Annotated in this window: 44 protein-coding genes and 1 riboswitch (1 of these 45 running past the window's edge); of the genes, 11 read left to right on the forward strand and 33 right to left on the reverse strand. The window is 61.4% G+C overall.

Annotated elements, in window-relative coordinates; translation table 11 throughout:
• Positions 1 to 690: 690 nt before the first annotated feature.
• The 14 genes from RT460_RS08755 to RT460_RS08820 form a co-directional block, all read right to left on the reverse strand.
• A complete protein-coding gene (locus RT460_RS08755; RefSeq protein WP_313318454.1) occupies positions 691 to 1,692 on the reverse strand; it encodes a glycosyltransferase family 2 protein in 1,002 nt (333 codons plus the stop codon).
• Positions 1,689 to 3,368 (reverse strand): hypothetical protein, encoded by a 1,680-nt coding sequence (locus RT460_RS08760; RefSeq protein WP_313318455.1) that lies wholly within the window; start codon positions 3,366 to 3,368, stop codon positions 1,689 to 1,691. The genes RT460_RS08755 and RT460_RS08760 overlap by 4 nt, the downstream gene beginning before the upstream one ends.
• Before the next feature lie 26 nt (positions 3,369 to 3,394).
• The gene (locus RT460_RS08765) at positions 3,395 to 3,865 is read right to left on the reverse strand and encodes a hypothetical protein (RefSeq protein ID WP_313318457.1); all 471 of its coding nucleotides are present in this window, start codon (positions 3,863 to 3,865) and stop codon (positions 3,395 to 3,397) included.
• A 181-nt stretch (positions 3,866 to 4,046) separates the two neighbouring features.
• Complete coding sequence (locus RT460_RS08770) at positions 4,047 to 6,236, reverse strand: glycosyltransferase (RefSeq protein ID WP_313318459.1); 2,190 nt, start codon at positions 6,234 to 6,236, stop codon at positions 4,047 to 4,049.
• A 12-nt stretch (positions 6,237 to 6,248) separates the two neighbouring features.
• Positions 6,249 to 9,563, reverse strand: coding sequence for a glycosyltransferase (locus RT460_RS08775; RefSeq protein ID WP_313318460.1), 3,315 nt, complete (start codon positions 9,561 to 9,563; stop codon positions 6,249 to 6,251).
• A gap of 9 nt (positions 9,564 to 9,572) precedes the next feature.
• Positions 9,573 to 10,862: a UDP-N-acetyl-D-mannosamine dehydrogenase gene (wecC, locus tag RT460_RS08780; protein WP_313318461.1), complete on the reverse strand. Its 1,290-nt coding sequence runs from the start codon at positions 10,860 to 10,862 to the stop codon at positions 9,573 to 9,575.
• A 55-nt stretch (positions 10,863 to 10,917) separates the two neighbouring features.
• On the reverse strand, positions 10,918 to 12,291 hold the full coding sequence (locus tag RT460_RS08785; protein WP_313318462.1) for a glycosyltransferase: 1,374 nt from the start codon (positions 12,289 to 12,291) through the stop codon (positions 10,918 to 10,920).
• Between the two features lie 5 nt (positions 12,292 to 12,296).
• Positions 12,297 to 13,073, reverse strand: coding sequence for an ATP-binding cassette domain-containing protein (locus tag RT460_RS08790; RefSeq protein WP_313318463.1), 777 nt, complete (start codon positions 13,071 to 13,073; stop codon positions 12,297 to 12,299).
• Positions 13,070 to 13,861 carry an ABC transporter permease gene (locus RT460_RS08795; protein WP_313318465.1) on the reverse strand — a complete coding sequence of 264 codons (792 nt, stop codon included), beginning with the start codon at positions 13,859 to 13,861 and terminating at the stop codon, positions 13,070 to 13,072. The genes RT460_RS08790 and RT460_RS08795 overlap by 4 nt, the downstream gene beginning before the upstream one ends.
• Positions 13,858 to 15,045, reverse strand: coding sequence for a cystathionine gamma-synthase (locus RT460_RS08800; protein WP_313318466.1), 1,188 nt, complete (start codon positions 15,043 to 15,045; stop codon positions 13,858 to 13,860). The genes RT460_RS08795 and RT460_RS08800 overlap by 4 nt, the downstream gene beginning before the upstream one ends.
• 83 nt (positions 15,046 to 15,128) lie before the next feature.
• Positions 15,129 to 16,505 carry a pyridoxal-phosphate dependent enzyme gene (locus RT460_RS08805; protein WP_313318467.1) on the reverse strand — a complete coding sequence of 459 codons (1,377 nt, stop codon included), beginning with the start codon at positions 16,503 to 16,505 and terminating at the stop codon, positions 15,129 to 15,131.
• Between the two features lie 174 nt (positions 16,506 to 16,679).
• A complete protein-coding gene (locus tag RT460_RS08810) occupies positions 16,680 to 16,898 on the reverse strand; it encodes a YdcH family protein (protein ID WP_313318468.1) in 219 nt (72 codons plus the stop codon).
• A gap of 335 nt (positions 16,899 to 17,233) precedes the next feature.
• On the reverse strand, positions 17,234 to 18,115 hold the full coding sequence (locus RT460_RS08815) for a hypothetical protein (RefSeq protein WP_313318469.1): 882 nt from the start codon (positions 18,113 to 18,115) through the stop codon (positions 17,234 to 17,236).
• The gene (locus RT460_RS08820; protein ID WP_313318470.1) at positions 18,115 to 18,501 is read right to left on the reverse strand and encodes a DUF4398 domain-containing protein; all 387 of its coding nucleotides are present in this window, start codon (positions 18,499 to 18,501) and stop codon (positions 18,115 to 18,117) included. The genes RT460_RS08815 and RT460_RS08820 overlap by 1 nt, the downstream gene beginning before the upstream one ends.
• 97 nt (positions 18,502 to 18,598) lie before the next feature.
• On the opposite strand from RT460_RS08820, the gene RT460_RS08825 reads away from it, so the two are divergent.
• Positions 18,599 to 19,729: a PilT/PilU family type 4a pilus ATPase gene (locus RT460_RS08825; RefSeq protein ID WP_057627284.1), complete on the forward strand. Its 1,131-nt coding sequence runs from the start codon at positions 18,599 to 18,601 to the stop codon at positions 19,727 to 19,729.
• Between the two features lie 130 nt (positions 19,730 to 19,859).
• Here RT460_RS08825 and maiA read toward each other — a convergent pair whose 3' ends face one another.
• Positions 19,860 to 20,516: a maleylacetoacetate isomerase gene (gene maiA / locus RT460_RS08830; protein WP_313318471.1), complete on the reverse strand. Its 657-nt coding sequence runs from the start codon at positions 20,514 to 20,516 to the stop codon at positions 19,860 to 19,862.
• Between the two features lie 92 nt (positions 20,517 to 20,608).
• Positions 20,609 to 21,598, reverse strand: coding sequence for a fumarylacetoacetate hydrolase family protein (locus RT460_RS08835; RefSeq protein ID WP_313318472.1), 990 nt, complete (start codon positions 21,596 to 21,598; stop codon positions 20,609 to 20,611).
• Positions 21,599 to 21,971: 373 nt separating this feature from the next.
• On the opposite strand from RT460_RS08835, the gene RT460_RS08840 reads away from it, so the two are divergent.
• Positions 21,972 to 23,375: a DEAD/DEAH box helicase gene (locus RT460_RS08840; protein ID WP_313318473.1), complete on the forward strand. Its 1,404-nt coding sequence runs from the start codon at positions 21,972 to 21,974 to the stop codon at positions 23,373 to 23,375.
• 369 nt (positions 23,376 to 23,744) lie between these two features.
• Here the strand turns inward: RT460_RS08840 and RT460_RS08845 are convergent, their stop codons facing one another.
• Complete coding sequence (locus RT460_RS08845; RefSeq protein WP_313318474.1) at positions 23,745 to 26,321, reverse strand: M14 family zinc carboxypeptidase; 2,577 nt, start codon at positions 26,319 to 26,321, stop codon at positions 23,745 to 23,747.
• Positions 26,322 to 26,487: 166 nt separating this feature from the next.
• On the reverse strand, positions 26,488 to 29,118 hold the full coding sequence (locus RT460_RS08850) for a TonB-dependent receptor (protein WP_313318475.1): 2,631 nt from the start codon (positions 29,116 to 29,118) through the stop codon (positions 26,488 to 26,490).
• A gap of 182 nt (positions 29,119 to 29,300) precedes the next feature.
• Here RT460_RS08850 and queD point away from each other — a divergent pair, with 182 nt between their 5' ends.
• From queD to RT460_RS08870, 4 genes are all read left to right on the forward strand, one after another.
• Positions 29,301 to 29,666 carry a 6-carboxytetrahydropterin synthase QueD gene (gene queD, locus RT460_RS08855; protein WP_313318477.1) on the forward strand — a complete coding sequence of 122 codons (366 nt, stop codon included), beginning with the start codon at positions 29,301 to 29,303 and terminating at the stop codon, positions 29,664 to 29,666.
• A gap of 597 nt (positions 29,667 to 30,263) precedes the next feature.
• Positions 30,264 to 30,626: a phasin family protein gene (locus RT460_RS08860; RefSeq protein ID WP_313318478.1), complete on the forward strand. Its 363-nt coding sequence runs from the start codon at positions 30,264 to 30,266 to the stop codon at positions 30,624 to 30,626.
• Between the two features lie 170 nt (positions 30,627 to 30,796).
• Positions 30,797 to 31,279 carry a GAF domain-containing protein gene (locus RT460_RS08865; RefSeq protein ID WP_313318479.1) on the forward strand — a complete coding sequence of 161 codons (483 nt, stop codon included), beginning with the start codon at positions 30,797 to 30,799 and terminating at the stop codon, positions 31,277 to 31,279.
• Entirely contained in the window at positions 31,276 to 31,635 is a 360-nt protein-coding gene (locus tag RT460_RS08870; protein ID WP_313318481.1) for a TfoX/Sxy family protein, read from the forward strand. Before RT460_RS08865 ends, RT460_RS08870 begins: the two co-directional genes overlap by 4 nt.
• A 117-nt stretch (positions 31,636 to 31,752) precedes the next feature.
• Here the strand turns inward: RT460_RS08870 and cobS are convergent, their stop codons facing one another.
• From cobS to cobT, 3 genes are read right to left on the reverse strand one after another with little or no spacing between them, the layout of a single operon-like run.
• Positions 31,753 to 32,496 carry an adenosylcobinamide-GDP ribazoletransferase gene (gene cobS / locus RT460_RS08875; RefSeq protein ID WP_313318482.1) on the reverse strand — a complete coding sequence of 248 codons (744 nt, stop codon included), beginning with the start codon at positions 32,494 to 32,496 and terminating at the stop codon, positions 31,753 to 31,755.
• Positions 32,493 to 33,080, reverse strand: coding sequence for a histidine phosphatase family protein (locus RT460_RS08880; protein ID WP_313318483.1), 588 nt, complete (start codon positions 33,078 to 33,080; stop codon positions 32,493 to 32,495). Before RT460_RS08880 ends, cobS begins: the two co-directional genes overlap by 4 nt.
• On the reverse strand, positions 33,077 to 34,147 hold the full coding sequence (gene cobT / locus RT460_RS08885; RefSeq protein ID WP_313318485.1) for a nicotinate-nucleotide--dimethylbenzimidazole phosphoribosyltransferase: 1,071 nt from the start codon (positions 34,145 to 34,147) through the stop codon (positions 33,077 to 33,079). The genes RT460_RS08880 and cobT overlap by 4 nt, the downstream gene beginning before the upstream one ends.
• A 476-nt stretch (positions 34,148 to 34,623) precedes the next feature.
• A riboswitch (cobalamin riboswitch) is annotated at positions 34,624 to 34,860 on the forward strand.
• Positions 34,861 to 34,973: 113 nt separating this feature from the next.
• On the opposite strand from cobT, the gene btuB reads away from it, so the two are divergent.
• The gene (gene btuB / locus RT460_RS08890) at positions 34,974 to 36,848 is read left to right on the forward strand and encodes a TonB-dependent vitamin B12 receptor (protein ID WP_313318486.1); all 1,875 of its coding nucleotides are present in this window, start codon (positions 34,974 to 34,976) and stop codon (positions 36,846 to 36,848) included.
• A gap of 102 nt (positions 36,849 to 36,950) precedes the next feature.
• On the opposite strand, the gene RT460_RS08895 is transcribed toward btuB, so the two are convergent.
• Positions 36,951 to 39,935, reverse strand: coding sequence for a TonB-dependent receptor (locus tag RT460_RS08895; protein ID WP_313318487.1), 2,985 nt, complete (start codon positions 39,933 to 39,935; stop codon positions 36,951 to 36,953).
• Between the two features lie 672 nt (positions 39,936 to 40,607).
• Here RT460_RS08895 and RT460_RS08900 point away from each other — a divergent pair.
• The gene (locus tag RT460_RS08900) at positions 40,608 to 41,318 is read left to right on the forward strand and encodes an AraC family transcriptional regulator (protein ID WP_313318488.1); all 711 of its coding nucleotides are present in this window, start codon (positions 40,608 to 40,610) and stop codon (positions 41,316 to 41,318) included.
• 66 nt (positions 41,319 to 41,384) lie between these two features.
• Here RT460_RS08900 and RT460_RS08905 read toward each other — a convergent pair whose 3' ends face one another.
• The 4 genes from RT460_RS08905 to dinB all read right to left on the reverse strand — a co-directional run bounded on the left by RT460_RS08905 (position 41,385) and on the right by dinB (position 46,881).
• A complete protein-coding gene (locus RT460_RS08905; protein ID WP_313318489.1) occupies positions 41,385 to 42,311 on the reverse strand; it encodes an alpha/beta hydrolase-fold protein in 927 nt (308 codons plus the stop codon).
• Positions 42,311 to 44,527, reverse strand: a complete 2,217-nt coding sequence (locus RT460_RS08910; protein ID WP_313318559.1) for a TonB-dependent siderophore receptor — start codon at positions 44,525 to 44,527, stop codon at positions 42,311 to 42,313. The genes RT460_RS08905 and RT460_RS08910 overlap by 1 nt, the downstream gene beginning before the upstream one ends.
• 540 nt (positions 44,528 to 45,067) lie before the next feature.
• Positions 45,068 to 45,715: a phosphoglycolate phosphatase gene (gene gph / locus RT460_RS08915; protein WP_313318490.1), complete on the reverse strand. Its 648-nt coding sequence runs from the start codon at positions 45,713 to 45,715 to the stop codon at positions 45,068 to 45,070.
• Between the two features lie 89 nt (positions 45,716 to 45,804).
• Positions 45,805 to 46,881, reverse strand: a complete 1,077-nt coding sequence (gene dinB, locus RT460_RS08920; protein ID WP_313318491.1) for a DNA polymerase IV — start codon at positions 46,879 to 46,881, stop codon at positions 45,805 to 45,807.
• A gap of 210 nt (positions 46,882 to 47,091) precedes the next feature.
• Between dinB and fabA the strand changes: the two genes are divergently transcribed.
• Entirely contained in the window at positions 47,092 to 47,607 is a 516-nt protein-coding gene (gene fabA / locus RT460_RS08925; RefSeq protein WP_313318492.1) for a 3-hydroxyacyl-[acyl-carrier-protein] dehydratase FabA, read from the forward strand.
• Complete coding sequence (fabB, locus tag RT460_RS08930; protein WP_313318494.1) at positions 47,607 to 48,815, forward strand: beta-ketoacyl-ACP synthase I; 1,209 nt, start codon at positions 47,607 to 47,609, stop codon at positions 48,813 to 48,815. The genes fabA and fabB overlap by 1 nt, the downstream gene beginning before the upstream one ends.
• Positions 48,816 to 49,221: 406 nt before the next feature.
• Here the strand turns inward: fabB and RT460_RS08935 are convergent, their stop codons facing one another.
• Positions 49,222 to 50,187: a YafY family protein gene (locus tag RT460_RS08935; protein WP_313318495.1), complete on the reverse strand. Its 966-nt coding sequence runs from the start codon at positions 50,185 to 50,187 to the stop codon at positions 49,222 to 49,224.
• A gap of 148 nt (positions 50,188 to 50,335) precedes the next feature.
• Between RT460_RS08935 and RT460_RS08940 the strand changes: the two genes are divergently transcribed.
• On the forward strand, positions 50,336 to 51,127 hold the full coding sequence (locus tag RT460_RS08940) for a DUF481 domain-containing protein (RefSeq protein WP_313318496.1): 792 nt from the start codon (positions 50,336 to 50,338) through the stop codon (positions 51,125 to 51,127).
• Positions 51,128 to 51,469: 342 nt separating this feature from the next.
• Here RT460_RS08940 and hemC read toward each other — a convergent pair whose 3' ends face one another.
• The 6 genes from hemC to RT460_RS08970 form a co-directional block, all read right to left on the reverse strand.
• Entirely contained in the window at positions 51,470 to 52,378 is a 909-nt protein-coding gene (gene hemC, locus RT460_RS08945; RefSeq protein WP_313318498.1) for a hydroxymethylbilane synthase, read from the reverse strand.
• Between the two features lie 31 nt (positions 52,379 to 52,409).
• Positions 52,410 to 53,177, reverse strand: coding sequence for a LytTR family DNA-binding domain-containing protein (locus RT460_RS08950; RefSeq protein WP_313318499.1), 768 nt, complete (start codon positions 53,175 to 53,177; stop codon positions 52,410 to 52,412).
• 71 nt (positions 53,178 to 53,248) lie between these two features.
• Positions 53,249 to 53,914 (reverse strand): alpha/beta hydrolase, encoded by a 666-nt coding sequence (locus RT460_RS08955; RefSeq protein ID WP_313318561.1) that lies wholly within the window; start codon positions 53,912 to 53,914, stop codon positions 53,249 to 53,251.
• Between the two features lie 113 nt (positions 53,915 to 54,027).
• Entirely contained in the window at positions 54,028 to 55,947 is a 1,920-nt protein-coding gene (mdoH, locus tag RT460_RS08960; RefSeq protein WP_313318500.1) for a glucans biosynthesis glucosyltransferase MdoH, read from the reverse strand.
• A 491-nt stretch (positions 55,948 to 56,438) separates the two neighbouring features.
• Positions 56,439 to 56,759 carry a DUF3817 domain-containing protein gene (locus RT460_RS08965; protein WP_313318501.1) on the reverse strand — a complete coding sequence of 107 codons (321 nt, stop codon included), beginning with the start codon at positions 56,757 to 56,759 and terminating at the stop codon, positions 56,439 to 56,441.
• Positions 56,760 to 56,826: 67 nt separating this feature from the next.
• Positions 56,827 to 57,671: the 3' portion of a CorA family divalent cation transporter gene (locus RT460_RS08970; protein WP_313318502.1), read on the reverse strand. It continues 85 nt past the right edge of the window; the window shows 845 of its 930 coding nt (coding positions 86-930); the start codon falls outside the window, past its right edge; it ends in the stop codon at positions 56,827 to 56,829.

A 57,671-nucleotide genomic window follows, 5' to 3' on the forward strand; every position in this document is an offset into this window, starting at 1 on the left:
GGTGTCTCCTTTGGGAAAACTAACACCTGAGCAGGTTTTCAGTGGGTCATTACACCCACGGATCGAGTCCAAGAAATCCCGGCGGGCTTGCGGGTCAGTACAGAGGGCCGCTGGCATTTGCCTTGTGCGCGGGAGGAAAGGCGTCTGGCTCAGCCTGGCACTTTTGGCCGATTGCTAGATCGGCACTTCTCTGAAACAGGCAGAAGACGCCGCCGCCCCTAAAACGCCCCCCCCCGAACAACGCTCTACGGCGCTTCGGGGGGCCTGCCCGAACCCCGTTTCCTTCTGCGCTGGAACAATCGGTCCATCTTTACCAGTTTCGATGAGGCCCGCCTGGTGCGCTGCTTGGACTGAAGCATGGGTTAATCATCCCACACAACCCACAAGAGAACGGAATTTGGAAACGAGGGATCCGGACGCTGAACGACGACACCAGCGTGTCCATCGGCACCAACTCAATCGCCAGCGGCATTCCTTGCGTGTAAAGGCAGTTGCCCCCCTTTTATACCCTTTAGAGCCGGCACCAGGCACTGAATATAATGTCCAGGGTGCAGACCATGCCGCCACATGAACCCCTTGATTCGAGCGGAATCGACGCTTCAGGATATGACTGCTTTCCAAACTTCATGCAGGCGATCCAACTTTTGCACCTTCACCAGCACAGAAGCGACAAGCCAATCAGTAGCTATCCTATTCCCCCACGCGACCGTGACTGGGGCGGCCACCCAACAATTGCGTCAAAGGCTCCTTGGCAACATTCATCATGTCATAGGAAATGAAAGCAAGAAACAAATGGAACCCGACAGTCAAAGGCAACACCGCCAGCATGACTTCACCTGAAGTTGCGACCACACCCGTAGTCACCGACATCCACCATTTGAACGCCCCAAATCCTACGCCAAAGCAGAACAGCGGAACCGCTACCAAAAGTGCAATGGAAGCCACGCTGAAATCGCGCAGATAGTAATTGTAAAAAATTCTTTTCAGAAAATTCCTTAGATGGGCCACTGAAAACTCAGGAATCACCTTTGAAATTTTTAGATTACTTACCTCGTCCGCGTAATGCGCAACCATCGGCACATCCCTGACAACAGCACCGATAGAGTTTAATCGAAAAAGAATATCTGTTTCGAAAAAATATCTATCACTAACCTTGTCCAAGGCCAACAACGGCACAACCCGGCACGACAATGCGGTATAGCCATTGGTGGGATCAAACAAGCTCCAATATCCAGTCGACAATTTTGACAAAAAGGACAGAACTGCGTTGCCAAAGAGCCTTACAAAAGGCATCTTTTTCATGACTGAAACATCGAAAAAGCGATTTCCTTTTGTATAATCGGCGCGCCCAGAAAGAATTGGCGCGACAAACAACGGAATAAGTGCCGGATCCATTTGGCCATCGCCATCGACTTTAACAGCAACATCTGCTCCATCAGCAACCGCGGCGCGATAACCATGCTTTACCGCCCCCCCCACTCCCAAGTTGACCTTATTGAACAACACTCTGACTCGCGGATCGTCACACCGGTTTATAACCAGCGCGCCACTGCCATCAGGACAGGCATCATCCACCACATAAATTCGGGACACACTCAGCGGCATTGCCCCAATAACGTCAAGTATGTGCCGAGTTACCTTGTACGCAGGAATAACTACAGCAATCTCCCCAGCAGCGACAGTAGGATTCACTTGTCATCCTCCGCATCGGTTACCAAAAATACCTCTGCATGCATCTCGCGCTTCATCCAGGGTTGATTACCAACTGGCACGACTGAAGATCTAAATGCAGCGCTGCCCGCCTCCTCTTCTGCAACGATAGCCCTCTCTCGGGGCAACCACCAAATATCGCTGCCACCAGTCTCATCCACATAATAGTAACCTACCAGCGCCAGCTTCCAATTTCGCGACTCGACATTAGCGGCAATCTCCGAAGCCAACGCTGTATCCCTTGCCTTAAGACCTGCGAGAGTCGCTCCGAAAAGAGCAAAAGGTGGCTTCGGAAGAGCGTCGACTCCGGACCTGGAAACCAAGGGAAACTCGTCCTGAAGCACGTGGCGGTAGCACCGATCCACCTCGGAGTTGACTGCGCCCCCCCCCAGCACCACGCCATCAACACCAAGCCGGCGCACATCAGAAATACCAACAAGCAGCGCATCCTTTGCCCTGGCCCAATACTGGATGGCTCGCCCCGGGTAACTAAAATAAATGCCCGACCCCATCACCACAAGAATCAGCGCAATCAGAAAATACCTGGATCGGCCGGATATATCGTCAAAAAGCTCGCGCAACAGCAACCCTACCAGCAACGCTGCAAAGGGCGCACATGGCGCAAAATAGCGCGCCTGAATAACCGGCGGCATATACTGATCAAAGCGCGATGTACCTACTGTGAAATACACTAGCGGCCAAGCATAGAATGTAACCGCAACCAACCACACATAAGAGCTCGTCTTAAATTGCCGACGAAGAACCAACGAACACAAATAGTAGGCCACCGAACCCAGCGCAACAGCAAATAGCCCAAGCGTCCAGTAGTCAAACGTACCGGCGAGGAACCTGAAGCGACTCCAGGGATACAACCCTTGGGTTTCTATAAATCGCGCGAAACCATGATCAGCCGCGCGATTCATCAGACTTGAATGCCAACTACCCGCGAATACCTTGTACAACACCGATTCGATCAAAAAGAACGAAACACTGCCACACAGCATTATCAGGCAATCGATGAACCCAGCCCTCAAATTGCGCCTGGATATCCGGCAACACAGAACCAGCACGAAAGGCAACACCGCTATTACAGCGTTACTCTCCTTTAATGAAACACCGGTCGCCGCCAGTGCACCCGTCAAGACCAATACAGCTGATCTGGCCGGAATCGAGAATTCACGACGGAGCAACAGCTCCAGCGTGAAAACAGCAGAAAGCATAACTACAAATGCACTAATGATATCTGGCAGGATAGATCCCGCGTTGACGTACAGAAGCGGCGTCAAAGCTATCAATAGCCCAACGATCCCGGCCCAGAACCCCATGTACTTGCGAAAGCCCCAGCACACGAGAGCAGGCAACAGCACATAGAACAGTCCATAGACGGCTATGGCCGCACCCAGCTGTTGCCCACTCGCATAATAGAAGAACGCAGAGGGAAGGAGAAAGATCAATCGACGTTCAGCGATCGATCCGAGATCGATATGCTGCCCGTCAACTATTTTTTTTACACCAACCAGATATCTGGTGTCGTCACTGCAAAACAGCCCCGTGTAGAAAACGTAGAAAAGCGCCGCCGCAATAACCACGCCCAGCCAGCCAATCAGAGGCCCCGATAACGCTCGATTGCGCTGGTAATCTACACGATGATCAATCATATCAACCCCTTCCTTGGTCTCAAAATTTATGGGCGCCAGACGAAATAGACAGTACCCTTGGCATCGGCATCAAAAAGATTCATCGCATCAGTCCGGGGAGTCGTAGTCGCGGTAATTCGATGTCCGTCCTTACCGTAATCTCCGACAATAGCGCCGTTCTCCTGGGAAAGAGTCTTGTATCGACGATATCCGATCTTCGTCATTCCGGCTTCGATGGCCTTATCAGTAAGCGCGACATCTCCACCCTTGAACTCAATAACAAGCTTCTTATACGCCACCCCATCAACAGTGTCGTCGGCTTTGGAGCGGACCCGATAGGCAAAATCAGGTACAAAGCCCTTTGGGAAATCACTTGCAACCGCTGCCGATACGTCAGTTGCCTCTACCGCCGCCTTACCTGCGGCACCAGTATTTTCGGCCGTGACAGGTGCCTTTCCGCAACCCGCGATTGTAGCTACTGCCAAAACAAGTACCGAGTAACGAGAAAATTTCAACATAATCAGTCTCCAACACAATTAAATAGATAGGCTTTAGCGACATCGCCATCCAGCAGCTCAGACACAGCCGTATGGCGTCTCCACTACAGTTTACGCTCGAGAACTCTACTACATGATCATCCGGGTCCTGTCAGAACTCGCCAAGTGCGTAGCGACTGCCATTCCAGTCACATTGATGGTTTCAAAGTGATGAAATGATCTTGGCATGCTCTTCCGTCAAACGAGTCCAAGCCCGCTCTTCGCCGCGTTCAACTCTACTCTTCGACAGCTCTACATCGGTCTCAAGCAACGCCCCCCTGATAGCACTTACCCACTCAGCCTGCCCATTCGCCACCCGCAACAGCGAGGTACGTTCCTTAATGGCGTCCATGGGCGTACTAACGACTGGCAATCCAGTGGAAAAGTATTCCCAAAGCTTCAGCGGATTGACCGCATGCATGGCATCGTTTACCACAAAAGGAATCAGAAGAACGTCATAACTGCTGATGGCAGCAGCGCCACGCAAACGTCCAACCCTTCCACTAAACAGCACGTTTGGCATTGCCCTGAGACGCTCATAAAGACCACGCCGGTGGTCACCAGGAGACAGTTCGACTTGCCCGTGAAATACAAAATCCACCTCAGGAAGGGCTTCACAAACCGCGACCATCAACTCCCAGTCAAAGAACACGGAAAGATTGCCAAGATACCCCGCAACCGGCCGACCATCTCGAACGGTTGATTCAACATGATATCTTTTAAAAACGTCGACAGCCACACCGTTATCTACTAGAGAACAGGCCTTGGCGATACCACCCTTTCGCTCCAACAATGGCTGAGACGTGAAGAATACATACGCGGCGCGTTCCAACGCAGTATGCTCCATCTCGGCCACCGAACTGGAAAACTCACCAGAACCGAAGTCGATGGTGTAATCATCGTAAACTTCATAGACAAACTTAGAAGTCCGGAACAATCGCAGCGCCTGATCAGGCTTATAAACCCAATGAAGTACCGATGCCGAAGCATCATATCTTGCTTTGATCAAGCCATCCAGAACTTCCAACTGATCCGAGCGCCCTTGGTAGCTTGCCGACTGCACTCCCGAAGGGATTCCACCGGTGAAAAGCCTTGTCCGCCAGATATTGCCCGCCTCCAACGGCAACTCGCCGGAAACAATTCTGGATAGCTCCTCAGGCGTGGCCCACCCAAGGCTAGCAACAGTTGAATAGTGATTACCTGGCTCAACTATCAGAAAATCGTGCGTTTCCGACATGTGGCCAGCCAGCGCCTCCAGCATCTCGCGCCGATGGAACGAGAGCCAATTGTCTATCGCCCAAACAACGACAACGCTTTTGCCTCGACGATCCTGCTCGGCATTGGACGCCCCGGCAGCTTCACTTTGCAGAAGGCTATTCCATTCTGATGAGATAACCTCATTACCATACCGCGCTTCAACAAATTTTCCAGCATGCGCTCGCAACCGCGGCCCCGCGGCGCTTCGGTTATAGAATTTTATTAAGTCAGCCGCCTGGCGGGGAGAGTCGACGCGAGGAAACTCTGGATATACCTCTACACTTCCCGGCCAGGACCAAACGATGGGCAAAGCACCAGATGAGGCCCCTTCGGCCACCGCCATATGGAAGCTTTCATGATCAGAAGGCGACAAAATCGTGCCAACCATCTTCAACCATGAAGGAACATCAGCGCCTGGTGGATCAAAAATAACTTTGTAGCGCAGCGAACCACTGTTAATCCTATTGAAAACAGATTCATAGTACTCGCGTTCAGCGGCGCGAGCCCAAAGCCATGAAATCGATGCTGGATTATGCCCCTTGATACGTAACGTATAACGCTCATCCTCCTGAAGCAGTATCTCCAGCGTATCCAGCGCAATATCCAATCGCTTTGACTGAGGGGAAATCCCAATCATACCCAAAACGAACTCGGCTCCTCCGAATTTTCCAAGCCGATAACGCGCGCCATCAATCATATTTCCAATTACGATGCACTTTTCGCGAGGCACGGAGAACCTCGCAACACACTCCTCGAGAATATGCTTTCCGACAAAGACAATCGCATCCACCCCCGAATAGTCGATCCGTTCCGGGTAAGTGGTCCTACGTTCTTGTGCATGCAAGCGGATGTATAGCTTCTGTGAAGGGAGCTTATTGACCGAATAATAAACAGCATTTCCAAGCGCCCATTCTGCGATCAGCACGTCCGCCCATTCAATGAGAGCTTCCGAGTTTTTTACGTCATGAGTATCATGGCCACTCCACAAATCCTCACGAAACTCAAAATTCCCGGTGGCCTCCAGGACCGCCTGCAACGGATACCAAAACTTGAGGTCGTGCCCACTGACGCCGACTCGAATCTTCCGGATTGACATGAGAGTCTCTTCTTAAATCTCGATCTTTTGCACTGTTTCCGCGTATGTTGCCGCATCCACAATATCACCAACCCGCTTAAAGTTTGCCGAGTCAGCCGCGAATCTAGTCTTACCTGCTGCATCTACAGGTCTACGTGGTTCAAAAGCCCGCTTTCTATCTCTGCTCGAAAGCGACGCCATGTTCAACATCAACGAAGCCGAATCGAGTTCTACGTCAAACTGATAACACTGGTCGCCAACGCTTGGCTTACCCACGATAGCCGCACCGCTGTACCTGAGGGCATTCACAAGATCCTGAAGGTAGAATTTTCCGTACACAGCATTGGTTGCCATCACCGCCAACACAGTACCGGCTGAATTCACCTCCAAGTCCCCAATAATATCCTCAATGGCGCGTTCACTGCGAACCATCTGGATATTTGCACCTGTTTCGGCAGCAGCGTGCCCCAACTCCAAGTCCGTCCTGCAGATCAGCATAAGCCGCTTACTCGCATCACCAACTAGAACCTGCCGACTGAATGCGTCCAGCACCTGGCTTGCACCGATCGATGACGCAACCTCGGCGACCACCAAAATCTCCCCGAACTTGTCCTCACCGAACTTCCCGAGGCCAATCGACCTGCGGATCTGCTGGAACCTATGCCGATAGGTATGCTTGGCAAACACCTCACGGATCCCCTGGAGGCTTCTCCTGGTCCATTCACGATCATCTGTCATGAGTACCGCCAGCGCCTCCTTCGCTTCTTCTGCGCTACGCACATGCCACACCAGATCGCTACCAAACGTCTCCTCAGTACCCTGAGACCATGTGCTCACCACCGGGGTTCCGCAGGCCAAAAGTTCAAAGACTCGCCTTGAAAACATCGTCGGCGAATCGATAACGGAATTTACATTCAGAAAAACCCTGTATTTTCTATAGGCATCATTAACGCCGGAATAAGGCAAGCTGCCTCGAATGTTTCCGGAAAAACGCTCGGGGAACGAAAAATCGGAATGCAATGCACCCGGCTTGTGATTTCGATCAAAAATATCGAAATCGTGCGCAAGCGCTGCATCCAAAAGCATCAATTGATCATCCCTACGCTCAGGAAAACGATTTGCATAGAAACTACCAGCAAAGCAGATTCTTGAATTACGCTCACCACTACCTATCGGATTATGCAACGTTTCTTCAGCCGCAAACTGCAAAACATCCACACTGGCAGTAGTTCGATCAACATAGCGAGGGATCGCCTCCTGAGCAGTCGTAAAGATATGATCAAAATGAATCGCCTTAGCGACGAAATCATTGAAATGAACTGGATCTTCTTTGTTCCAGAAAACAGTCGGAATGCCGCGCTTCCTGAACTCTCCCACCATATCAAGAATTTCGTTACCCGGCGGATTGGCGTAATTTCCAACCCTATACTGCCAGGACCCTGAATTTCCCTTCCACGAAGACTCAATAAACAGAAAATCCGGATTGTATTTGTCCAGCAAACCTTCCCAATTGTCCGGGCGCGGCTCAATCAAATTTGCGTGCGGAGCGAAACATGCCCTTGAGAACTCATCCATGACACTCATGACAGCGGGCTTGTTGGAATCCAACTTCTGTGTCCATCCATCCACCGAGAGCTGCTTGCGTGCAACCTCCCCCCCGACATTGACTGTTCGTCCTGGAGCAATGGGACTCGCGCTTCTCCCGGATACTGGTGGCACGCTGACCGCCACACGCGCAGGCAGGGACATCTTAGGAATGGAATCACCACGCCTACGATATGCCGTGAACGCGCGCGCCATCGCGCCGGGGAAAGCCAAGATGCCGCGCGGGGTGCGCAATTGCAGGATAGCCTGGCCTATCGCAAGTGCCAAAGAATGATTGAAACGGAAGTTCTCTTCATGCAACTCTCGCATCCGCTCCTTCAACAGTTCTCCATAAGCTCGCTCAGCCTCCAGGTGCAGGAAATGACCAGTCCTTTTCTGTTGAGAAACAGCCAGCTCGGATCGTAAGGACACCAGCCGTGCTTCCAGTGAAGTCTTCTGATCATCCAGCTCTGCAGTGTGGCGCTTCCCTCTCTCCGTCACGGAGTTCAGCTCCCGCCGCAGCTGTTCCAGCTCCGCAGCCTGGCGCCCCCCTCGCTCCGTCACGGAGTTCAGCTCCCGCCGCAGCTGTTCCAGCTCCGCAGCCTGGCGCCCCTCTCGCTCCGTCACGGAGTTCAGCTCCCGCCGCAGATGGTCCAGTTCCGCGGTCGCTTGCGTGAGCTTCAGTCCGATATCTTCGCCGGCTGCCCTGGATCGCTCCAATTCAATACCTGCAAACCTCACCTCGCTCCTAGCAGCATCGAGGTTACGAGCCACCAAATCTGTTTCTGCCTTGCTTCCATCAAGCTCAACCTCCGCAATTCGACGCTTGATCGTCACGTCGGCAAGCTCCTCGCTGGCCTGAGCCAATTCGGCCAAGGCGCTGTCACGCTCCACTGCAACCCTCTCAAGTTCTCGTGCAACACGATTAAGTTCTTCGACCGTATTATCAAACTTAAGTTGATCGCGCTGTGAACTTAACTCGCTACGCGCCTTCTCACTTAGCAATTCTTCAATTTTGCTTTGAGTGATTTTAACTGAGCTCTGCAGGTCACCTTTCTGCTTATGCAACTGCTTGAGATCTTCCGCCAAGACATAGTATTTACGATGAACATCGAGCGCACCGACCCTCGTGGCATCCAGTAGCAGATCCCAATCCGGGACCGAAGAGGCCATGTCACGATCAGCAACCAAGCGGATATAGCCATCACTCGCAATCAGCTCTCGGACAGTAAAATCTTTCGGCAACCCTAGGACCAAATCGCCTGGATAGATTGTCGATTTATGATCCGGCCAAGGGTTCAAACCAAATGGCACAGTCACGATCAACCTGCCACCGGGCGCAAGAAATGCTGCCGCTCTGCCAATAAAGCGACTCGGGCTGGTCTGATGCTCGATAACTTCCCCCATAAGGACTGTATCGAACAATGCAGGAGCAAGGCCCGCCAAGTCCATGCAGTGAAACTCAATTCTCTCCTGTACAGACGGGATCTCTTTCGCCCGTTCTGAAATTGCATAGTCGATCGTCGGTTGATCGATATCGATCCCGGTTACGCGCAACCCTTCACGTGCCAAAAGAATCGCAGTGATTCCCTGACTGCAGCCGACATCCAGCACGGTTTCACCCGTAACCTGCGAGCACATCCAGTTGATGCGATCGCGAGTTCGGGCACCAAAAGCTGCACCCATTCCATCGTAGTACGCTTCGTTGATGTGGTCAGCCCATGGGTTGACAGCGTCTGAACTTTCACCGTGCTCGTTGTGCATTATCGCTCCTCAGCTCCACAGCCCGCAGGCATCAATGACGGTAGCCTCGACCGGATAGGCAATATCCCGAAAAGCAGAGTGAGACACCAATGCGACCACGATATCCGCTTCCTTCAGCCCCACTTCAACATCTGCAATCTTCAAGCTGTCAACATCTTCCCCCGACGCACTGAGAGCGTGCGAGTAAGGATCAACGCAGACAACGGCGCCGGGATAGGCCGCAGAAAGAGACTGTGCAATCGCCAGCGCAGGGCTTTCACGGAAATCGTCGACATCCGGCTTGTAAGAAAGCCCCAGGCACACAATCCGCGGATGCTCTTCCGGGAATTTTCGAACCGCCTCAGCGACCAGATCAAGCACGTACTTCGGCTTGCTGTCATTTACCTGGCGAGCGGTCCTGATGATTCTCGCACGCTCCGGATCGCTTGACACGATGAACCAGGGATCAACGGCAATGCAATGCCCCCCGACACCTGGGCCCGGCCTCAATATGTTTACCCGCGGATGGCGATTGGCGAGCTCGATCAGCCGCCAGACGTCGATGTCCAGATTACCGCAGATCATCGACAACTCGTTTGCAAAAGCGATATTTACGTCGCGGTACGAGTTCTCAGCCAGCTTACAAAGCTCGGCCGTGCGATCATTGCTAGGAACGCATTGTCCCTTTACGAACGTGCGATACAGCGCCGCCGCCCTATCCGTACAACGCTCCGACATTCCACCGATGATGCGATCGTTCTCGACCAGCTCCCGCAGCATCTGACCGGGGATTATGCGTTCGGGGCAATATGCAAGGTGAACATCGGGATTGGATTCGCCGTCAAGTGGAAAACGAAGGTCTGGACGTAGCTCAGCCAACAATTGTGCAAGCTGCCGGGTGGTACCCACCGGCGATGTGGATTCAAGCACTACCAAATTGCCTTTACGCAGGACTGACGCAATCGAGCGGCCAGCAGCCATCACATAACCGACATCTGGCTGATGCGTCTCGTGGTCGACCGGCGTTGGGACAGCAATGATGAAATCGTCTGCAGCAACAGGACTGAGCACTGCACGAAGTTTGCCGCTGGCGACGCCTTGCGAAACCATTTCAGGAAGCCCCTGCTCTTCAATATGAGCCGTTCCCTGATTAATCGCGCTCACAGCACGCTCGGAGATATCCACACCCACCACAGCGCGGCCGTGCGCAGCGAACGTGGCAGCAGTAGGCAAGCCAATGTAACCCAGGCCGATAACGGAAACAGTCCGGTCATTCATCTCAACTTCCACACCTGCGATTGGTTCAATATTGCCGTTCATAAAACTCCTTCTTATAGGTATGGCTCGCCTGAAAACCTCAAGGCGTACCTGAAAATCAATTGCCAGTGTTCAGGGATCTGCATTGGCGCTTGAGGACAGTTTCCACCTCGCACAGCCACTGAGCCGCTAAACTGGGCCAGGAATATTGCAGTACCTCGTCAAGTTGCGGCGCGCGCAACAGCAAGGTTCCTTGCGCCTTGATAGCTATAGCCTCAGCGAGAACGGAATTTATCTGCTCCGGGGTAGAAGCGATATCCCACCCTGCCCGCGTCGCGGACACCAACTGGCCTGTGGCATCTCGGTGCTCGCCACGCAAGTGCATAACAGGCTTTCCCGCACCCAAATACTCGTAGATCTTTCCCGGAACCTGCACAGGATCCGCATTAGCCAGGTTTACAAGGACATCGCACTGACGTTGCGCAGCAAGCGCTACGGTATGCGGTAGAAAGCCGAGTAGTCGGATGCGCCCCTGCGACCTTTCGACGTAGTCGGCTAAATACTCAGGTGCGCGAATGGTTGCAATTGAAAGACGAACGCCTGGAACGGACAAAACAGAATCCAGCAGCGTCTTCGCACTTCTAAAACTGTAAAAGCTGCCGGTATAAAGAAGCTCAAGCATTCCGGAATCAAACAAGATCCCTTGGCCATCGACGAGTTGGAACTCAGGATCAAAGCCCTGTCGAATGACAACAACTTTCCTATCTGGCAACGAATGCCGCTGCTGCAACAATACCGCCGCCGCATCGGTAGTCACGCTCACCAGCATGGCCGCGCGGCATGCTTCACTTTCCAGAGCCAAAGCTGCCTTTCGCCACTTTTCCGGGGTGTAAGGCGCCAATACGGGATCACCCAGGTCAACAACCAAAGGCAATCCTTGCTCGGCCGCAGCAAGCCCTACAGGCAAAGCACATGCAGGCTCGTGCGAAACCACCACAACATCTGGCTGGGCACTGGCAATTGACGCTTTCAACGCCATCACCGCGAACTCAACCCACTCGGCCCGATAGTCTGGAAATATGCGATCAGAAACTACCGTCTTGATCTTCTCGGCCAACCGCCCTTTCCAGTTCAGCCCGCTGCCATCATCAAAGGATGATTCGACAGACTTTCTCAATCGGCCCTTCCAATTCAAGACTTCACCAGTCGAATCAGCAGCCGTAGCCGATCTACCGACGGAGGCCGAAGAATGCCCGCCATTCTTCGAGCCGCGCCCGAGCAAAAGCCGAGTCAAACGGCCCGGAAATACCCGGCGAACCAACACCTCGGAAGGAAGCTCAGGCAGACCGCCCGCGCCATAGCCAGGGACGTCCGGAGCAATCACCTCAACGATATGGCCTGCATTTACCAGCGCCTTGACCAAATAGGCCCAGCGCAACGCCTGCGGCGAGGGAATAGGAGGAAAATCATAGGCAATCAGCAAGAAACGCATCTTTTTCAACCCTGCTGAGGATGTTTAGAGGGAGAAGCAAGAACCTCCTTGAACTTCGCCAGTACATCGACCACGCCTCCTGCCGCAACAATCGACCCACCTTCCAACAGAATCGCCTTGTTGCAGACGTTCTCCATCAAGGTGAAGTTATGGCTTGCGAGCACAACAATCTGGGCGCTCTCCACCCGAGACTGAATTCGCTGCTGCGCTTTCTGTACAAAACCAGCATCGCCGGTACCAATCCACTCATCCATGATCAGAATTTCGTGTTGCACAGCGGTCGCCAATGCAAATCCAAGCCGCATGCGTTGCCCTGATGACAGGGTTCGTAGGCGGTCACCTGATTTTCCCTTCAACTCGGAAAAATCCAGCACTTCATCAACAATTGCGTGAGCCTGCCTGGCTTTCAACCCCATTGCTATGCCGCGCAATAGGATATTTTCGACAAGGGTTGCCTCCGGATTAAAACCAAGAGCCAGATTCAGTAGCGCCTGCCGTGCACCGGAGACTTCCAAAGTGCCCCGCGTAGGCGGGTAGGCCCCCACCAAGACCTTCAGCAGGGTTGACTTACCCGCACCATTACGTCCCATCACTGCCAGACGATCGCCCGGACCCAAGTCGAAATCAATGCCTTCGAGCGTGGTCCGCATCATGCGCTTGGGTGGCTGGAACGCAGCCTGCAGCAACACGCTGACACTGGCTTTGATTGTGCGCTGCTCCTGGGTATAGGTCGGCAGATCCAAGCCTATTTTATTTGCCCTTAGATAGATTTGCTGAGTCATACCCACACCGGAACGTAGCGCGCATAACGCCGATAAATGAAAGAGGCCACCAGCCAGCCAGCCAGCAACATCACCACCATGTAGATGTAAGTGAGGTGCTCCAGCGGCTCACCAAGCATTGGGGCGCGCACACTTTCGATCATGTGGTAAAGGGGATTGGCCCGCGCGATCATGCCGCGCACGGTATTAACGGGCGCCTGATCCGCGTACCAGATAATTGGTGTAAAAAGAAAACTGAACATCAGGATGCTGCCAATCAGCTCATGAACATCCTGCAGGCGTGCACCCAGCACAGCAACAATCGCCCCCATCCAGCCTATATTGAGTATCACTAGGACGAACGCTGGCAAGGAAACCAAAAGCCCCGATGGCTGGAAATTCGGGCTCATGGCCAAGGCAATAGCCACGGCCGGCAACGCCATGACAAAGTAAAACATCGCCTTGGCAACAACGCGCAGAATGTAATCAGTCAGCCGTACCCGGCCGTCCATGATAAAACTGGCATGTCCCTGGAATGCAGTGGTGCATTCACTCAGACTGATGGTGATCAGGCGAAACAGCACATAACCAATGCCGAGGTGGGGTATGAATCCTGCTGCGGAATGCCCCTGCAGATAGCCGAAAAAACCACCAATACCGAACATATAGATCAATGCTGGGCACAAGGCCCAGAACAACCCCAGCCGTGAGCGACGGTACTTCGTGGCCAATTCAAGCCAAGTGGAATAGATCCAAAACCCCGGATTACGGAAGCTGTCGATGTAATCCCCGATAAGCGAACGACTCATCCGGCCAGCGCCTGCTCAAGATCTGCACGCAGATCCACCACGTCCTCAACCCCAACGCTCAAGCGCACCAGCGCATCACTGATACCGAGTTGGTTGCGGCGTTCGACCGGAATCGAGGCATGGGTCATCACCGCCGGGTGGTTGACCAGGCTTTCCACACCGCCCAGGGATTCGGCCAGGGTGAACAGCTCGGTGCGTTCGCAGAAACGCTTGGCCGCTTCGAAACCACCCTTGAGCACGATCGAGACGATGCCGCCAAAGCCGGACATCTGCTTGCCCGCCAGCACGTACTGCGGGTGCGAGGTCAGGCCCGGGTAAATGACCTTCTCCACCGCCGGGTGGGTTTCCAGCCACTGCGCCAGTTCAAGTGCGTTGGCGCAATGCGCTTTCATGCGCAGCGGCAAGGTCTTCAAGCCGCGCAGGGCGAGGAAACTGTCGAACGGCCCCTGCACGCCACCGATGGAGTTCTGCAGGAACGCCATCTGCTCGGCCAATTCGGCGTTGTCGCCTACCACCACCATGCCGCCGACCATGTCGGAGTGGCCATTGAGGTATTTGGTTGCCGAATGCAGCACCAGGTCTGCCCCCAGTTCCAGCGGCCGCTGCAGCATGGGCGAGGCAAAGGTGTTGTCCACCACCACGATCAGGCCGTGACGCTTGGCGATGGCAGCCACCGCAGCGATATCCACGATCTTCAGCATCGGGTTGGTCGGGGTTTCAATCCACACCAGCTTGGTCTTGGCGGTGATCGCGGCCTCGAAGGCAGCCAGATCGGTCAGGTCGACAAAGCTGAAGTCCAGACCGGCCGTACGCCTGCGTACGCGCTCGAACAGGCGGAAACTGCCGCCGTAGATGTCGTCCATCGCCACCACGTGGCTACCGGCATCGAGCAATTCGATGACCGTGGAACTGGCCGCCATGCCGGAAGCAAAGGCGAAGCCGCGGCTGCCGCCTTCGAGCGCGGCAACACAGCGCTCATAGGCAAACCGCGTGGGATTGTGCGTACGCGAGTACTCAAAACCCTGATGCTCGCCCGGGCTGGACTGTGCATAGGTCGATGTCGCGTAAATCGGCGGCATTACTGCGCCGGTGCTGGGATCGGGCGACTGCCCGCCGTGGATGGCCAAAGTGGCAAGCGACAAGCTGCGCTCGCCCTCCTGGCTGCGAAAATGCTGATCCGTCATGGCTACTTCCAGCTAAAGAGCGAGATTCTATCAGTGTGGGCTGAACCCACTGTGGGGGGCGCCCCGACAGGGCGCCCACAAAATCACTGAGCCCTGCGACGCAGATAATTCAGCAGATCGATGCGGGTGATCAAACCGAGGAACGCGTCACCATCCGTGACGATGGCCACCTGGCCACGATCGAACACCGGCAGCAACGCCTCGATCGGGGATTTGACATCCAACCGGTCCAGCTTGCTGACCATGGCCACCGACACGGCATCACGGAAACGGGCTTCGTCACCGTAGACATGCAGCAGCACATCGCTTTCGTCGATGATGCCAACCAGCTGATTGCCCTCCATCACCGGCAGCTGCGAGACGTCATACAGCTTCATGCGCTGATAGGCGGTGGTCAGCAGGTCGGTCGGGGCGACCACGACGGTGTCGCGCTGGCTGTAAGGGCGCAGGATCAGGTCGCGCAGGTCACCGTATTGCGGGCGCTCCAGGAAGCCGTTGTCCAGCATCCAGTAGTCGTTGTACATCTTGGACAGGTACTTGTTGCCGGTATCGGGCACCAGCACCAGCACCTTCTTCGGCGTGGTCTGCTCGTGGCAGTACTTCAATGCGGCAGCCAACAGGGTGCCGGTGGACGAGCCACCCAGGATGCCTTCCTTGCCCAGCAACTCGCGGGCGGTGTGGAAGCTTTCGGCGTCGCTGATGGCATAGGCCTTCTTGACCCGGCTGAAATCGGAAATACCCGGCAGGAAGTCCTCGCCAATGCCTTCCACCAACCAGCTGCCGGACTTCTCGCTCAGCGTCCCTTCGTTGATGTACTGGGCCAGGATCGAGCCGACCGGGTCAGCCAGCACCACCTCGGTGTGCGGCGACAGCTTGGCCAGCGCGCGGCTCAGGCCGGTCATGGTGCCGGAACTGCCGCAGCCCACGACGATGGCATCCAGGCCCCCCACTTCGGCCATCTGCGCGACCAGCTCTGGGCCGGTGCCGAACTCATGGGCGGCCGGGTTGTCGGGGTTGCCGAACTGATTGATGAAGTAGGCGCCCGGGGTCTTGTCGGCCACGGTCTTGGCCAGGTCCTGGTAGTACTCCGGGTGGCCCTTGGCCACGTCCGAACGGGTGAGCACCACTTCGGCACCCATCGCCTTCAGATTGAAGATCTTCTCCCGGCTCATCTTGTCAGGCACCACGAGGATCAGCTTGTAGCCCTTCTGCTGGGCCACCAACGCCAGGCCCAGCCCGGTATTGCCGGCAGTACCTTCCACCAGGGTCGCCCCCGGCTTGAGGTCGCCGCGCTGCTCGGCCGCCTCGATCATCGACAGGCCGATGCGGTCCTTGATCGACCCGCCCGGGTTGGAGCTCTCCATTTTCAGGTACAGCTCGCAGACGCCGGCATCCAGGCGCTGGGCCTTGACGATGGGCGTGTTGCCGATGAGTTCGAGGACGGAGGAATGGATGGGCATCGGAAAAATTCGAAATCGCGCCGCACTGCGGCCGGACTGGCGATTATCCGACGGATGCCCCTGAATGTCAGGCCAAAGTCGATTCTTACGATTCAGCCAAAGTGGCGCGGGCGGTGGCGACCGACGAGGAGGCTGCCACCGCCCGCGACATGAAACAGTTACGTGTGGGGAAGGTTAGTTGACTTGGTTTTCGTAGATCCGCAGAAGCTTCTGCTTGGCCAGCAGTTTTTCCCGCTTCATCTGGGCCAGGGTTACATCGTCAATGGGAAGCACCCCTAATCCCGCATCCATGCACTTCTTGTTCAGCTTTTTATGCTGTTGGTAGAGTTGCTTGAACTCGGGGTTGGCCTTGATCAACGCGTCGATTTCGCTCTGCGGCTGCCCTTCGAACATGACTACCTCCTTCATGCAGAAACAAGAACGCCCCGGCCTTGCGGCACGGGGCGTTGCTGGATGGAGGGCTGCGACCAGGCGCTGCAGATCAGGCAACCACTCACCGAACCCCGACCCGTGGATCGAGCACTTTCGGAAACTGGTTCGCGCCACTGCTGCACCGGCTCGGCCCTCCGCTGTCCGGGTGGCGGATTTGCCACCCGGACGATTGACCCTACGCCTGCAAAATGGTTCCGGCAAGCGTTGTCTTGCATTCACGGACGAATCCGGAATCGGTGCCGCAGTCAGCCACAAAAAATCAACAAAAAACTAACGCCATCAGTCATTTAGCCTTGTCACGGCGCAACAATGACTTCCGCCGAACGGGCCCGGGTGGAGGCCGCCTTCTTGCCGCTGACCTGGATACGGTTGGCCGCCACCCCTGCTGCGACCAACGCGTCCTTCAGGGCCTGGGCACGGCGCTGGCCCACCCCATTGGCGCTGTCGTAGGCCTCGATCGTCACCCGCCCCTTCTTGCCGATGTTCAGGTACTCGGCCAAGGCCTTGGCCTGGTTGCCGGCACCACCGGACAAGCTGGCCTGGCCTGCGGCAAAGGCGTCACCGGTGAAGGTGAAGACCTCGCCGCGGTTGTCGAAACGGGAACCCGGCAGCTTCTGCCCGGACACTAGCTCGGCTTCCTCCCGGGCCAACTTGGCTGCGTTCTGCTGGGCCGTGCTGAGCCGCGCCTGCTGGCGGCCGGCCACGCTGGTCAGTGCGGTTTCTGCGTCCTGCCGTGCGAGGGTTTCGGCCTCGGCGGCCAGGCGCAGGCGCTCGGCCTCTTCGGCCTGGATCTGGGTCTGCACGCGCAGCCGCTCGGCTTCCTGGCGGGCGCGATTGGCCTCGCGGCGGCTGGCTTCGATCAGCAGTTCACTGCGGGTACGTTCCAGTTCGTCGAGCTGGCGACGGGCCACGGCGGCACGGCTGGCCGCTTCGGCAATGGCCACCCGGCGCTCGGCCAGATAACGGGCGTTGTCCAGCTCCTTGCGCTTGGCCTTGGCCAGGCCGGCAATGGCCTGCTGGGCCTGCAGCTTCTCGTAAGCGGCCACTTCGGCGGTGTACATATCGGCCTGCAGTGCCACCAGGCGCTGGTTGAGCGCGGCCACGGCAGGGTCTTCGGCCGCAACGGCCAACAACGGCATGGCCAGCAGCCCAGCCACGATCAGATGACGGAAGCGCATCAACGGTTCTCCCCTGAAGCCAGCTGACGTTGCAGCTGCTCGACCTCTGCCTTGCGCTGGGCCAGCTGCGCCTGGGCCACGGCCTCTTCGCTCTGCGCGCGGGCCAGGTCGGCGTCAGCCACCGCACGCTGGGCCAGCACTGGCGCCTGCTTGCGCTCACGGCGGTCCTGGGCGGCGCGCTGGGCCTGCTCCAGCTGCTGCCGGGCCATGGCCATGGTGTCCGGCGCGTACTGATCGGCGTCGGCGCGGTCGGCGCGGTCCACCGCCAGCCGGGCCGCAGCCAGGTCGGCAGCCGCAGGATCCTGTGCCAAAGCGCTGCCACAAAGCATGGTTGCGCAGGCCGTCACATACAGGAGGCGTCTTAATTGTGCGAAGCTAGGTTTCATTGGGGAGCCGTTGCCGAGTGACTGTGCACGGCCATTGTCGTCAAGCCTTAGGCGTGCTTGCAACGGCACGCCGCCGTTTGTTGGGGAAACATTGCGCATGGATATCGGCTATTTCTTGAAGCTGATGACCGAAAAGAACGCTTCGGACATGTTTTTGACTACCGGAGCGCCGGTTTACATCAAGATTGAAGGCAAGTTGTACCCGCTGGGCAATACCGGCCTGCCGCCGGGCATGGTCAAGAAGATCGCCTATTCGCTGATGGACGAAGGCCAGGTGCCGCAGTTCGAGCGCGACCTGGAGCTGAACATGGCCATCGCCCTGGCCGATGCCGGGCGTTTCCGCGTCAACGTGTTCAAGCAGCGCGGCGAAGTGGGCATGGTCATCCGTGCGATCAAGAGCCGCATCCCCAGCATCGAGGAGCTCAACCTCCCGCAGGTGCTGAAGGACGTGATCATGACCCCGCGCGGGTTGGTGCTGGTGGTCGGCTCGACCGGCTCGGGCAAGTCGACCTCGCTGGCGTCGATGATCGACCACCGCAACACCACCTCGACCGGTCACATCCTCACCATCGAGGACCCGATCGAGTTCCTGCACAAGCACAAGCAGTCCATCGTCAACCAGCGCGAAGTCGGCCTGGACACCCATGCCTTCCACAACGCGCTGAAGAACGCGATGCGTGAGGCGCCGGACGTGATCCTGATCGGCGAGATCCTGGATGCCGAAACCATGGAAGCTGCCATCGCTTTCGCCGAAACCGGTCACCTGTGCCTGGCCACGCTGCACTCCAACAACGCCGACCAGACCATCGAGCGCATCCTCAACTTCTTCCCCGAGAGCGCGCACAAGAACGTGTTGATGAACCTCTCGTTGAACCTGCGCGCGGTGGTTTCACAGCGCCTGGTCAAGGGCAAGGACGGCCGCCGCCGCCCGGCCACCGAGGTGTTGCTCAACACGCCGATGATCCGCGACCTGCTGCGCCGTGGTGAAGTCCACGCGATCAAGCAGGCCATGGAAGAGTCGCTGGAAGAAGGCATGCAGAGCTTCGACCAGTGCCTGTTCCGCATGGCCAAGGACGGCATCATCGAACAGGAGGAGGCGCTGCGCGCCGCCGACTCGCGCGATGGCCTGGCCTTGAAGTTCCGCCTGTCCGAAGGCGGCAGCGGCGAGCATGATCCGTATGCGGATTTCGCGGTCGCGGCACCGGCGGCGATCACGCACGGGTTCTGAGGGGAGTTCGGGGATTCGGGGATTCGGGATTGGAGATTGGGGATTCGGGATGCGCTGACCTGACGGTCCACCTCGTGGCCAAGCCCGCGCCCCTATCGAATCCCCAATCCCGACCCTCCAGTCCCCGACCCTAGATGGCGTCGGGCTGGTTTTCCGGACGCGCTGCCTCGAACGCCGGCAAGGCCAGACAGGCCTCTTCGATCCGACGCAGCGTCGGGTACGGCGTCAGGTCCAGGTGGAAGCGACGCGCGTTGTACATCTGCGGCACCAGGCAGCAGTCGGCCAGACCGGGTTCCGCGCCATGGCAGAAGCGGCCGGTGTCGAATGAACCGACCAACATGCTTTCCAATGCGGCGAAGCCGGTGCGCATCCAATGCAACGTCCATTCGTCGCGCTCGGGCTGCGGCACATTCCATTCGTGATCGAAGAACTGCATGACCCGCAGGTTGTTCAGCGGATGGATGTCACAGGCAACCTGCTGGGCCAACGCACGCACCCGCGCACGGCCGCCCGCATCGGACGGAAGCAATGCCGGCTCCGGGTAGATTTCGTCCAGATACTCGAGGATAGCCATCGACTGCGTCAGCACCCGCTCACCATCACGCAGGGTGGGTACCAGTTGCTGCGGATTGAGTGCGGCGTAGTCGGCGGCATGCTGCTGGCCGCCATCGCGCACCAGGTGCACTGGCTCGATCGCGTACTCCAGGCCCTTGAGATTCAGACCAATACGCACGCGATAAGCGGCGCTGGACCGCCAATAGCTGTAGAGCTTCAAACCAGCTTCCATGTCAGGTATTCCCCCTTGCATACACCCGCACGATAACCGGTGGCGGTGAGGCCACCTTCACCACCGGTCTGCTGCCGCTGCCGTCGATCGGATCAGCCTTGGCTGGCCTGCTCGATGCGCTGTTCGATCGCTCCAAAAATGCTTACGCCGTCACGGTCCAGCATCTCGATGCGCACCACGTCACCAAAACTCATGAACGGCGTGGATGGCTTGCCATCGCGCAAGGCTTCAACCGTGCGCTGCTCGGCGAAGCAGGAGGCGCCCAGGGTGGTGTCTTCGTTGGCGATGGTGCCGGAACCGACAATGGCGCCGGCCGACAGCGGCCGGGTCTTGGCGGCATGAGCGACCAACTGGGCGAAGTTGAACTGCATGTCGACGCCGGCTTCCGGCGCACCGAACCACTTGCCGTTGATGTGGGTAACCAGCGGCAGATGCAGTTTGCTGTCCTGCCAGGCGTTGCCAAGTTCGTCCGGGGTCACGAACACCGGGCTCAGCGCCGAGCGCGGCTTGGACTGCAGGAAACCGAAGCCCTTGGCCAATTCGCCCGGGATCAGGTTGCGCAGGCTGACGTCGTTGACCAGGCCCACCAGCTGGATATGGCCGGCGGCCTGCGCCGGGGTTGCGGCCATCGGCACGTCGTCGGTGATGACCACGATTTCGGCTTCCAGGTCGATGCCATAGTCCTCGCTGACCACCTTTACCGCGTCGCGCGGACCGTAGAAACCGGCGCTGGTGGCCTGGTACATCAACGGATCGGTGTAAAAGCTCTCCGGCACTTCGGCGCCACGCGCCTTGCGTACACGTGCCACGTGCGGCAGGTAAGCGCTGCCATCGACGAATTCGTAGGCGCGCGGCAGCGGAGCGGCCAGCGCCTCCATCTCCAGCACAAACTCCCCTTCCACGCTGCCGGCATTGAGCTGCTCGGACAGGGCGGCCAGGCGCGGCGCCAGATTGGACCAGTCCTCCAGCGCCTGCTGCAGGGTGACGGCAATGCCGGCGGCCCGCACGGCGCGGGTCAGGTCACGCGAAACCACGATGAGGGTGCCGTCGCGGCCGCCTTCCTTCAGGGAACCAAGCTTCATGGGGCTGTCCAGTCTGCGAAGAAACAAGTTTCAATTGTAATGAATAAGTCCGCTACCACCAGCCACCACAAAAGAATGCTGAACAGGCGTTTTTGTGCGAACCGGGACAATCCCTTAGACTAGCGCGGTCTGCCAGCGGCCGTCCGTTTCCCTCAGGGACCGCCGGCGGTGCAGGATCAGCGGCCTCATGGCCCATCCGCCCGCCCGCCCCCACTCCGACGCCTATCGTCACGCATTCCAGCCAGCGCACCGCGTTGGTTGCATCCCAGATCTTGCAGCGCGGTTTACGGGAACGCTCCGAGATCAGCTGGTCTTCAATGATCAGCAACGCATGCCCCATTGGGCGCGCGTTATTCATGTTTCGGAGCACTCCATGTCGTTTGAAAACCTGGGCCTTGCGCCCTTCCTGCTGCGCGCGCTCGCCGAGCAGGGCTATGAAAACCCGACCCCGATCCAGCAGCAGGCCATTCCGCTTGCGCTGGACGGCCGCGACCTGCTGGCCGGCGCCCAGACCGGCACCGGCAAGACCGCTGCGTTCGGCCTGCCGCTGCTGCAGCACCTGGCCACCTCGCCGCAGACCGTGGGCAACGGCCCGCGTCGTCCGCGCGCCCTGGTCCTGGCCCCAACCCGCGAACTGGCTACCCAGGTGCATGACAGCCTGCGTGGTTACAGCAAGTACCTGCGCATTCCCAGCGCCTGCATCTACGGCGGCGTTGGCATGGGCAACCAGTTGGACATGCTGCGCCGTGGCGTCGACCTGCTGGTCGCCTGCCCGGGCCGCCTGATCGACCACCTGGAGCGTCGCAGCGTCGATCTGTCCGGCGTCGAGATCCTGGTGCTGGACGAAGCCGACCGCATGCTCGACATGGGCTTTCTGCCCTCGATCAAGCGCATCCTGGCCAAGCTGCCGCGCCAGAACCGCCAGACCCTGCTGTTCTCTGCAACGTTTGAAGAGAGCATCAAGCAGTTGGCGCTGGAGTTCATGCACAACCCGGAGCAGATCCAGGTTACGCCGAAGAACACCGTTGCCGAGACCATCACCCATCGCGTGCACCCGATCGATGGCGCGCGCAAGCGTGAGCTGCTGCTGCACCTGCTGGCCGAGGATTCCCGCGTGCAGACGCTGGTCTTCGGCCGCACCAAGCATGGCTGCGACAAGCTGGCCACGTTCCTGGAAAAGTCCGGCATCAAGACCGCGGCCATCCACGGCAACAAGAGCCAGGGCCAGCGCCTGCGTGCACTGGCCGACTTCAAGGCCGGCCGCGTGACCGTGCTGGTGGCCACCGATATCGCCGCCCGCGGCATCGATATCAACGAGCTGCCGAAGGTCATCAACTACGACCTGCCGATGGTGCCGGAAGATTACGTGCACCGCATTGGTCGTACCGGCCGTAATGGTTCGACCGGTGAAGCGGTTTCGCTGGTGGCCCAGGACGAGGCCAAGCTGCTGCGTCAGATCGTGCGTCTGCTCGACCGCGACATGGACATCCGCGACGTGCCGGGCTTCGAGCCGCACACCCCGATCCGTTGGGGCAACAGCGCACCGGGCAAGGCCGAGCAGCCGGGTGGCCAGCGCGCACCGCGCCGTGGCAACAATGCCGGTCATGCACCGCGCCGTCCGGGTGGCGATGCGCCGCGCGGTGGCCGTGGCGGCCAGCAGAAGCCGGGCGGTCAGCGCAATGGCGGCAACAATGGCCAGCAACGTCGTGATGCGCACCCGGGTGGTGGCCAGCGTCGTGGCGGCGGTGGTCGTGGCCAGAGCCGTACCAGCGCCTGATTCCTGCTGGTGTGAGCTGTAAAGGAAAGGCCGACGCATTGCGTCGGCCTTTCTGGTTTGTGGACGTTTGGATTTTTTGGATTATTGCGACAGCCAAATCAGGGGCAAAAGCGCCCCTCATCCGCCCCTGCGGGGCACCTTCTCCCGTGAACGGGAGAAGGAACGCTCGTCATTGCCACGTCGCGAACCGGGCACCACGCCTGGGTCTTTGGCTTTGGCTCTGAGCTTGTCCCTTCTCCTGCTTGCGGGAGAAGGTGCTCCGAAGGAGCGGATGAGGGCAGCCGTTGCTTTGCTCAGCCCCCTGAAAGAGTCACTGCAAATGACGCCGGCCTGCCCTCACCCCAACCCCAACAGGAAAGGGCGAAAGCCTTATTCTCCGCGCTGCTTCGGCGTATTCAGATGGTTTGCCTGCAACAAGGCATTGAGCAGCAAACGTTCCGTACCATGCCAATACTTGCGGTGCGCCGGGTCATCGGCGAACAACACCACGTTGCCGCTACCGGTTGGCACCACCTGCAGATAGCTCGACCCTGCAACACGCGCACGGTTGGCATCGGACAGGTAACCGTTCACCACTGGCGCGCGGTCAATATTCACCACATTGAGGAACGCATTCTTCGCCGGCTCGAATACCAGACCACCTTCCTTGTTGACCCAGATGCGGCGCTGCTGCACACCAAAACCCAGCGGATGGGTCGGATCGATATCCGCGCTGAGGATGTTGCCGCTGACACGGCCCAGTGCAAACACGTCACGCACCGTACCGAAATCCAACCGCTCCGCATCATCCTTCTTGTCGCCCTCGCGCAGCTTGGCCTCGGCCAGTCCCTTGTCGATGGCCCAGCGCGCGCCGCTGCCATACACCACCAGGGAACCGCCGGCACCAATCCAGCGTTTGAGCGCCGCCACCCCGGCATCGCTGACCGTGGCGTAGGTGCCACCGGACAGCAGGATCGAGGTGTAGCGCGACAGGTCGACACTGGCCAACTGCGCCGGATCGATCTTGCTTGAAGGCAAGCCCAACGCGGTATCCAAGGCAAACCAGGTTGAGCCGATTTCGGTCGCGGACACCCCCTCGCCCATCACCAGCGCGATGCTCGGCTTGCGCAATACACGCACGCTGTCGCTGCCCAGATCGATGCCGCTGGCAGCGCGGCCACTGGCCAGCGCATGCACCGTGATACCCGCCGCCTGCGCAGCGGCCAGCACCTTGGCCTGCAGTGCGTCACCATCCAGACGTTGGCCTGCCACCGGGATCACCACCGCACCTTGCCCGAACGCGACATCTCCAGCGGCAGTCGCCGCAGTAAACGGCTGGTGTGCGGTGCGTACGCGTACGTCGTCGCCCAGCAATGCACCCAGCAGGCGGTAACTGCCGAAATCGCGCGCATCGGCAACATAGGCGAAGCCTGCACGGCCGCCACTGATGCCCCCCTGCACCGCTGGCACCGCATCCACCCGCGCGCCACTCGGCAACGCGCCACGGCTGCCTGCATATCGCAGGCCATACGCCGGTGCCACCGCGTAGGAGGTGCCGCTGTAGAACACATCGCCCTTCACCGGCGGGGTGAACTCGAAGATGGAATGCGCCAAGCGGAACTGCGCCTGCCGCGCCGGCACCACGTAAGCGCTGCCAGCCGGGAAGTGCTTGCCATCCACGTCCACGTCGCGGCCCAAGGCATGCACTTCGATGCGATGCTGCAACAGCACTGCCAACAGCTTGTTGGTCAGCGTGGCATCTGCCGCATCGCCGAACACCCAGTCGTGCACCGGGTAGGCCGCGGCTTGCTTGAGTGCACTACGGAAGAACTCCTTCTGCAGGGCAAACAGGCGGTCCCGGTCCTCGACCGCACCGCGCACGCTGGCCAGGCCAGTAGCGACCTGGTTGCGGATGGTGAAGTTGAAATGCAGCGGGCCATTGACCGACTCCTGCACCAGACCCCGCGAGCTGGCCTGCTCGACGGTCACGCCCACCGCGCCATGGAAATCCGGGTAGGTGGAACCGTAGATCGGCGAGAAGTTGTCGAAGTTCTCGCCGGTGTAATACAGCGAACCCAGCGCATCCAGCGCCTGTGCGTGGAAACGTGCCAGCCACTTGTTGGCCTCATAGGAGGACTTTGGCAGCAACGGGCTTTCCATGCTCTTCGGCGAGGGCTCGAAGTAGTAGGTGCTGTCCTTGCCCATCTCGTGGAAGTCGATCTGGATGTTCGGGTACCAACGATGGAACGCGGCGACCTTGGGCCAGCTATCGGTCTGCGACAGCGCCAGCCAATCGCGGTTGAGATCGGTGAAGTAGTGGTTGACGCGGCCACTGGGGAACGGCTCGACGTGTTCCTTGTCCGCCGGATCGGCCGATGCCGGTTGGGAACCCCAGCTGTTATGCCAATTGGCCGCGCGATCACGGCCATCCGGGTTCTGCGCCGGGTCGATAACCACCACAGCATGCTCCAGCCAGCGCGTGGTTTCCGCATCCTGGTTGGCGGCCAGGTAATAGGCGGTCAGCATTGCCGCCTCAGCACTGGAAGTTTCGTTGCCGTGCACGCTGTAACCCAGCCAGACCACGGCCGGTGCGTCGTCTCCTGGCAACGGCTGCGTCGGGTCGATCATTGCCTGCCGCTGTGCGGCGATCTCCGCGCCGCGCGCGTGGTTGCGCGGCGAGGTGACGGTGACCAGCAGCAGCGGTCGGTGTTCATAGCTCTGGCCGATGACCTCGACCTTGACCTTGTCCGACACCCGCGCCAGCTCGTTGAAATAGGCCACCAGCTGATCGTGGCGGGTGTAGTGGCTGCCGATTTCGTAACCGAGGAACTGCTGCGGTGTCGGCACCTTCGCGTCGAACTGCTGCGCGGCGGGGAAGTAGTAGCTGTTCTGGGCGTAAGCCGGTGACAGGCTGATGAACGTTGCCAGCAGCAGTACCGGCAGCAGGCGTGAAAAGCGGAACGACATGGGTGTAGCACTCCCCTATTGCATGAACGTTGCAGCGAAATTTCGAAAATAAAGCGAAACCTGTAGTGCCGAGCCATGCTCGGCAAGGGCCTTACCGGTAAAGCCTCAGCCGAGCATGGCTCGGCTCTACAGAGCTGCTCCTCTCCCGGCGGGAGAGGGCTTCAAATCAGAAGCGGTAATCAAAGCCCAGCGTGTAATAGCGGCCACGCAGGTCGTACTGACTGAAGTCGTAAGGCGCACGCACACCCGGGAAGGTGGCGTCATACGGCGGCTGGCGATCACCAATGTTCTGCACCTTGGCGTACACCGTCAGCTTGTCGATACCGGTGTAGCCCAGATAGAGATCGAACTGGCTGTAGCTGGCCACCTGCTTCTGCACCGCCTTGGCGGCAACACTGCCTTGCTGGTCGTAGCTGCTGGTGTAGTACCAGGTCAGCGCAGTGCGCCAATCTCCCAGCGCCCAGTCCAGCGTGGTGGTGGCCTTGGTGTCGGGTAGCGAGGGGCCAAGGTTGGAGCCGGCGTAATCCACCAGCGGGCCACCAATCACCTGCGGACGCTTGTAATCGATCACGTAAGTCAGCGCGGTGGACAGGCCGAAATCACCGGCGGCGGCAGTGGACCATCGCTGGCGCAGTTCCACATCGACGCCCGAGGTCTCCAGCTCGCTCAGGTTCTGGTAGCGGTTGTAGACCGCCAGCAGCTTGCCGCGCGAATCACGCAGTACGTTGGCCGGATCATTCTCTTCCACCAGCGTGGTGGTATTGCCGGCACCGATCAGGTTGTCGGCCTTGATGCGGTAGTAGTCGATGCTCAGGTTGGTGTTCTGCCACGGCGACAACACGAAACCGGCATTGAAGCTGCGGGTGCGTTCCGGGTCCAGCTCGGTATTGCCGATGGTGAAATAGGTCGGGCTCTGCCGCGAGCCCGGCACGTCCGGATCATGCGGATCCACCACGGTGCCGTAGGCGATGCTGGTCGAGGCCGAGTTCTCCGACAGCGACGGCGCACGGAAGCCACGCGAGGCCGCAGCGCGTACCAACAGCCAATCCAGCGGCTGCCAACGCAGGCCCAGCTTGGGCGAGAACGCATTGCCAAAATCACTGTAATGGTCGGCGCGGGCAGCAGCCTGCAACTCCAACGTGCTGTGCAGTGGAACGCTCACTTCGGCGTAGGCAGCACTCACCTGCCGTTGGCCATGCACTTCGGCGATGGCCGGGCGCACCTGCAGGCCGGCATCGATCTGCCACGGGTTGTCGGAGTCCAACTTTTCCTGCCGCCATTCCAGGCCTGCAGCAAAGCCGACCGTGCCGGCCCAGGTTTCACCCAGGGTGCCCGACACCTTGGCATCCACACCCTTGAGCACCGAATCGGCAGGACGCAGCGTGCTCAGGCCGATAGCTGCCAGCACCGCAGGATCCGTCGCCGCCGGATCGAGCAGATTGTAGCTTCCCGAATCCAAGGCCTCGTACAGCGCCCAACGGTTGGCGAAGCCACCGGACACGGTTTCCCGCTGCTGGCTGGCGGCCTGGAACGCGCCTACTTCCCAGTCCCAGGTCTCCCCCTGCCCGCGCAGGCCAAGCACGCCACGATAGGAGCGCGAGCGGTTGGTCTTGATGGTGCCGCCCAGGTTGAAGAAGGTGTACTCGATCGGCACATCCACGCCGTACGGGTTGTACGGGTTGCCAGCTGGCAGCGTCGAACGCACCGGCTCGGCCAGCCCGGTATCGGCGTTGAGCGCGAAGCGTCCGCTTTCCAGGGTGAAGAACGGGCTTGAGCCGAACCAGGACACCCCCTTGATGTCGCTGTAGATCACATCGGCAAACGCTTCCACCGAATCGTTGATGCGCAGCGTGCCGTTGACGTAGGCCTGCCAGCGCTTGGTCGAGGGAATCAGCGTGGTGTACGGCGCCTGGTTGAAGGCGCAGGTGTCGCCTGCCAGGCCATCGATTGGCGCGCTGGCAGTGAGCACCGTGCCTTCCGGGCAGTTGCCGGCGGCATCGAGCATCGGTACCGACTTGCCGTTGATCAGGTAGCGCGCGCCCTTGGCCGACCAGCCGTTCCAGCGGCCACCGGCCTTGTCGGTATAGATGCCGGAACGGGTGAGCTCACGCTGGTCCTGGTCCAGGCGATCACGGTTATAGCCTTCCAGCGACACCAGGATGTTGTAGCCATCCTTGTCGAGGTCGCCGATGCCGCCAACAAATTTCAGGTTCTGCTGGTCCAGACCGCCGGCATCGGACGTACCGCCACTGACACCTACCTCGGCACCTTCAAAGCCCTGCCGGGTGATGATGTTGACCACGCCAGCGACCGCATCGGAGCCGTATACCGCCGAGGCGCCGTCCTTCAGCACTTCGATCCGCTCCACCGCCACCAAGGGCAGCGCGTTGAGGTCGACGAAGGTGTCCGACAGGCCACCGGCCGGGAAACCATAGTTGGCCAAACGACGGCCGTTGAGCAGTACCAGCGTGTTTTTCTGCGACAGCCCGCGCAGGCCGATACCAGCCGAGCCGGACGCCCAACCGCTGTTGCTGGTCTCGTTGCTGGCATTGCCGGTGTTGGCGGAGATCGAACGCAGCAGGTCGGCAACGCTGGCCTTGCCGGTCTTTTCCAACTGCTGGCGCTCGATCACCTGCACCGGATTGGCGGTCTCGGTGTCGGTGCGCTTGATGTTGGAGCCGGTGACACGCACCGCATCCAGGGTCTTGCCACCCTCTGCGGCGGTGTCGGCGAAGGCGAGGGAGGGAGCAGCGACCGCAGCGGCCACCGCGAAAGCGAGCAAGGAACGTGTAGGCATGAAGTCCGGGGAGAGGTGTTAGCGACCACGCCAGTACCTCATGCCAGGCAAATGTCCGGCCAATTACATTGCTGCATTCGCACATAACGAACGGTTACATCGCTCTATCGCGATGGATATGAAAATTTGACTTGCATCACGTGGACGCTCGCCCTGCTCGCCCCGCCCCTACAATTGACGCCATGGATATTTTCAAGGTTTTCACTCTCGAAGCCGCGCACCGGCTGCCCAACGTGCCGCCGGGCCATAAATGCGCCCGCTTGCATGGCCATTCCTTCCGCGTCGAACTGCGGGTCAGCGGCGAACCAGGCCCTGAAACCGGGTGGATCATGGATTTCAGCGACCTGAAGGCCGCCTTCCAACCGCTGTACGACCAGCTTGATCATCACTATCTCAACGACATCCCCGGCTTGGAGAACCCGACCAGCGAGCGTCTGGCGATCTGGATCTGGGACCGCTTGAAGCCGGCCCTGCCGTTGCTCAGCGAAGTGGTTGTGCACGAAACCTGCACCTCCGGCTGCAGCTACAAAGGCGACAAGGCAGCCTGACCGCGCGCGACCAGCCCCTGTAGTGCCGAGCCATGCTCGGCAGGGGCTCTCCCGGTACACCCGAAACGCCTGAAAACCAACACCCGACTCCGCCGCCGTCGACATTCTCGACGGCCGGCCCGGGCGCGGACAGCCCGGGTGCGCTTCGCTTACCCAGGCTACGGCGTCTGTCCCTGTAGTGCCGAGCCATGCTCGGCAGGGGCTCTCCCGGTAAACCCCAAGCGCCTGAAAACCAACATCCGACTCCGACGCCGTCGACATTCTCGACGGCCGGCCCGGGCGCGGACAGCCCGGGTGCGCTGCGCTTACCCAGGCTACGGCGTCTGTCCCTGTAGTGCCGAGCCATGCTCGGCAGGGGCTCTCCCGGTAAACCCCAAGCGCCTGAAAACCAACATCCGACGCCGTCGACATTCTCCACGGCCGGCCCGGGCGCGGACAGCCCCGGGTACGCTGCGCTTACCCGGGCTACGGCGTTGCCCCCCCAGCTACGGGTAGCTGCCCGGCGAGCAGCTCCAGATGAACCGCTCATCTGAAAATGTTGCACTGCCGCAAATACGCGCTATGCTGCATCGCAACAGAACCAGCCGGGTTTCGCCGATGTCCGCTCAGTTCAACGATTTCAGCAGTTACACACAGCAGTTCGCCGCTGTCGCCAACCGTGCAAACCGGCTGGCCCTTGAGAACGCTGAAAGCGTGTTCGGCGTACAGCTGCGCACCTTCGAACGCACGACAACCGCCGCCGCCGGCTTCTTTGGCGAATTGGCGCAGGTCGGTGCCCAGGACGAGTTGCAGGCCCTGCTTCCCAAGGGGCTGCAGGTAGCGCGCGACAACCTTGAACGCTTGGCCAGCGCCAACCAGGAAGTGGTCGGGCTCAGCCTGAAAGCGGGTGAAGCCCTCGGCGAGCTGGTACGCCAGCCGTTTGCCAATGCCGCCAGCAAGGCCGGTCGCAAGACCCGCTGAAGCAGGCATCAGAACTGCGCGGTCCCTCCCCCGCGCACCCCGGACCCGACAGCACCCCCTCCCGCTGTCGGGTCTTTTTTTGCCTGCGTTCCAGCATTCCATCCACGGAGGCTGCGCTCCGCCGTACCCGCTGGCAAAATCCGGGGGTCAAACGCAGCTAGACTCTTACGATGTTCAGTACCTCCACGCTCACCGGCAGCAAGCCGGAACAGTACGCTCAGCTCCTGGCGCAGGCGCGCGCCCTGGTGCATGGCGAGGCCGACCGCATCGCCAATGCCGCCAACCTGTCGGCGCTGATCTACCACGCGCTGCCGCAGCTCAACTGGGCAGGGTTTTACTTCTTCGACGGTAAGGAACTGGTTGTAGGGCCCTTCCAGGGGTTGCCGGCCTGCGTGCGCATTCCGCTGACCAAGGGCGTGTGTGGTGCCGCGGCCAGCACCCGCCAGACCCAACGTATCGAGGATGTGGATGCCTTCCCCGGCCATATCGCCTGCGACTCGGCCTCACGCTCGGAACTGGTGGTACCGCTGGTCCGCAACGGCGAGCTGGTCGGTGTGCTTGATATCGACAGCCCGGTACTGGCGCGCTTCGATGCGGATGATCAGTTGGGCCTGGAAGCCATCGCCCAGGTCTTTGTCGAGGCGCTGCAGTGAGCACCACCAAGTTGCGCAATATCGGCCCCAAGAGCGCAGCATGGCTGCGCCAGGTGGGGCTGCGCAGCGAACAGGATCTCACCGCCATTGGTGCCGTTGGCGCCTTCATGAAGGTCCGCCGCGCCGGCTTCAAACCCAGCCTCAACCTGCTCTACTCGCTGGAAGGTGCCCTGCTCGGCTGCCATTGGCAGGACGTGCCCGAAGCACGCCGCCAACAGCTGGTGGCCGAATACGAAACCGCTGTAGGCGCCCTGCCCACCGCACGTGCAGGACAACAGGCCGGGCCCGTGCATGAAACACATATGCAGGCCGATACCGATGAAGAAGAAACCAACGAAATCCGTTTCGAAGAATGACGGCGGAACGATGTAAACCGCGAAGCTCACCGTCGATCAGATCGCGTTGAGCTAGCACAACGATCACCGCTGGATAGCCAGCACCCGCGTCCCCGCAGGCAACAAGCGCTTCGCGGCTTATGCCGCTCCCATCGCAAGTGGGCCCAGCACGACCAAGGCCAGCAACAACAAGGTTTCGGTCACCTCGACGCTGGCGCCCAGGCAATCACCGGAAATGCCACCGAGCTTGCGCTTCCACCACAGCGCCACCAACGGCACCAGCGGCAAGGCCAGCAACAACGGCCACGCCAACCACACGCTCAGCGCCACCAGCGGCGGCAGCCACAACCACATCGCGCGGGCGCTCAACTGCCAGGTGAAGCGCTCGCCCATGCCGTTACCGTGCAGGGACGGAATGCGTTGGCTCCACCACAACGTGCCCCAACGCGCCCAGGCCGGTACCAGCACGATGCCCAACCAACAAGGGCTGGCTGCCAGTTCGCTCAACAGCACGAACTTCAGCAGCAACTGCATGATCAGGGTGACCACGCCGAATACGCCCATGCGCGGATCCTTGAGTACCTCAAGGAAGCGCTGCGGATCGCGGTGGGCCGCACCGAACGCATCGGCCACATCACCCAGCCCATCCAGATGCAGCGCACCGGTCACCCATACCCACACCAGCAGTGACAGCACGCCGGCAAGCCACGGTCGGTCCCCCAGCACATACAGCGGCGCCGCAAGCAGGCCGCCGATCAGCGCACCGACCAGCGGGTAATACACGGCCGAACGGCTGAGGTCTTCCTGGCGGAAATCGCTGACCTGCGGCGTGGGTAGCCGGGTCAGGAACTGCACCGCCAGGATAAACCGACGCAGGCTCATGGTTGCCGCAACTCCAGCAGTTCGCCCCACAACTGCCCATCCTCGCCACGCTCCACGCGCAGGCGTACACGGGTGCCGTAATCGACGCGCATCGCCCACAGCGATGCCAATGCGATGCCGCAGACGCGCGCCACCGCCAGCCTCAGCACACCGGCGTGGCTGACCACCAGCACCGGCTGACCATCCCCATCGTCTTCATCCACCAGCCGGTGCAGTTGCTCTTCCACACGCGCCTGGAACTGCTGCCAGGATTCGCCATTGGGTGGCACCACGTCATGCGGCTCGCTGTAGAAACCGGCCAACTGCTCGGCAGGAAGCTCATCGAAATGCAGGCCGTCCCAATCACCGAAATCCAGTTCGGCCCAATCCGGATGGATCTCGCAGAACTGGTTGCTGCCGGCCACCAGCGCATGCGCGGTATCCAGCGCACGCCGGCGCGGCGAACTGATCACCCTGCTCCAGCCAATGCCGGCATGGCAACGGTAGAGCGCATCCATTGCGCCATCGATCAACGGCGGGTCAGTGCGGCCATCAAGGTGGCCCGCACGCCCGGTCGAGGCGTGCCGCATCAGGTCCAGAATCATGCCGTGCCATCGCGATCGGCTACCGCCGCTTCGGCGAAGGTCGCCATGCTGTTGTGCAGGGCACAGGCCATGCGCACCAGCGGCAAGGCCAAGGCCGCGCCCGACCCTTCGCCCAGACGCAGGTCCAGCGCCAGCAACGGCTGCGCCTGCAGCGTCTGCAACAGGCGGATGTGGCCGCGCTCGGCCGATTGATGCGAGAACAGCAGCCACGGCCGCACGCCTGGATTGATATGCACCGCCGCCAGTGCCGCGGCAGACACGATGAAGCCATCCACCAGCACCGGGATGCCACGCTGGGCGGCGGCAATCATGGCCGCGCTCATCGCCGCGATTTCCAGCCCACCGACACGCTGCAGTGCTTCGGCGCCGGGTAGCGCGGCCGTGCGGATCGCCTCGCCGTGCAGGCCCAGCGCGCGTGCAATCAGATTCTTCTTCTGCACCATGCGCAGCGCATCCAGGCCGGTTCCGGCGCCGACCAATTCGTCCAGCGGCAGCTCCGCCAGTGCGGCGGCCAAGGCACTGGCAGCGGTGGTGTTGCCGATACCCATCTCGCCGAACACCAGCAGGTCGGCACCGTCGACGCAGGCGGTGTCTACCGCACGCCGACCGGCGTCGAATGCGGCTTGCAGGTCGGCAGCGGACATTGCCGTACCGGTGCTGAAATCATCCGTGCCATGGCGCGTCTTGGCACTGACCACGCCGGCGATGGCGGTAGTGGCGCGGCTGCCCACGTCCCATACATGCAGCGGCAAGCCCAGCTCACGTGCCAGCACCGCGATGGCAGCACCACCACCGGCGAAGTTGTGCAGCATCTGCACCGTCACCTCTGCCGGATAGGCCGAAACCCCCTGCGCGGTGACGCCATGATCACCGGCGAAGACCACCACCGGCACCCGTTGCGCCCGTGGCTGGTCCGCGCCCTGCAGCGCGGCCAACTCAACGGCCAGCGCCTCCAATCGGCCCAAGGCGCCTTCCGGCTTGGTCAGCTGCCGCTGGCGCGCGAGGGCGCGCTGCCGGTATTCCTGCGATGGCTGCCCGCAGGCCTGCCCGTACCATGCTTCTGTCACGATTGTTCCGATACTGCGTTTGCAGCCCGCATTCTAGCCATTCGCCGAGCATTCCCGCCGATTGCCACGTGTTATCTGGCAAGACGGCACCCGCAAAGGTAGCCCGGGTAAGCGCAAGTGCACCCGGGGAATAATCGGGGTGCAGCGTTGCTGCGAGCCGCCCTGCCCTGCACTTCCCGGGTGCGCCGGCGCTTACCCGGGCTACTTTTGGCTGATGGCGGCCAACGCCATTCCAGCAACGGTGATGGCAGCCGCCTCACGGTTTGCTTGCTGTCTGGACCACAGGCGCACAAGAACAGTAGCTCGGGTAAGCGCAAGCGCACCCGGGGAATGATCGGCGTGCAGCGTTGCTGCGAGCCGCCGCACCCTGCCCTGCCCGGGTGCGCTGACGCTTACCCGGGCTGCGTGGGCTGATGGGAGTCTGGTGCCACGGCGGCATGAATGCCCCATTCCGGCACCGCGGGTGGCAATGGCATAGAATGCGCGCACTTTCGGGTGACCGACCGGCATTGCCGGCCGGTTGAAACGGGAAGCCGGTGCCGCGTACCGCTGGAAATCCAGTGGCCGCCAGTCCGGCACTGCCCCCGCAACGGTAAGCAGGACAAGGCCAGACATACCGCCACTGTGCACGGCACGGGAAGGCGTCTGGACGGAAGCGGCCCACGCCGCATCGCCTGCAAGTCCGGAGACCGGCCCGAAAGCCGACTGGTTGCGATGCGGAGGGCATGGCGGCGGCTGTAGCGCCGTATGCGCCGCCTCCGTCTCCCCCTCCTCTGGCAGCCTTCCCCATCCGCCTGCGCGGGAGCGTGCAGGCCCAGGAGCTTCCATGAAACTGTCTTACCACACCCTTTCGCTCGCCCTTGCCCTGGCCTTGCCGGGCGTTGCCACTGCACAGAACGCACCCACCGAGCTGGACGACATCACCGTCACCGCCACCCGTACCCCGATCTCGATCGAGAACAGCGTGGTGCCGGTGCAGGTGATCGACCGCGCGCAGATCGATCGCAGCCAGGCCACCTCGTTGCAGGACCTGCTGCGCGGTCGTGCGGGCGTGGATTTCACCAACCAGGGCGGCCTGGGCAAGATCACCTCGCTGTTCCTGCGCGGCAGCAACTCCAACCAGGTGCTGGTGCTGGTGGATGGCGTGCGCATCGGCTCGGCCACCAACGGCATGGCCACCCTGCAGGACCTGCCGGTCGACCAGATCGAGCGCGTCGAAATCGTGCGCGGCCCGCGCTCCAGCCTGTACGGCTCCGAAGCCATCGGCGGCGTGATCCAGATCTTCACCCGTAACGCCGGCCCTGGCCTGCAGCAGAACCTGGCTATCACCGCCGGCAGCAACAACCTGCGTCAGGTCAGCGCCGGCTTCAGCAACCGCGGCGAACGCGGTTGGGTGTCTGCCCAGGGCGGCTACCAGGACACCGACGGCATCAACGCCTGCCGTGGCTTCTACGACGAAGCGACCTGGGCAGGCGCCGGCTGCTTCACCAACGAGCCGGACCGTGACGGATACCGCAACACTTCGATCAATGTGCGCGGTGGCTATGCATTGAGCGAAACCTTGAACGTCGAAGGCCATGTACTGAACTCGGCCGCCCGCAACGAATACGACGGCAGCATCTTTGGCGGCAATGAAGCCGATAACCGGCAGCAGGTCTATGGCGGCAAGCTCGCCTGGACGCCCTCGGACAGCTTCCGTTTGAATGCCCAGGTCGGTCGCAATGTCGACCAGGCCGATGCCTACTTCGCCGTCAACGGCGTGCGCAGCTTTGCCAGCACCTTCGATACCCGCCGCGACACCGCCAACGTACAAGGCGACATTGTCCTGGCCGAAGGCCAGCAGGTAAGCGTGGGCGCGGACTGGCAGAACGAGCAGATCACCAGCTCCACCGCCTTTGACGTGCGCGAGCGTGACAACACCGGCGTGTTCGCCGAGTACCAGGGCCAGTTCGGCGCGCACACGCTGCAGGCCAGCGTGCGCAATGATGACAACGAACAGTTCGGCAACCACACCACCGGTAGCCTGGGCTATGGCTTTGCCTTCGGCAACGGCCTGCGCCTGACCGCCAGCGCCGGCACCGGCTTCAAGGCACCGACCTTCAATGACCTGTACTACCCGGGCTTCAGCAACCCGCTATTGCAGCCGGAAGAATCCAAGAGCCTGAACCTCGGCATTGCCCAGTACACCGACAACTGGAACTGGACCTTCAATGCCTATGAAACCCGCATCGACCAGCTGATTGGTTATGACAGCAGCTTTGCCCTGGTCAATGTCGCCGAGGCGCGCATTCGTGGCGCCGAGCTGACCGGCTTTGTTTCGCTGGCCGGCTTCGACATCAACGCACAGGCCAGCTTCACCGACCCGCGTGACCATACTTCCGGCGCCGCCACCTACGACAACCTGCTGGCCCGCCGCGCGCGCACCAGCGGCCGCATCGACGTGGACAAGCGCTTCGGCCCGCTGCGTCTTGGCGTCACCGCTGCAGGCAGCGGCCACCGCTTCGACAACGCCGCCAACACCGTTCGCCTGGCCGGCTACGGCACCATGGACGTGCGCGTGGAATACGCCATCAACGATGCCTGGAGCCTGCAGGCCAAGGCCGCCAACGTGTTTGATCGCGCGTACGAAACCGTTGCCTGGTACAACCAGCCCGGCCGCGAGTACCAGCTGACCCTGCGTTACAACAGCAAGGTCAACTAAGGCAGTACGGCTGCACAACTACTGCAGCCGTCACCACCCTGAAAACAAACTGGGCCGACGCTGATCCCGTCGGCCCAGTGCGTTTGCATCCGCTGTGGAGAGTTACAGCTTCACGCGTACGCCGAGGTTGAAGGTGCGGCCCAATACGTCATACACCGCAGCCTGGTAACCACTCTGATTGAAACCTGCGCCACCGGCTTCTGCACCGGGCACGCGCGGCGGCGCACGATCAAAGGCGTTGTTCAGACCACCAAACACGCTGACCTTCGGGGTCACTTGATAGCTGGCGTAGAAGTCGCTGTAGAACGTGTTGCCTGCCCACTCGCGCTCGTAATCGGCCGTGGAGGTGGTGCTGGCACGCATCTTGGACACGTGGCGCAGGGTCCAGTAGAAGCTCATCTTCGGGTTGGACCAACCCGTGCGAACGGTGCCCTTCCACTTCGGCGTGCCCCACAGGGTGAGGTAGTCCCATGCGTCGTCCGGGTTCTGCGGATCGGCGATGAACTTGCGTTCCAGGGTACGACCATAGGTCAGGTCCAGAATGATCCGGCCTGCATCAGACCCTGCCGCATCGCCCAGGTCGTAGTACCAGTTCGCATTGATATCCACGCCGCGCGCGATGCTCTGCGACAGGTTCAGCTGCTGCACTGCCACTTCGACGATGTCGCCGTTCTGGTCACGCGTCACCAGATCGCAGAACTGGTTATCCAAGCTGGCCTGGTCAACGCAGCGATTGAGGATGGTCTGGTAGTTCAGCGAGGAAATCACCCCGCGCAGGTCGATCTTGTAATAGTCGGCCGATACGGTCAGGTTGGAAGCGAACCGCGGACGCAGCACCACGCCAAACGTCGTGGTCTTGGCCGTTTCCGGCTTGAGGTTCGTGTTGCCCGAGTAAACGATGTCCTTCCATTGCCAGTAATTGCTGACGCTGGTGTTGCTGGGGCTGATTGCCGCGCAGTTGGCCGCAGTGAAGTCGGTGGCGTCGGTGCGGTTGGCTACGGCCCAGTCATTACACGGGTCATAGATCCACGCCGCTGAAACACGGCCTGCCGTGTAGAGCTCGCCGATGTTGGGAGCACGGATCGCCTTGCCGTACGTACCACGCAAGGTAATGTCATCTATCGGCGCCCACTCCAAGCCCACCTTGGTCGTGGTGGTGCGGCCGGCGGTGCTGTAATCGGATACGCGTCCTGCAAGTTCCAGCGACAGGCGCTTGGCTCCGGCAACATCGGACAACAGCGGCAGGCTGAGCTCGCTGAAGATCTCCTTGACACTGAACTCGCCGTTCAACCCGGTCTGAGTGACACCCAGGGTCGGGTCATAGGCCGCATTGCTCGGATCGTACTGGGCAATCGTACCGATCTCGTTGCGTTCCTTGCGGTACTCGGAGCCCACCACGATCTTGGCTTCGCCGCCGGGCAGGTCGAACAGACCGCCGGAGACATAGGCCGAGGCCACCTTCTGGGTCAACGTTGTCGAGGACCAATCGGTGTCGTAGGTAAGCCAATCGACCATGTCCGAGGTCAGGCGCTTGAACGGGTTGATTGCCACGCAGCCGGCGGGACCATTCCAGCAGATCGTGTTGCCAGCGCCGTCCACGTAGGAGTCCAAGCCCGAGATCAAGCGATCGTATGAAGCCGCGTTGAGTTCACGCGTCCGCTGCTGGCTGCGACCGTAGGAGTAGTACGCCTCGTAGTTCCACTCGCGGCCGATGAAGTCGAAATAGCCCTCCACACCTACCGTGGCCTGCAGCAGCTTGCGGTCGGTCTGCTGGCGCATATGGCCCAGCTCTTCGTCAAAATGTCGGCCAAATGCGATGCCATCGGTGAAGGCACCGCCGTTGGCGTCGATCATTTCCTGGGTAATGAAGGGGCTGTAATACGGCACCACTTCGCTACCGCCCGAACCGTAAGTACTGAGCGAGCGCCAGGAAGCTTCGGACTGGCTCTGCGAGTAGTTGACCGTACCGACCAGGCGCAACGAATCGGTGACGTCGAAATCAAGCGTGGAGCGCACCGTCTGACGGTCCGACGGCGTCACCAGGTACCAGGAGTCGTACCGCCCGCCAAACTCGCCGCCGTCGGTCGTACCTTGCTGCAGCACGTTGAAATCCGTGCTCAGGTTGGTCAGACCGCCCGGGCCCAACTGCGAGTGACGCAGCGAACCGTCCGGATTGAACGTATACAAACAGCTGGCGGCATTGGCCGCAGTGCAATTACCCAGCGACACGGTTGCATTGGGTGAGTTGTAGACGTTACGGCTGTTGTCCAGGATCTGATACGGGTCCGTGCTGTTGGCACGCGCATAGTACGGATAGCCATTGGCCGTCCAGGGACGGTCCTGGCCACGCACCCTGCCGGAATTCTCTTCCCAGAATCCGTACAAGGTGAAGTTGCCGCGGTTGTCAGCGAAGTTCTTGCCGAACAGCACGTCACCGGTATAGGTCGGCATGTCACCGCGCGAGGAGTCGGCGTAACGCACGCTCGATTCCAAGCCTTCGTAATCTCGCTTTAGGACGAAGTTGACCACGCCATTGACGGCGTCAGCGCCGTACAGCGCAGAAGCGCCGCCAGTCACCACGTCCACGCGCTCGATCATGCTGGCGGGCAACGCACTGACGTCAACACCGGCGGTGCCGGGGATGGAGGCAACCTGGCGACGGCCATCCACCAGGGTCAGGGTGCGTTGCACGCCCATGCCGCGCAGATCCAACGCGCTGACGCCGACGTCGCCGGTCTGGTTGGCCGTCTGGCTGGTCTGGGTGGCGGCAAAGCTGGGTAGCTGGTTCACCATGTCGGCGATCTGGGTGTAGCCGGATGCCTGGATCTTCTCGGCGCTGATCGCGGTCACCGGCGCCGGGCCTTCGAAGCCTGGCTCACGACGGATACGCGAACCGGTCACGATGATGGTGTCCAGGTCTTTGGCCGTCTGGCCTTCACCCTGGCTGGACGCCGTCTGCGCTGTTTCCTGCTGCTGGTCAGCCTCCTGGGCAAGCGCGGAGCCGGTTGAGAACAACGCAACAGCGACAGCGACCGCCAGCACACCCCGTCGACGCGGCAGGCAGTTGGCACGATTGTTGATATTCATTTCTTTCCCCTCACAAGTGCGAAAACAATGACAAAGGACGCCAAGGAAACTGCGGTTGATCACCACTGACCCCACTACCTCCACGCCGGCGCCAAGGCCAACGCGACACAGCAGATGCAACGTTGAGCGGCCCATCCCTCGCAGGGCATCGCCAACCCACCCTCCCCAGGGCAGATGCAACGCACACTCACGCCGCCAGGCGATGCCGGCGTAATGAACCTTTCTCTGTCCAAGCAGCGGGGACGCGTCGGCGCCCTGCGCCGACGGCGACTGGACTGCAGCCCGTCACCCACCTACAACGGGAGGCCGGCGACCTTCTGGAGCGACTGGATGCCGCTGCGCCAGCAGAATGCGCCACACCTCTTCGGTTACATTGAAATCCACCTAATACCGCTTGCAGCTGCGGCACCCTCACTGCGCCCCCGCGCAGCTACCCCTGGGCCATAAACGACTCAGGCCGGGCCAATATCACATGCAACCAATTGATTTGTATAGTCAAATAAATCGAAAGAAATTTATGACCGTACATTTCGAGTGCAATCATCACTCGCCCCCGCTGTACCGCGCTAGGTGTATGTTCACCGTCACAATGCGGATTTGAGCACAATTTTTTTGCTTGAGAGGGCGCCATCTAAATGGCAGGGTGTGCGCTCTGCAACGGAGAGCAAGGCCATGGCTGTCACCCTGTCGCCCCAGGTATTGGTGCGCATGTTTGATCCATTACCCGACGTGGTGTTTTTCATCAAGGACACCGAGTGCCGGTATACCCACGTCAATCAGACCTTGATGCAACGCCTGGCGAAGAAGAGCCGCGAGGAGATCGTCGGCAAGAGCGTATTGCAGCTGTATCCGCCACATCTGGCCGCACGCTACATCCAGCAGGATCAGCGTGTGCTCGGTGGTGAGGTCATCGAAGACATGCTCGAACTGCAGCTCTACACCAATCGCAGCCCGGGCTGGTGCCTGACGCTGAAGCAGCCGCTGATTGAAGACAACCGCATCGTTGGCCTGATCGGCATATCACGCGACCTGGGCCAGCCCGATCGCGAGCACTCTTCGTTCCAGCGCCTGCTCGAAGCGGTGGAGTACATGCAGGCGCATTTCCACGAACCCCTGCGCGTGCGCACGCTTGCGGGGAAAAGCGGCGTGTCGGTCGCGCAGCTTGAGCGCTTGTTCAAGAAGGTATTCCAGCTCACCCCGCAGCAGCTGCTCACCAAGTTCCGCATCGAAGCTGCCACGCGCATGCTGTTTACCGAAACCAGCATTGCCGGCGTTGGCCAGGCCTGCGGGTTCTCGGACCAAAGCGCCTTTTCGCGCCAGTTCAAGAACACCGTCGGCATGACCCCGCGCGACTACCGCGCATTGGCGCAGACAGCACGCTAGCAATGCGTGCTGTCCGGCCGCAGCAGCGGCCGATGATGCATCCTCAGTAACGCGCAAGCAGCGCCGTCAATCCGCCAGCGAACGCAACGCCGGCGCAATGGCCGCGCCCAAGGTCTGCCCGTGGCTGAGCCCAGGCAAGCGCTGCCTTTCCACCTCCAGGCCGCCAATCGCATGCAGTGCGGCATCCAACTGCGCGGCCGCCTGCGCATTGCCGGCCCCACGCGCCGCATGCGGCCCACGGCGTTCCACTGGCTTGCCATCGGCAGGGCCGCCCTGGATCAGCAACAGCGTGGCCGGCTTTGCCAACTGGCCTGCGTGCTTGGCCAGTTCATCGACGATGAAACCTTCCGCCCACCACAGCGACGGATCGACCGCCACGTAATTGCTGAAGACAGTTGGCCGCGTTGCCAGCGCGTGCAGCACGAAGACACCGCCGTAGGAATGGCCCCATAGCATCTGCCGCGCAGGATCGACCGCCACCTTTCCGGCAACCGCCGGCTTGACCTGATTCTCGATCACATCGAGGAAGGCGTCGGCGCCACCGCTGCGGCGCTGCGCATTCATGACATCGAATTCCTCGGCCTGCCCAGGCGAACGCCGCGGCGTGTAGTCCAAGGTACGCGCCGCACCATCGATACGCAGGTCGTTGTCGTGCGCGATCAGCGCAAGCACCGGCGGATGTGTCCGTGCGGCCAAGTCCTGCAATAGCTCCGCATCCAGCTCCATCAGCGCCGCATTGCCATCGAGCAGATAGGCAACCGGGAAACCCTGCGCGGGCGGCGCTGCACGCGGCACCGCCAGGTGCACCCGGTAGTGCCGCTGGCCATCGGCAGAGCTGATCTGCAGCTGCTCGAAGCGATAGCCCTGCAGCGTGGCATCGGCCACCGTGACGCCGACCCGCGCGGTCGGGTTAGGTTGCGCCGATGCCAACGGCATCCCCATTGCGGCGGCCGTCAACACGACGGCCGCTGCTGCAAGCCTGACGATACGCATCAGAAGCCGACGGTCAGGTTCACCCAGTAGCTGCGACCGGGCTCGTTGTAGGTATCGGCGCCGGCACCGGTGGCGCTGGTGCTGGTGGTGCCCTCGCGGAACAAGCGCTTGTCGAACAGGTTGTTGACGCCGCCACCCACGCGCACCTTCGGGGTGATGCGGTACTGGCCGCCCAGGCTCCACAAGTCATACGACGCGCGCGTATCAGGCGGCAGCAGCGCACCGGTGGTGCTGGACTGCGTGGCCGACTCCTGCTTGCCGTAGAACGTGCCGGTCAGCATGAACGACAACTGCGCATTGACCTGCCAATCCAGGAAGGTGTTGACGGTGTACTCGGGAATGATCGACAGCGGCTGGTCGGTGGTCTTGTCGACGTTTTCGATCATCCAGGTGACATTGGTGTTCCACGACAGCACATCGCCATCGGCCACCAATGGCACCTTGATGTTGCCTTCCACGCCCCGAATCAGCGCCTTGGGCGCATTGGTCCACTGGAACACCTGGCCCAATGTGTCGTTGGTGACGCCAATGCGGTCCTGGCCGGCAACGATCTTGTCCTTGTAGTCGTTGTGGAAATAGGTGACCGACGCATGCCAACCATTGTCAGGCGCCCACTCAATGCCGATTTCCTTGTTGATGCTGGTTTCCGGATCCAGATCGGCATTACCCATGACGTAGCAGCCCGAGCCCATGTTCGGGCTCAGCACCGGGCAACCGTTGCCACGCGTGTAGTAGAGGTAATCCGGGTTGGCCTGGTACAGATTCGGCGCCTTGAAGGCACGCGCGATGCCGCCCTTGATCGCCCAGTCCTGGGCCAGCTTGAACTGCACGTTGAGGCTGGGGCTGAGGTTGTTGCCGAACTGCGAATGGTGGTCAAAGCGCAGGCCCGGGGTCAGCGTCCAGCGGTCGCCGACATACAGGTTGTCTTCGATGAAAACGGCCGCGAACTGCTGGTCACTCTTGCCGGTACGCACACCGTCATAACCGGGAATACCACCGCCCGAACCCGAACTCTGGGTGACCGAATACGGGTCATCCAATTGCATGTCGCGGTACTCGAAGCCCAGCGTGGCAACCTGCTCGATGCCTCCCCAGTTCAGCGGCACGTTGATCTCGCCGTCCACGCGCGCGGCGGTCAACTCGGACGTGGAGATCGTTGCGCCTTCGGTGATCGAGCCTTCCGGGCCACCGGCCAGGCCTTCATTGAGGCGGGTATTGTCGGTGTCGTCGTAGGCCGCGGTGATGCGCGAAGTACCCCAGTCGTAGCTGCCGCGATGGGTCAGGCCGAAGGAACGGCGCAGCATGACATTGGTCTCGGCACCGTACAGCGCGTTCAAACGCTCGAAGCCGTCGCCGCTGACACCACGCTCGCCCGAATAGATATTGCCCTGGCGGCTGACGCTGGCATCCAGTTCCAGCACATGCTTGTCGTTGATGTCATAGCGCAGCAGGCCGCTGATATCGCGGTTGCGCACGCCTTCGCGGCCAGCCGGCGGGGTCACGCCAGTGGCGAATTCCTCGTTGAGATACAGCGAATCGGCATCGGTCTTGTTGGCGTTGCCGAACAGGCGGAAGGAGAGCTGTTCGCTCAGCGGGCCCGACAACTGGAAGCCCACGCGCTCGCTGTCGCCTTCCTCGCTGTGCTCGGCCTGGCTGCCGTACAAGGTCAGCGAGCCGGTGAGGTCACCGGTCGGCTTCTTGGTGATGATGTTGACCACGCCACCGGAAGCACCGGAGCCATAACGTGCCGCAGCCGGGCCACGCAGCACTTCGATGCGTTCCACCGCCTCGGCCGGCACCCAGTTGCTGTCGCCACGGCTGTTGCGTTCACCACTGCGGCCCATGCGCACCGAATCACGCGAGCTGACCGGGCGGCCATCGATCAGGATCAAGGTGTTTTCCGGGCCCATGCCGCGGATGTCGATCTGGCGGAAGTTGCCGTAGGAGCCCGACGCGGTATTGCCGGTCAGGTTGATGCCGGGCATGCGACGGATCACTTCGGACAGGTCGTTGGCCGGCGGCAGGCGCTCCAGGTCAACCGAAGTGATCACCGAGCTGCCCAGTGCCTGCTTGGCGATCTGTTCGGCGGTGACATGCACGGTATCGATGTCGGTTGCGGCGGCGACGCCTTCTGCCATCGCAGGGCCGGCAAGCAATGCACCCAGTGCCAGCGCGGCAGAAAGGGGATGACGGGACAGCAAGACACGCGCGGACAACCGCGACGAAGAACGACGGGACATGGTGAAGCCTCTCGACAGTGGGGGCGAACCTCTGGCGAAGGGCTTGAGGAACGATGTTTCCATGGGCAGTGGCCGGAATGAAACGCCAGGCACGCTGCGAACAAGCACAGTCTACACCAAATGATAATGATTATTAATAACAGGTGACGATAAGCCGGCCATTCCGAGAGGAGCGGTGTAAGCCACAAGGCGCGCGCAATGTTTCGGAACGTTCGACCTGGCGCTTGTCAGCGCTGCTGCAATGGCCGCGTCCTGTGCATGGCGGCCGTGCGCTGCGGAAGTACCTGAAACGAATCGCCGAGCAGGGCTCGGGACTACAGATTGGCTGCGTCGAGCCCCTCTCCCGTTTACGGGAAAGGGGTTGGGGAGAGGGCGCTTTTCGCGGGCAAAGCGCGTGCCGAGCATGGCTCGGCACTACAAGTTGACTGCGTTGAGCCCCTCTCCCGTTTACGGGGGAGAGGGGTTGGGGTGAGGGCGCTTTTCGCAGGCAAAACAACTGCCGCGCATGGCCCGGCACTACAGCAGTGCTATCAGCTCGGGCAGCGTGTCGATCACCGCGATTGCGTCGGCTGCATCAAGATCCAGATCACGCGGATAGCCATAGCGCACCAGCACGATCGGCATGCCTGCATTGTTGGCGGCGCCCAGGTCGGTGGCCGAATCGCCCACCATCAGGCACGCAGCCACGGGCAGCTGCAGCAGGGCCGCCACATGCAGCAACGGCTCCGCCGCAGGCTTGCGTTGCGGCAATGAATCCCCGCCGATGATGTGCGCAAAGAAGGCATCGATACCCAGATGCTGCAACAAGGGCGGCACCAGCGCGGCCGGCTTGTTGGTACAGATCGCCATTGGCAAACCGCGTGCCTGCAATGCCGTCAGCGTATCGACCACGCCATCGTAGAGAACGGGGCTGCGCAACAAGCAATCGTGATAGTGGCGCATGAAGCCCGGCATCACCTCTTCCAGACGCTGGTCACTGCCCGCCTCGCGCAATGCCGTGGCCACCAGATTGCGTACGCCCTCGCCTATCCAACTGCGAACGGTAGCTTCGCTGACGCGCGCCAACCCCAGATCTTCCAGCGTGCGGTTCACCGCTTCGGCGATATCGGCGGCACTGTCCACCAAGGTGCCATCCAGATCAAAAACCACGGCCGAGCTTGCCAAGGCGGTACTCCGTTTGCGAAAGCATTCGATTGTAGCGGGACGACTGTCTGCTGGACCGGGCCGGCCTTGCCGCAGGAACATCTGCGTCCCTACGGATTGCGGAACAGATCACCCTGTACGGCGACATCTTCGCGGTCCCTGAAACCGGACAGGCCAACCCCCACCAATCGATACAGGGTCTGCGGCGGCAGCTGCACACGCTGGCACAGGGCCAACGCGATATCGCGCAACTCCTCGACTGAAGTGGGCGGCGAATCCGGCGTGAAGCTGCGGGTGAGGATGCGGAACTGCGCGGTCTTCAGCTTCAGTACCACCGTATGCCCCACCCGTTCGGTGCGACCGGTGGCGCGCCAAGTCTTTTCCGCCAGCTGGGTGATCACCTCATCAAATTGCCCCAGCGGCAGGTCTTCAGCGAAGGTATCTTCCGAAGAGATCGACTGTACCGGCTGGTCCGGCTCCACCGGCCGCTCGTCGATGCCGCGTGCACGGCGATACAGGCCGCCACCGAAGCTGCCGAACAAGGCCTCCAACTGCTCCAACGGCAGCGCGCGCAGATCGCCGACGGTGACAATGCCCAGCGCCGAAAGCCTGCCTTCCATCACCTTGCCCACGCCGGGCACGCGCTTGACCGGCAGCGGGGTCAGGAACTGTTCGACCCGGGACGGCGGCACCACGAACTGGCCGTCGGGCTTGCGCCAATCCGAGGCGATCTTGGCCAGGAACTTGTTGGGCGCGATACCCGCCGACGCTGTCAGCAACGTGGTTTCGCGGATCTGGGCACGGATCAGGCGGGCGATATCGGTGGCGATGCCGCCGCAGCTCGGCGACTGGGTAACGTCCAGATAGGCCTCATCCAACGACAGCGGCTCCACCAGCGGCGTGTGCTGCAGGAAGATTTCACGAATCTGCCGCGATACCGCCTTGTAGCGGGCAAAGTCGGGCGGCACGAAGACCGCATCCGGGCACAACCGCTCGGCCCGCAGTGCCGGCATCGCCGAGCGCACCCCGAATACCCGCGCCTCATAGGAGGCCGCGCAGACCACCGAGCGGGCCCCGCGCCAAGCCACGACCACCGGCCGTCCGCGCAAAGCCGGATCGTCACGCTGCTCCACGGACGCGTAGAAGGCGTCCATGTCCACATGGATGATCTTGCGTTGCTGGCTCAAGGCAACAGTCCTGAAAGGTCGCCAACATGATAGCTGTTGTCGCTAAATGCACACTTGTCCTCACAATTGTGCAATTCCAAACCCCTCCAAACAGCCCCCGAACGGCGTCGAACTGCGGCTAACATACGGGTCCGTCCAGTTAAAACATTTGATTGAACCGGATTGCTGTCGCATTCTCGGCGACTCGCTCCTGGCTTTGGATTCCCCCGCATGACCCGTCTGCATACGTTCTCGCGTGACCAGCTGTTGGCCAGCGCGCGCGGTGAACTCTTCGGCCCCAACAAGGGCCGCCTGCCCAACGACCCGATGCTGATGTTCGATCGGATCACCGATATCCGAGAAGATGGCGGTGCGCATGGCAAGGGCCTGATCCGGGCCGAGCTCGACATCACCCCGGACCTCTGGTTCTTCGGCTGCCACTTCATCGGTGACCCGGTGATGCCCGGCTGCCTGGGCCTGGACGCCATGTGGCAGTTGACCGGCTTCTTCCTGACCTGGCTGGGTGCCGAAGGCCGCGGCCGTGCACTGGGCTGCGGTGAGGTCAAGTTCACCGGCCAGGTGCTGCCCAGCGCCAAGTTGGTGCAGTACGAAATCGACGTCTCGCGCGTGATCAACCGCAAGCTGGTGATGGCACAGACCGACGCCCGCATGCTGGTCGATGGCCGCGAGATCTACACCGCCAAGGACCTGCGCGTAGGTCTGTTCACTTCAACCGAGAGCTTCTGATGCGTCGTGTCGTCATTACCGGCATGGGCATCACGTCCTGCCTTGGCAACGATCTGGACACCGTCTCCAGCGCCCTGCGTGACAGCCGCCCCGGCATCGTCGCCCTGCCCGACCACGCCGAAGCCGGCCTGCGTAGCCAGATTGGCGGCAAGGTCGACATCGACCTGGACGCGCAGGTGGACCGCAAGCTCAAGCGTTTCATGAGCGATGCGGCTGCCTACAGCTACGTGGCCATGCGCGACGCCGTCGCCGATGCCGGCCTGGACGAAAGCCAGGTCAGCAACGTGCGCACGGGCCTGATCGCCGGCTCCGGCGGTGGCTCCAGCGAATGGCAGGTGGAAGCGGCCGATCTGCTGCGCAACCGTGGCGTGCGCAAGGTGGGCCCGTACATGGTGCCGCGCACAATGTGCTCGACGGTGTCGGCCAACCTGGCCACTGCTTTCAGCATCAAGGGCCTGAGCTACTCGTTGTCGGCTGCCTGCGCCACCTCGGCGCACTGCATCGGTGCAGCGGCCGACCTGATTCGCCACGGCGCCCAGGACGTGATGTTTGCCGGTGGCGGTGAAGACCTGCACTGGTCGATGAGCGTGATGTTCGACGCCATGGGCGCCCTGTCCACCAGCTTCAATGAAACCCCTTCCACCGCCTCGCGTCCGTATGACGCCAACCGCGACGGCTTCGTCATCGCTGGCGGCGCCGGCATGCTGGTGCTGGAAGACTATGACCACGCCGTGGCCCGTGGCGCGCGCATCTATGCCGAGCTGGTTGGCTACGGCGTGACTTCCGATGGTGCCGACATGGTCGCCCCGTCCGGTGAAGGTGCGGTTCGCTGCATGAAGATGGCGATGGAAGGCCTGGACCGTCCGATCGACTATCTGAACACCCACGGCACCTCGACCCCGCTGGGCGACGTCACCGAACTGGGCGCGGTACGCCAGGTGTTTGGCGACGCCGTGCCGCCGCTGTCCTCGACCAAGGCGCTGTCGGGCCACTCGTTGGGCGCAGCCAGCGTGCACGAGGCGATCTACTGCCTGCTGATGATGCGCGACGGCTTCATGGCCGGCTCGGCCAATATCGAAACCCTGGACGAGCGCGTGGAAGGTTTCCCGGTTCTGCGCAAGACGCAGGAAGCCAAGCTGGATACGGTGATGTCGAACAGCTTCGGCTTTGGCGGCACCAATGCGACGCTGATTTTCGGCCGGGTCTAAGAGAACATCCCCGCGCTGGAAGAAAAAACAGCCGCGAAAGCGGCTGTTTTTTTGTCTATCACCGCCTCTGGCAGTGCAATTGATGCCGGCATTGGCTGCTGACTTCGCTTTGAGCTGTTGCTGTTGCTGTTGTTGTTGTTGTTGTTGCTGTCCCCTCTCCCGTTTACGGGAGAGGGGTTGGGGTGAGGGGAAGCTTTGGCTTTGGCTTTGGCTTTGGCTTTGGTTCTAGCGTCGCGCTTTGGCCTTCCCCAGCTCAACCAAAAGCAACAAGCACAAGCCGCCCTCACCCCTACCCCTCTCCCGTAAACGGGAGAGGGGAAATCCAAGGCAAAACCGAGCCAAAGCCAAAGCTAAAAACCAAAGCCAAAACCGGAGCGCAAGTCAAAACCAGAAACGCCCGCCCCGCTCAGTCGTAATTGCTCAACGCCAGCGACAACAATGCCTTCGCCTGCTCGCGCAGCGACTGCGGCTCGATGATCTCCGCGTCCGAGCCGTAATGCAGCACATCCATCAACAGCTCGCGCGACACACTGTACGGCAGCTTCAACTCATAACGACCATCGGCAAGGAAACGCCCCTGCTGCTTGGAATGCCAATGCTCATCCGCCACCCAGCGCGCCGCCTTGGCACTGAATACGATCGTCGCCCAACCCTTGGGGGCACCGGAGAAAATGCCGTAACTGGCCGCCAACTGCTCGTCCAGCTCGCTGTCCGGCACATCACGCGCTGGCTGCTCCAACAAACGCGCCTGATGGATGCGGTCCACTGCGAAACTGCGCACCGCCTCGCGGGTGTGATCCCAGGCGTCCAGGTACCAGTTGTCGCGATAGTGGGTAATGCGCTGCGGCGAGACCGTGCGCCGGGTCGCCTCGTCGGTGGAACGCGCCCGGTATTCAAAGGACAGCTGCTTGCGCTCCAGCACCCCGGACGCCACGGTACGGAAGCTGGCTTCGTCCAGCTTGCGGCCTCGGTGGGGGATCACCCGCACCCGCTCAACCGGCCAGGAACTGGCACCGGCCTGGGCCGCCAGCAAGCCTTCGATGCGTTGCTGCAGCGGCGCCAGCACCGAGGACAGCACGCCGCCGCCAGTGCGTGACAGCAAATGCTGGGATGCCAGCAAGGCATGCAGTTCTTCCGAGCTCAGCCACAGCCCCGGCAGTTCGAATCGATCACTCTCCCCGCTCTGGTAGCGGAAGCCCGCCTCACCATCGCCCTCCACCGGCGCCATCAGCGCATCGCGCAGGAAGGCCAGATCTCGGTACACCGTGGCACGGGAACAGCCCAATTCCTCCTGCAGCCGCTGCACCGTGATCGGATAGCGGGCGGACTTGAGCAGACGATGCAGCGCGTTGATGCGTTCATAGCGGTCCATGGCCGGATTATGTCCGAGTCCGGGCCTGGATGCGCAGCCAAGCCCCCCAAACGGCAAATGAAGCACCCGGCCCAGCCCACCAGAGCAGCCAAAGTCATCCGGTATCATCGGGCGTCAGCCATCCCCGCCCCTGTTCCTGGAGATATCGATGTCCCTGCGTGTTTCGCTGTTGCTGCCGTTGTTGCTGTGCGCCCCGCTGGCCTGGGCGGAAGAGGCAACCCCGACCGATGAAACCGCCCTGGCGGCGATGACGTCGCCCTGGAGCGGCAGTGGCGGTGAACTGGGCTTCGCATCAGCACACGGCAACAGCTCCACCGAAAGCTTCAACGGCCGCTTGAAGCTGCGTTACACCGACGGCGACTGGGTGCACAGCATGGACCTGTTCGGCCTGCGCTCCAGTGCCGAATACACCGAAACGGCCGACGATGGCAGCACCAGCCGCAAGCGCCAGACCACCGCCAACCGCTACACCGGTAGCGCAGGCAGTGCATTGCAGCTGGGCGAGCACCGCCAGCTCACCGCGACCGTGCGTTATGAACGCGACGATTTCGCCACCTACGATCGTCTGGGCACCTTCGGTCTTGGCTACGGTACCCGCCTGATCGATGGCGAGCGCCTGACCCTGGACACCCAGATCGGCCCCGGTGTGCGCCGCACCCACAATTCCGAAACGGACGAAAACCGTACCGGCCTGATCGGCCGCGGCCTGTTCGACCTCAAGTTCGGCATGACCGAGAACACCGAGCTGGTCAATTCGCTGCTGGTGGAATCGGGCTCATACAACACCTTCGCCCAGAACGACTTCGGCGTTTCGGTCAGCATGAACAAGCATTTCGCCCTGAAGGCCGGCTGGCAGGCGCGTTACAACAGCGACGTGGCCGAAGAAAAGCGCAAGACCGATACGCTGACCACGATGAACGTGGTCTACAGCTTCAAGTAAGCAAGCCTGCGGTGCCGAGCCTCGCTCGGCGCCTTGCACCTCTGTAGTGCCGAGCCATGCTCGGCCGAGGCATCTCCGGTAATGCCCCTTGCCGAGCATGGCTCGGCACTACGGCTGGGTTGAGGCTTTGCGTGTAGAGCCCCTGCCGAGCATGGCTCGGCACTACAGCTGGGTTGAGGGCTTTACGTGTAGAGCCCTTGCCGAGCATGGCTCGGCACTACAGCTGGGTTGAGGCTTTGCGTGTAGAGCCCTTGCCGAGCATGGCTCGGCACTACAGCTGGGTTGAGGCTTTGCGTGTAGAGCCCTTGCCGAGCATGGCTCGGCACTACCGGGAATGCGGGATCAGGCCAGTAGTTCGCCGGCACCAGCGGCCAGCAGCTGACGCGCGACCTCGCGCCCCAGTGCCTCTGGATCAGAGGCCGGCCCCGTGGCCTGCGCACGTACTGCACGGCCGTCGGCAACACCGCCCACCAGCCCCTGCAGCCACAGATCCTGGCCTTGCCACTGCGCCAGCCCAGCCACCGGAACGTGACAGCTGCCGTCCAGCGCGCGATTCATCGCCCGCTCGGCCTCCACGCAGGCGCGCGTATCCGCATCGTCCAGCGCCTTGACCAGGCTGATCGTCGCCGCATCATCCTGCCGGCATTCGATGGCTACTGCGGCTTGCGCCGGCGCCGGCAACCACTGCGGTGCGCACAAGCGATCGCGGATGCGCGCACCCAGCGCCAGTCGCTCCAACCCGGCACAGGCCAGGATGATCGCGTCATAGTCACCCGCATCCAGCTTGCCAAGGCGCGTATTGACGTTGCCACGCAGATCACGCAACTGCAGGTCCGGGCGCAGGCCCCGCAACTGCGCCTGACGGCGCAGCGACGACGTGCCGACGCAGGCCCCCTGTGGCAGCGCGGCCAGGTTTTCGTAGCGGTTGGACACAAACGCATCGGCCGAGTCGGCGCGGGCCAGGATCGCCGGCAACTCGAACGGCGCCTCCAGTTCCATCGGTACATCCTTCAGCGAATGCACCGCGCAATCGGCTTCGCCGCGCAGCATCGCCAACTCCAGTTCCTTCAGGAACAGGCCCTTGCCGCCTATGGCCGCCAGCGAACGGTCCAGCACTTCGTCGCCCCGCGTGCTCATCGGCACCAGTTGCACCTCCAGCCCGGGGTGGACCTGGCGCAGGCGTTCGGCGACATGTTCGCTCTGCCACAGGGCAAGCGGGCTCTTTCGGGTGGCGATTCGCAGGATGCTCATGGACCCATTATCGCCGTTGCCGGCGCGCAGGTCACAAACGCTCCATCTCGCTCTTGAGGCTGGCCACGCAGCGGCGACTGACCTCCAGTGGCTCGGCAACATCCCGCAGCACGGCCTGCACCTGCCCGGCCGGCGTACGCCGCACCTCCTGCAGGCGCGAACGGGCGATCAGGCAGTTGCGGTGGATACGGATGAAGCGCTCACCGAACTCGTCCTCCAGCGAACGCAGGGATTCCTCGATCAGGTCCTGGCCTCGCAGGTGGTGCACCACCACGTACTTCTCTTCGGCCTGCAGGTAGAGGATGTCCTCCACCGGTACCAGCCGCAGGCTGCCACGCAGGCGTGCACACAGTACGCGCCGAGGTTGCGTCGAGGGTGCCGGTGGCGGGTTGCCGCGGCCTGCGATGAAGGTCCGCGCGCGTTCCAGCGCTGCGGCCAGCCGCTCGGCGCGCACCGGCTTCATCAGGTAATCGATCGCGGCCGCCTCGAACGCCGACAAGGCATGGGCGTCGTAGGCGGTACAGAACACCACCGCCGGGCGCGGCTCGAACTGCGCGAGGTGGCGCGCCGCCTCCAGGCCATCGACACCCGGCATGGCGATATCCAGCAATACCAGATCCGGCTGCGCCTGCGCACAGGCATGCAGCGCCTCACTGCCGTTGGCGGCCTCTCCCACCACGCTGACCCCCGGGTGCTCGGCCAGCAAGGCGCGCAGGCGCTCACGGGCCAGGGGTTCGTCGTCGGCAATGACCACCTTCACGGCATCGACCTCGTTGGATTGGACTGTGCAGAACCTCATGGTAGCGGCCTACGCCCACAGCGGCCGTCGCTGCGGCGCAAACTGCGGCCACTCTCACAAAGAAGCGGGGATCACGCCTGGGTAAAGCGTGCCTGCAACCACTCGGCAAGCGCGTGAATTTCCTCGGCACAGACCTGGTGGGCCATCGGATAGCGCTGCCACTGCAGCGCAAAGCCCAGATCCTTCAGCACCTGCGCGCTGTGTTCGGCAACCTGCAACGGAATCACCGGGTCGGCACTGCCGTGGGCCATGAAGATCGGTTGCACGGTGGCCCCCGGCACCAATTGCGCGGCCGCTGCGTCCACTTCCGGCAGGTAGGTGGACAGTGCGATCAGCCCCGCCAAGGGCTCACGCCGCTGCAGGCCGGCCGACAAGGTGATCGCTCCACCCTGCGAGAAGCCGGCCAGCAGGATGCGCTGCAGCGGAATGCCACGGGCCTGCTCACGTGCGATCAGCGCCTCGACCTGCTGCACCGACTCGGCCACGCCCGTGGCATCGGCACGGCTGCGGAAATCCATGCTGACGATGTCGTACCAGGCACGCATCGGCATGCCGTTGTTGATGCTTACCGGGCGCTTGGGCGCGTGCGGAAACACGAAGCGGATCGCCGGCCACTGCGGCCGCACCAACTCTGGCACGATCGGCGCGAAGTCGTGGCCATCGGCACCCAGGCCATGCAGCCAGATCACCGCCCACTCCGGCGACGCGCCGGTTTCCTGCTCCACCGTTTCCAACATCTGCATTGCTCCCAAAGACATGCCGGGATTATGCCCTTGCTGGCCTCAATGGCTGAAATCGGCTTGCAGGCAGGGAATGCATTCCCGCCCGGCCCTTGCCCTGGCTTCGCGGCTTACGCCGCTCCTGCCGGTGGCTCGTTGCGCATTGCCGCGGCGCGCAGTTCGGCGGCACGCACCAGTACCTGCGGCGGCGCGCTTTCCTCCGGTATGCACAGCAGGCGATGACGACGCAGCCAGTCACCCACCCGCCGCGACGACGTCCAGGCCACCACCGGTACCGCCAGTGCCATGCCGATCACCACCGGCGCCATCCACGCTGCCAATGGCGGTGACACCACATAGGCCATCGCCCCGATCACCAGCCCGAACACACTCAGGCCGCCATAGCTGCGCAGCAGGGCCGACAGCGGAATGCTGCCATCGTCCCGCTGCTGCGCATCCCAACCGGAATCCTTGCCGGCCAGCACCTCCGCCACGCCGCGCGACTGCACGTACATCACCACCGGTGCCATCAACGCTGCCAGCACGGTTTCCAGCAGCACGGAGAGCAACGCGCGGAAGGCCCCGCCACATCCGATCCGGTCACTGCGCGAGGTCAGCATCGCCGCATACCCCATGGCCTTGGGCGCCAGCAGCACCGCCATGGTCACTGCGAACACCCACAGCACGCCATCCTGGTCCATGCCACGCCAGTAATAAGCCGGCGACAGCCTCAGGTGCAGGGTCTCGGTCAGGTCGATGCCGCCATGGATCAGCGGGATCGCAATGCCGATCAACATCAGCATCGCCCACATCGGCGCGGTGAAGTAATGGCCGATGCCAATCATCATGTGCACGCGGTTGATCCAGTGCAGGCCAGGCGTGGCCACCACCTTGGAATGCTGCAGGTTGCCCTGGCACCAACGGCGGTCGCGGATCAACAGGTCGGTCAAGGTCGGCGGGCCTTCCTCATAGCTGCCCTGCATGTACGGCACCATGTGCGCGGCCCAGCCGCCACGGCGTATCAAGGCTGCCTCGACGAAATCATGGCTCAGCACATGGCCACCAAACGGCTTGCGGCCCGGCAGTTCCGGCAGCCCGGCCTGTTCGGCGAAGGCACGGGTGCGGATCACCGCGTTGTGCCCCCAGTAGTTGCTCTCCGCGCCGTGCCACCAGGCCACGCCATAGGCCATCACCGGGCCATACACGCGGCCACCGAACTGCTGCATGCGGGCAAAGGCAGTGCGGCCATTGACCACCGCCGGCAGGGATTGGATCAGGCCCACATTGGGATGGTTTTCCATCGCCGAGGCCAGGCGCACGATCACCTCGCCGGTCATCAGACTGTCGGCGTCCAGGATCAGCATCTGCGGGTAGCCACCGCCAAAGCGACGTACCCAATCGGCGATATTGCCGGCCTTGCGTCCCACGTTGCTGGCACGGCGCCGGTAAAACAGGCGCTCGCTGCCACCGGTGGCCTGCACCAGGTTGGCAAACACCTGCTCCTCCGCGTCGCCGATGGCGTCACGCGTGGTGTCACTGAGTACGAAGAAATCAAAGCGATCCAGCTGCCCGGTGGCAGCTACCGATTCGTAGATCGCCTGCAAGCCGGCCATCATCCGGCGCGGATCTTCGTTGTAGGTCGGCATCAGCAGCGCAGTGCGGCTGCGCAGGGTCGGCAACGGCGTATCGGGGAAGATGCCCAGCTTGCGGCGGCCGCGCAGCAGCGCCTGCAAGCCCGCCAGACTGCTGACGAAGGACAGCGCCACCCAGGCGAACAACAGCACGAACAGCGCCAGCAGGCAGCCTTCCAGCACGTTCAAGCCACCGCGCAGCAGGACCTGGCTCATCATCCAGGTGGCCAGCACGGTCATCAAAGCGGTCGTGCCGAACACGTACAGACGTCGCAGGCCGATGTTGGCCGGCGCGGTGTCCTGGCGCGGCACGTGCAGCCGGCCTTCGCGCAAGGACTGCTCGGGCATCGCCAACGGCTGTTCCGGCGGCAGTACCGCAGTACCGGCATCCAGGGCGGCGTTACTTGGGGACTGATTCATCGGTGGCTCCGTTGCGGTGCCAACCGGCGTGCACCGGACCTCGTCCGGGGGCACGCGCTGACGTGCCACTGACTGCTTCTGTATCGCACCTGGATTCCTTGGGGGAGAACGCTGACAAGCGGGGCAAAACTAGACGATCCAACTTAAACCGGTCGCAAATGCTGGGGCTGTACCCGCCCTCGATGGACGATCCCGCTGCCGATCAACCGGTCCCATCGTTGCCGTGCTTGCGAAGGCAAGCCGACGTTTGCAGCGCAGGATTATCCACCATCACGGCGCGCCCGCGCAGCGTGACAGTCCGGATGGACGCCACACTTCTGCACCACTGGTTATGAAAAACCTCACCGAAAACGCTTACAGTCCTGCGCCCGGTCGCGGCCACAGCTGCGCTATCCCTCGCCCTACCAAGGCTTGCGCGAACGCCAACCCAGGTTGGCGTTCGTCTGCACACGGAGGGCTGCCCCCTTCAATCCGAGCTGAACCTGGTCTGATCAAACGCGGGGCGACAACAGCCCGATGCGCCGGAACCACATCTCCAGCGGCACCGTTACCAGCGGCGGTACGGCCGCCACCAATGCCAGCAACAATGCCCACAACGGCCAGCGCAACTTGCCCCACGCGTACAGCGTGACCACGACGTAGAACAGGAACGCAGCACCATGCAGCGGCCCGAAGATGCGCACGCCAAGATCGGTGATCTCCAAGCCGCGTTTCAGCAGCATCCCCACCAGCAGGCCCGCCCAGGTAACACCTTCGATCAATGCGGCCGCAGCAAACAGCTTTCCTGCCGGGGACAAGGGCTTGGCAACCATCAACACACCATCCATCGCTTGAGAGAGTGGCGATTGTACGGGGCTGCCACCGGGGCGACGAGCCGGGTTACAACCAGCCCCGGCGCTTGAACCACAACAAGGGCACTACGATGCTCAGTGCCACTGCGCCCAGTGCGATGAGATAGCCGTAGTGCCAGTGCAGCTCGGGCATGCGGGCGAAGTTCATGCCCCACACCCCGACCAGCACCGTCGGCGGGATGCCGACCACCGATGCCACCGCCATCACTTTCATCACTTCGTTCTGGTCCATGTTGATCAGGCCCAGCACGCTGTCGAGCAGGAATTCGTTACGGTCGCCCAGCTGCTGCTCGAACTCGCTCAACGATGCCAGGTCCTTGACCACCAGCTTGATACGCCGTGGAGCATCATTGCCAAACCAGTCCGGGGTGGCCTCGTCCAGGTAGTTCATCATCCGCAGCAAGCCGTGCAAGGTGTTATGCAACGCGCCGATGCGACGCCCCATCTGCCCGACCTCCTGCAACATCTGCTCAAGCTGGCGGGAGGCGCGGCGTCCCTTGCGGTGGTTGAACGCGGCGCGCGAGAACTCGCTCATCGTGCTTTCCAGTGATTCCAGCAGGTCCGCAAGGCGATCGACGACATGCTCGATCATGCGCAGGAAAAGATCTGCCGGTCCCTTGCAGGGTTGGCGCTCCAGCTCGGCCTCCAGCCCATCAAAGGCATCAACCGCATGTTCGCGCTGGACCACCAGGGCGGTTGGCGCGACCACAAAACCCAGCGGCCCCACCACATGCTCGGATTCGTACTGGAAGCGCGGCAGGTTCAGCACCAGTGCGTCGCCTTCGAAGCGGACCCTGCTGCTGAACTCGATCTCGCTGATCCCGGCGCGGTCCGGGATGGTGAAGCCCACGCGCTGGGACGCCTGCGCCAACT

It is taken from the genome of Stenotrophomonas sp. (genome assembly GCF_032061965.1).
In the GTDB taxonomy this organism is placed as follows: domain Bacteria; phylum Pseudomonadota; class Gammaproteobacteria; order Xanthomonadales; family Xanthomonadaceae; genus Stenotrophomonas.

Coding starts and splice junctions, on each gene's coding strand:
- RT460_RS08760 (WP_313318455.1), bottom strand. CDS start 3,368: ATGATTGATCATCGTGTAGATTACCAGCGCAATCGAGCGTTATCGGGG.
- RT460_RS08765 (WP_313318457.1), bottom strand. CDS start 3,865: ATGTTGAAATTTTCTCGTTACTCGGTACTTGTTTTGGCAGTAGCTACA.
- RT460_RS08770 (WP_313318459.1), bottom strand. CDS start 6,236: ATGTCAATCCGGAAGATTCGAGTCGGCGTCAGTGGGCACGACCTCAAG.
- RT460_RS08775 (WP_313318460.1), bottom strand. CDS start 9,563: ATGCACAACGAGCACGGTGAAAGTTCAGACGCTGTCAACCCATGGGCT.
- wecC (WP_313318461.1), bottom strand. CDS start 10,862: ATGAACGGCAATATTGAACCAATCGCAGGTGTGGAAGTTGAGATGAAT.
- RT460_RS08785 (WP_313318462.1), bottom strand. CDS start 12,291: ATGCGTTTCTTGCTGATTGCCTATGATTTTCCTCCTATTCCCTCGCCG.
- RT460_RS08790 (WP_313318463.1), bottom strand. CDS start 13,073: ATGACTCAGCAAATCTATCTAAGGGCAAATAAAATAGGCTTGGATCTG.
- RT460_RS08795 (WP_313318465.1), bottom strand. CDS start 13,861: ATGAGTCGTTCGCTTATCGGGGATTACATCGACAGCTTCCGTAATCCG.
- RT460_RS08800 (WP_313318466.1), bottom strand. CDS start 15,045: ATGACGGATCAGCATTTTCGCAGCCAGGAGGGCGAGCGCAGCTTGTCG.
- RT460_RS08805 (WP_313318467.1), bottom strand. CDS start 16,505: ATGCCCATCCATTCCTCCGTCCTCGAACTCATCGGCAACACGCCCATC.
- RT460_RS08810 (WP_313318468.1), bottom strand. CDS start 16,898: ATGTTCGAAGGGCAGCCGCAGAGCGAAATCGACGCGTTGATCAAGGCC.
- RT460_RS08815 (WP_313318469.1), bottom strand. CDS start 18,115: ATGCGCTTCCGTCATCTGATCGTGGCTGGGCTGCTGGCCATGCCGTTG.
- RT460_RS08820 (WP_313318470.1), bottom strand. CDS start 18,501: ATGAAACCTAGCTTCGCACAATTAAGACGCCTCCTGTATGTGACGGCC.
- RT460_RS08825 (WP_057627284.1), top strand. CDS start 18,599: ATGGATATCGGCTATTTCTTGAAGCTGATGACCGAAAAGAACGCTTCG.
- maiA (WP_313318471.1), bottom strand. CDS start 20,516: ATGGAAGCTGGTTTGAAGCTCTACAGCTATTGGCGGTCCAGCGCCGCT.
- RT460_RS08835 (WP_313318472.1), bottom strand. CDS start 21,598: ATGAAGCTTGGTTCCCTGAAGGAAGGCGGCCGCGACGGCACCCTCATC.
- RT460_RS08840 (WP_313318473.1), top strand. CDS start 21,972: ATGTCGTTTGAAAACCTGGGCCTTGCGCCCTTCCTGCTGCGCGCGCTC.
- RT460_RS08845 (WP_313318474.1), bottom strand. CDS start 26,321: ATGTCGTTCCGCTTTTCACGCCTGCTGCCGGTACTGCTGCTGGCAACG.
- RT460_RS08850 (WP_313318475.1), bottom strand. CDS start 29,118: ATGCCTACACGTTCCTTGCTCGCTTTCGCGGTGGCCGCTGCGGTCGCT.
- queD (WP_313318477.1), top strand. CDS start 29,301: ATGGATATTTTCAAGGTTTTCACTCTCGAAGCCGCGCACCGGCTGCCC.
- RT460_RS08860 (WP_313318478.1), top strand. CDS start 30,264: ATGTCCGCTCAGTTCAACGATTTCAGCAGTTACACACAGCAGTTCGCC.
- RT460_RS08865 (WP_313318479.1), top strand. CDS start 30,797: ATGTTCAGTACCTCCACGCTCACCGGCAGCAAGCCGGAACAGTACGCT.
- cobS (WP_313318482.1), bottom strand. CDS start 32,496: ATGAGCCTGCGTCGGTTTATCCTGGCGGTGCAGTTCCTGACCCGGCTA.
- RT460_RS08880 (WP_313318483.1), bottom strand. CDS start 33,080: ATGATTCTGGACCTGATGCGGCACGCCTCGACCGGGCGTGCGGGCCAC.
- btuB (WP_313318486.1), top strand. CDS start 34,974: ATGAAACTGTCTTACCACACCCTTTCGCTCGCCCTTGCCCTGGCCTTG.
- RT460_RS08895 (WP_313318487.1), bottom strand. CDS start 39,935: ATGAATATCAACAATCGTGCCAACTGCCTGCCGCGTCGACGGGGTGTG.
- RT460_RS08900 (WP_313318488.1), top strand. CDS start 40,608: ATGGCTGTCACCCTGTCGCCCCAGGTATTGGTGCGCATGTTTGATCCA.
- RT460_RS08905 (WP_313318489.1), bottom strand. CDS start 42,311: ATGCGTATCGTCAGGCTTGCAGCAGCGGCCGTCGTGTTGACGGCCGCC.
- fabA (WP_313318492.1), top strand. CDS start 47,092: ATGACCCGTCTGCATACGTTCTCGCGTGACCAGCTGTTGGCCAGCGCG.
- fabB (WP_313318494.1), top strand. CDS start 47,607: ATGCGTCGTGTCGTCATTACCGGCATGGGCATCACGTCCTGCCTTGGC.
- RT460_RS08935 (WP_313318495.1), bottom strand. CDS start 50,187: ATGGACCGCTATGAACGCATCAACGCGCTGCATCGTCTGCTCAAGTCC.
- RT460_RS08940 (WP_313318496.1), top strand. CDS start 50,336: ATGTCCCTGCGTGTTTCGCTGTTGCTGCCGTTGTTGCTGTGCGCCCCG.
- hemC (WP_313318498.1), bottom strand. CDS start 52,378: ATGAGCATCCTGCGAATCGCCACCCGAAAGAGCCCGCTTGCCCTGTGG.
- RT460_RS08950 (WP_313318499.1), bottom strand. CDS start 53,177: ATGAGGTTCTGCACAGTCCAATCCAACGAGGTCGATGCCGTGAAGGTG.
- RT460_RS08955 (WP_313318561.1), bottom strand. CDS start 53,914: ATGTTGGAAACGGTGGAGCAGGAAACCGGCGCGTCGCCGGAGTGGGCG.
- mdoH (WP_313318500.1), bottom strand. CDS start 55,947: ATGAATCAGTCCCCAAGTAACGCCGCCCTGGATGCCGGTACTGCGGTA.
- RT460_RS08965 (WP_313318501.1), bottom strand. CDS start 56,759: ATGGTTGCCAAGCCCTTGTCCCCGGCAGGAAAGCTGTTTGCTGCGGCC.